Source organism: Aeromonas sp. PS2Canimalfood6 (assembly GCF_048276795.1).
In the GTDB taxonomy this organism is placed as follows: Bacteria; Pseudomonadota; Gammaproteobacteria; order Enterobacterales; family Aeromonadaceae; genus Aeromonas; species Aeromonas caviae.
This window is the reverse complement of the sequence record NZ_JBLUXC010000025.1, coordinates 1-54590: the sequence shown is the minus strand read 5'-3', so window position 1 is coordinate 54590 and position 54590 is coordinate 1. Positions and strand designations below refer to the sequence as shown.

The 54590-nt window shown below is 62.6% G+C and carries 43 protein-coding genes, 2 pseudogenes and 1 other annotated feature; of the genes and pseudogenes, 23 read left to right on the top strand and 22 right to left on the bottom strand.

Annotated features, from left to right (window positions below; genetic code table 11):
• Positions 1-86 precede the first annotated feature (86 nt).
• The 3 genes from ACNPAA_RS12005 to ACNPAA_RS11995 all read left to right on the top strand — a co-directional run bounded on the left by ACNPAA_RS12005 (position 87) and on the right by ACNPAA_RS11995 (position 2460).
• A complete protein-coding gene (locus ACNPAA_RS12005; protein ID WP_257710145.1) occupies positions 87-1184 on the top strand; it encodes an AMP-binding protein in 1098 nt (365 codons plus the stop codon).
• Positions 1185-1374: 190 nt separating this feature from the next.
• The gene (locus ACNPAA_RS12000) at positions 1375-2073 is read left to right on the top strand and encodes a helix-turn-helix transcriptional regulator (protein ID WP_181023102.1); all 699 of its coding nucleotides are present in this window, start codon (positions 1375-1377) and stop codon (positions 2071-2073) included.
• A gap of 66 nt (positions 2074-2139) precedes the next feature.
• The gene (locus ACNPAA_RS11995; protein ID WP_143237504.1) at positions 2140-2460 is read left to right on the top strand and encodes a hypothetical protein; all 321 of its coding nucleotides are present in this window, start codon (positions 2140-2142) and stop codon (positions 2458-2460) included.
• 92 nt (positions 2461-2552) lie between these two features.
• Here the strand turns inward: ACNPAA_RS11995 and hisIE are convergent, their stop codons facing one another.
• The 11 genes from hisIE to hisG all read right to left on the bottom strand — a co-directional run bounded on the left by hisIE (position 2553) and on the right by hisG (position 17331).
• The gene (gene hisIE / locus ACNPAA_RS11990) at positions 2553-3188 is read right to left on the bottom strand and encodes a bifunctional phosphoribosyl-AMP cyclohydrolase/phosphoribosyl-ATP diphosphatase HisIE (RefSeq protein WP_029314506.1); all 636 of its coding nucleotides are present in this window, start codon (positions 3186-3188) and stop codon (positions 2553-2555) included.
• Positions 3181-3954 (bottom strand): imidazole glycerol phosphate synthase subunit HisF, encoded by a 774-nt coding sequence (gene hisF, locus ACNPAA_RS11985; protein WP_042881382.1) that lies wholly within the window; start codon positions 3952-3954, stop codon positions 3181-3183. The genes hisIE and hisF overlap by 8 nt, the downstream gene beginning before the upstream one ends.
• Positions 3955-4132: 178 nt before the next feature.
• Positions 4133-8098: a PAS domain S-box protein gene (locus tag ACNPAA_RS11980; RefSeq protein WP_319855266.1), complete on the bottom strand. Its 3966-nt coding sequence runs from the start codon at positions 8096-8098 to the stop codon at positions 4133-4135.
• Entirely contained in the window at positions 8095-10248 is a 2154-nt protein-coding gene (locus tag ACNPAA_RS11975) for a PAS domain S-box protein (RefSeq protein ID WP_201871482.1), read from the bottom strand. Before ACNPAA_RS11975 ends, ACNPAA_RS11980 begins: the two co-directional genes overlap by 4 nt.
• A complete protein-coding gene (locus tag ACNPAA_RS11970) occupies positions 10241-11350 on the bottom strand; it encodes a response regulator (RefSeq protein WP_010674688.1) in 1110 nt (369 codons plus the stop codon). Before ACNPAA_RS11970 ends, ACNPAA_RS11975 begins: the two co-directional genes overlap by 8 nt.
• Before the next feature lie 132 nt (positions 11351-11482).
• Positions 11483-12229, bottom strand: coding sequence for a 1-(5-phosphoribosyl)-5-[(5-phosphoribosylamino)methylideneamino]imidazole-4-carboxamide isomerase (gene hisA / locus ACNPAA_RS11965; RefSeq protein ID WP_052815013.1), 747 nt, complete (start codon positions 12227-12229; stop codon positions 11483-11485).
• 5 nt (positions 12230-12234) lie between these two features.
• The gene (gene hisH / locus ACNPAA_RS11960; protein WP_039039129.1) at positions 12235-12858 is read right to left on the bottom strand and encodes an imidazole glycerol phosphate synthase subunit HisH; all 624 of its coding nucleotides are present in this window, start codon (positions 12856-12858) and stop codon (positions 12235-12237) included.
• The gene (gene hisB, locus ACNPAA_RS11955) at positions 12858-13991 is read right to left on the bottom strand and encodes a bifunctional histidinol-phosphatase/imidazoleglycerol-phosphate dehydratase HisB (RefSeq protein ID WP_042881391.1); all 1134 of its coding nucleotides are present in this window, start codon (positions 13989-13991) and stop codon (positions 12858-12860) included. Before hisB ends, hisH begins: the two co-directional genes overlap by 1 nt.
• 19 nt (positions 13992-14010) lie before the next feature.
• Complete coding sequence (gene hisC / locus ACNPAA_RS11950) at positions 14011-15081, bottom strand: histidinol-phosphate transaminase (RefSeq protein ID WP_417891787.1); 1071 nt, start codon at positions 15079-15081, stop codon at positions 14011-14013.
• Positions 15078-16403: a histidinol dehydrogenase gene (gene hisD, locus ACNPAA_RS11945; protein WP_200164850.1), complete on the bottom strand. Its 1326-nt coding sequence runs from the start codon at positions 16401-16403 to the stop codon at positions 15078-15080. Before hisD ends, hisC begins: the two co-directional genes overlap by 4 nt.
• Positions 16404-16434: 31 nt before the next feature.
• On the bottom strand, positions 16435-17331 hold the full coding sequence (gene hisG, locus ACNPAA_RS11940) for an ATP phosphoribosyltransferase (RefSeq protein WP_200164851.1): 897 nt from the start codon (positions 17329-17331) through the stop codon (positions 16435-16437).
• Positions 17332-17359: 28 nt separating this feature from the next.
• Positions 17360-17484 (bottom strand) — a sequence feature (His leader region).
• A 190-nt stretch (positions 17485-17674) separates the two neighbouring features.
• Here hisG and ACNPAA_RS11935 point away from each other — a divergent pair.
• From ACNPAA_RS11935 to rnd, 7 genes are all read left to right on the top strand, one after another.
• Positions 17675-17920: a hypothetical protein gene (locus tag ACNPAA_RS11935; RefSeq protein WP_010674695.1), complete on the top strand. Its 246-nt coding sequence runs from the start codon at positions 17675-17677 to the stop codon at positions 17918-17920.
• Positions 17921-17981: 61 nt separating this feature from the next.
• Entirely contained in the window at positions 17982-19901 is a 1920-nt protein-coding gene (locus tag ACNPAA_RS11930; protein WP_201871480.1) for an ATP-dependent DNA helicase, read from the top strand.
• Positions 19902-19998: 97 nt separating this feature from the next.
• Positions 19999-20700: a tRNA (adenosine(37)-N6)-threonylcarbamoyltransferase complex dimerization subunit type 1 TsaB gene (gene tsaB, locus ACNPAA_RS11925; RefSeq protein WP_201871478.1), complete on the top strand. Its 702-nt coding sequence runs from the start codon at positions 19999-20001 to the stop codon at positions 20698-20700.
• A gap of 50 nt (positions 20701-20750) precedes the next feature.
• Entirely contained in the window at positions 20751-21266 is a 516-nt protein-coding gene (locus tag ACNPAA_RS11920; protein ID WP_113978450.1) for a Slp family lipoprotein, read from the top strand.
• Between the two features lie 9 nt (positions 21267-21275).
• Positions 21276-22127 (top strand): alpha/beta fold hydrolase, encoded by an 852-nt coding sequence (locus ACNPAA_RS11915; protein WP_042863844.1) that lies wholly within the window; start codon positions 21276-21278, stop codon positions 22125-22127.
• A gap of 196 nt (positions 22128-22323) precedes the next feature.
• Complete coding sequence (fadD, locus tag ACNPAA_RS11910) at positions 22324-24000, top strand: long-chain-fatty-acid--CoA ligase FadD (RefSeq protein WP_010674700.1); 1677 nt, start codon at positions 22324-22326, stop codon at positions 23998-24000.
• A gap of 98 nt (positions 24001-24098) precedes the next feature.
• Positions 24099-25211 (top strand): ribonuclease D, encoded by a 1113-nt coding sequence (gene rnd, locus ACNPAA_RS11905; RefSeq protein ID WP_039039174.1) that lies wholly within the window; start codon positions 24099-24101, stop codon positions 25209-25211.
• 157 nt (positions 25212-25368) lie between these two features.
• Here rnd and ACNPAA_RS11900 read toward each other — a convergent pair whose 3' ends face one another.
• The 4 genes from ACNPAA_RS11900 to dusC all read right to left on the bottom strand — a co-directional run bounded on the left by ACNPAA_RS11900 (position 25369) and on the right by dusC (position 28687).
• Entirely contained in the window at positions 25369-25737 is a 369-nt protein-coding gene (locus ACNPAA_RS11900) for a TraR/DksA family transcriptional regulator (RefSeq protein ID WP_113978448.1), read from the bottom strand.
• Positions 25738-25818: 81 nt separating this feature from the next.
• A complete protein-coding gene (locus ACNPAA_RS11895; RefSeq protein ID WP_010674703.1) occupies positions 25819-26784 on the bottom strand; it encodes a DMT family transporter in 966 nt (321 codons plus the stop codon).
• 74 nt (positions 26785-26858) lie between these two features.
• The gene (locus ACNPAA_RS11890; RefSeq protein ID WP_010674704.1) at positions 26859-27686 is read right to left on the bottom strand and encodes an AraC family transcriptional regulator; all 828 of its coding nucleotides are present in this window, start codon (positions 27684-27686) and stop codon (positions 26859-26861) included.
• Positions 27687-27742: 56 nt separating this feature from the next.
• Positions 27743-28687 carry a tRNA dihydrouridine(16) synthase DusC gene (gene dusC / locus ACNPAA_RS11885; protein WP_417891786.1) on the bottom strand — a complete coding sequence of 315 codons (945 nt, stop codon included), beginning with the start codon at positions 28685-28687 and terminating at the stop codon, positions 27743-27745.
• A 177-nt stretch (positions 28688-28864) separates the two neighbouring features.
• Here dusC and ACNPAA_RS11880 point away from each other — a divergent pair, with 177 nt between their 5' ends.
• The 4 genes from ACNPAA_RS11880 to ACNPAA_RS11865 all read left to right on the top strand — a co-directional run bounded on the left by ACNPAA_RS11880 (position 28865) and on the right by ACNPAA_RS11865 (position 33029).
• The gene (locus tag ACNPAA_RS11880) at positions 28865-29242 is read left to right on the top strand and encodes a YbaN family protein (protein ID WP_039039141.1); all 378 of its coding nucleotides are present in this window, start codon (positions 28865-28867) and stop codon (positions 29240-29242) included.
• A gap of 132 nt (positions 29243-29374) precedes the next feature.
• Positions 29375-29920, top strand: a complete 546-nt coding sequence (gene apt / locus ACNPAA_RS11875) for an adenine phosphoribosyltransferase (protein WP_010674707.1) — start codon at positions 29375-29377, stop codon at positions 29918-29920.
• Between the two features lie 177 nt (positions 29921-30097).
• The gene (gene dnaX / locus ACNPAA_RS11870) at positions 30098-32575 is read left to right on the top strand and encodes a DNA polymerase III subunit gamma/tau (protein ID WP_417891785.1); all 2478 of its coding nucleotides are present in this window, start codon (positions 30098-30100) and stop codon (positions 32573-32575) included.
• Positions 32576-32699: 124 nt separating this feature from the next.
• The gene (locus ACNPAA_RS11865; protein ID WP_005301028.1) at positions 32700-33029 is read left to right on the top strand and encodes a YbaB/EbfC family nucleoid-associated protein; all 330 of its coding nucleotides are present in this window, start codon (positions 32700-32702) and stop codon (positions 33027-33029) included.
• Positions 33030-33140: 111 nt separating this feature from the next.
• On the opposite strand, the gene ACNPAA_RS11860 is transcribed toward ACNPAA_RS11865, so the two are convergent.
• The gene (locus ACNPAA_RS11860; RefSeq protein WP_010674710.1) at positions 33141-34067 is read right to left on the bottom strand and encodes a LysR family transcriptional regulator; all 927 of its coding nucleotides are present in this window, start codon (positions 34065-34067) and stop codon (positions 33141-33143) included.
• A gap of 118 nt (positions 34068-34185) precedes the next feature.
• On the opposite strand from ACNPAA_RS11860, the gene ACNPAA_RS11855 reads away from it, so the two are divergent.
• Positions 34186-35067, top strand: coding sequence for a pirin family protein (locus ACNPAA_RS11855; protein ID WP_113978438.1), 882 nt, complete (start codon positions 34186-34188; stop codon positions 35065-35067).
• A gap of 57 nt (positions 35068-35124) precedes the next feature.
• Here the strand turns inward: ACNPAA_RS11855 and ACNPAA_RS11850 are convergent, their stop codons facing one another.
• On the bottom strand, positions 35125-36447 hold the full coding sequence (locus ACNPAA_RS11850; protein WP_043152684.1) for a YjiH family protein: 1323 nt from the start codon (positions 36445-36447) through the stop codon (positions 35125-35127).
• 406 nt (positions 36448-36853) lie between these two features.
• Between ACNPAA_RS11850 and ACNPAA_RS11845 the strand changes: the two genes are divergently transcribed.
• The 7 genes and pseudogenes from ACNPAA_RS11845 to ACNPAA_RS11815 all read left to right on the top strand — a co-directional run bounded on the left by ACNPAA_RS11845 (position 36854) and on the right by ACNPAA_RS11815 (position 48250).
• Positions 36854-37924, top strand: coding sequence for a helix-turn-helix transcriptional regulator (locus ACNPAA_RS11845; RefSeq protein WP_113978437.1), 1071 nt, complete (start codon positions 36854-36856; stop codon positions 37922-37924).
• Between the two features lie 83 nt (positions 37925-38007).
• A complete protein-coding gene (locus tag ACNPAA_RS11840) occupies positions 38008-38430 on the top strand; it encodes a CBS domain-containing protein (protein WP_010674714.1) in 423 nt (140 codons plus the stop codon).
• Positions 38431-38619: 189 nt separating this feature from the next.
• The gene (gene hrpA, locus ACNPAA_RS11835) at positions 38620-42519 is read left to right on the top strand and encodes an ATP-dependent RNA helicase HrpA (RefSeq protein WP_113978435.1); all 3900 of its coding nucleotides are present in this window, start codon (positions 38620-38622) and stop codon (positions 42517-42519) included.
• A gap of 71 nt (positions 42520-42590) precedes the next feature.
• The gene (locus tag ACNPAA_RS11830; RefSeq protein ID WP_113978433.1) at positions 42591-43424 is read left to right on the top strand and encodes a hypothetical protein; all 834 of its coding nucleotides are present in this window, start codon (positions 42591-42593) and stop codon (positions 43422-43424) included.
• Positions 43425-43587: 163 nt separating this feature from the next.
• Positions 43588-43875: a 50S ribosomal protein L25 gene (gene rplY, locus ACNPAA_RS11825; protein WP_010674717.1), complete on the top strand. Its 288-nt coding sequence runs from the start codon at positions 43588-43590 to the stop codon at positions 43873-43875.
• A 204-nt stretch (positions 43876-44079) separates the two neighbouring features.
• Positions 44080-47237: pseudogene (locus ACNPAA_RS11820) on the top strand (response regulator).
• The gene (locus ACNPAA_RS11815) at positions 47234-48250 is read left to right on the top strand and encodes an HD domain-containing phosphohydrolase (RefSeq protein ID WP_113978922.1); all 1017 of its coding nucleotides are present in this window, start codon (positions 47234-47236) and stop codon (positions 48248-48250) included. Before ACNPAA_RS11820 ends, ACNPAA_RS11815 begins: the two are co-directional and overlap by 4 nt.
• Here the strand turns inward: ACNPAA_RS11815 and ACNPAA_RS11810 are convergent.
• The 4 genes from ACNPAA_RS11810 to ACNPAA_RS11795 form a co-directional block, all read right to left on the bottom strand.
• The gene (locus tag ACNPAA_RS11810) at positions 48226-48870 is read right to left on the bottom strand and encodes an MBL fold metallo-hydrolase (protein WP_113978923.1); all 645 of its coding nucleotides are present in this window, start codon (positions 48868-48870) and stop codon (positions 48226-48228) included. The genes ACNPAA_RS11815 and ACNPAA_RS11810 overlap by 25 nt on opposite strands.
• Positions 48864-49994 (bottom strand): tRNA 2-selenouridine(34) synthase MnmH, encoded by a 1131-nt coding sequence (mnmH, locus tag ACNPAA_RS11805; protein WP_113978925.1) that lies wholly within the window; start codon positions 49992-49994, stop codon positions 48864-48866. Before mnmH ends, ACNPAA_RS11810 begins: the two co-directional genes overlap by 7 nt.
• Positions 49991-51028 carry a selenide, water dikinase SelD gene (selD, locus tag ACNPAA_RS11800; RefSeq protein WP_113978927.1) on the bottom strand — a complete coding sequence of 346 codons (1038 nt, stop codon included), beginning with the start codon at positions 51026-51028 and terminating at the stop codon, positions 49991-49993. Before selD ends, mnmH begins: the two co-directional genes overlap by 4 nt.
• 348 nt (positions 51029-51376) lie before the next feature.
• The gene (locus tag ACNPAA_RS11795) at positions 51377-52561 is read right to left on the bottom strand and encodes an acyltransferase family protein (protein ID WP_128312996.1); all 1185 of its coding nucleotides are present in this window, start codon (positions 52559-52561) and stop codon (positions 51377-51379) included.
• A gap of 258 nt (positions 52562-52819) precedes the next feature.
• On the opposite strand from ACNPAA_RS11795, the gene ACNPAA_RS11790 reads away from it, so the two are divergent.
• Entirely contained in the window at positions 52820-53455 is a 636-nt protein-coding gene (locus tag ACNPAA_RS11790; protein ID WP_171865370.1) for a glutathione S-transferase family protein, read from the top strand.
• Positions 53456-53853: 398 nt separating this feature from the next.
• Here the strand turns inward: ACNPAA_RS11790 and ACNPAA_RS11785 are convergent.
• A pseudogene (locus tag ACNPAA_RS11785) lies at positions 53854-54590 on the bottom strand (IS4-like element ISAeme15 family transposase); the annotation flags it as partial.

Genomic DNA, 54590 nt, shown 5'->3' with positions numbered 1-54590 from the left:
AGGCGTGGTGCAATCAGGCCGCCCGATGAAGCAGGAACCCGGTACTGCGCGAGCAGCTATCACCCAGTAATGGGAATCCCCCTCCTGTGACGCGAAGCGCTAAGGTGGGGGAGGATGTCAATTCCCTCAACTACACCTCCGGCACCACGGGGAACCCCAAGGGGGTGGTCTATCACCATCGCGGCGCCCACCTCAATGCGGTCAACAATGCCCTCTCCTGGGAGCTGCCCAAGCACCCGGTCTACCTCTGGACCCTGCCGATGTTCCACTGCAACGGCTGGTGCTTCCCCTGGACCCTGGCGGCCACCGCCGGGGTGAGCGTCTGTCTGCGCCACGTGCAGGCGGCGGCCATCTACGGGGCGCTGCGCGAACACAAGGTGAGCCATTTCTGCGCCGCCCCCATCGTGCTCAATATGCTCAACAATGCCGATCCGGCCCTCAAGCAGGGACTCGACCACCCCGTCAAGGCGATGACGGCGGGGGCTGCGCCGCCCGCCACCGTGATCGCCGGCATGGAGGCCATGGGGATCGCCGTGACCCATGTCTATGGCCTCACCAAAACCTATGGCCCCTGCGTGGTGTGCGAGCCGCAAAGACGCTGGCAGGGGCAGGATGCCACCACCCTCTCCCGTCTCAAGGCGCGCCAGGGGGTGGCCTCCCCCCTGCAAGGGGAGATGCGGGTCATCAACCCCGTCAGCGGCGAGCCGGTCCCCATGGATGGCAAAACCCTGGGAGAGATAGTGCTGCGGGGCAACATCGTCATGAAGGGCTACCTCAAGAACCCGTCGGCGAGCGAGGAGGCGATGGCACAGGGATGGTTTCGAAGCGGGGATCTCGCGGTCTGGCACCCGGACGGCTATGTGGAGATCAAGGACAGATCCAAGGACATCATCATCTCCGGCGGGGAGAACATTTCCAGCCTGGAGGTGGAGGACGTGCTCTATCGCCACCCCGATGTGGAAGAAGCCGCGGTGATCGCCATGCCGGACGAGACCTGGGGGGAGGTGCCCTGCGCCTTCGTCAAGCTCAAGGAGGGGCGCGAGCTCACCCAGGCCGAGCTCATTGCGTTCTGCCGCGAGCAGATGGCCCACTTCAAGGCCCCCAAGCACATCATCTTCACCCCGCTGCCCAAGACCTCCACCGGCAAGGTGCAAAAATTCATGCTGCGCAAGCAGTTGGCGTGACGACAAAGGCGCCGCGCCATCAACGGGCCTGCGGGCCCGTTTTGTGTTGCGCGATGCAAAGAAGCAGGGCCTCGCCGGTAGCGGTCGCCAGCCAACAAGACGTGCCTTTCGAGCCCGTCCCGGCTTACCATGGCCGCCATGTCCCGCCAGCCTGAGGATGCCTGTGAGAAAATCGGACCGTCTGTTTCAACTGACCAACCTGCTGCGGGCGCATCAACCCCTGACCGCCCGGGAGCTGGCGACGCGCCTGTGCGTGTCGGAGCGCACCATCTACCGCTATATCGACGATCTCTCTTTGGCGGGCATTCCGGTTTACGGGGAAGCCGGGCTGGGCTATCGGCTGAGCGAGGGGTTCGAAATGGCACCGTTGCAACTGAGTGCGACCGAGCTGGAGGCCCTCATCACCGGGGTGAACCTGGTGGCGGTGCTGACGGGCAAGGGGATGGCCGATCCGGCCCGCGCCCTGCTCGCCAAGATTGAGGCGGCCCTGCCCGCCAAGGAGGCTCGGGCACCTCGCGTCCCCGTGGTGCGGGTGCCTGACTATTCCACGGCGCAGCCTGCATACGCTCGCTGGGACAGGTTGCACGACGCCATCACGGCCGGTCACTGGCTGCACATTGGCTACCGGGATGCCAGCGCCAGCAGGACGGAACGCCAGCTCTTTCCCCTCGGGCTCTTCTACTGGGGCGGATGCTGGACGCTCGGCGCCTGGTGTGCGCTGCGCCGGGCCTACCGGGATTTCAGGGTGGATCGCATCGACACCCTGGCGCCGTGCCGTCAGGGGGAAGGGGCGCCCCCTGGCGCGACCCTGGCCGATTACCTTGCCCTGCGCCAGTCGGATGCGTTTCCCCCTGGGCGCAGTGGCGCCGAAAAAGTCATTCAGGACTGACACAAGGCTGTCAGTAGCCCTTCGTTATGCTGGGTTCTCCAGACCATCCACAACGGAGAAAACGAGATGATCATCAAGGGTGACATGCAACAGGCAGGGGGCGTCGAATTTGCCACCTTCAGGCTCAGGGAAGGGGTGACGGAGGCGGATTTGCTCGCCCTGTCACGGCGGGTCGAGTCCGAGTTTCTTCTTCAGCAATCCGAGCTCATCATGCACTGCCTGCTGCGCGGCGCCGACGGCCTCTATGCCGATGTGGTGATGGCCCCCAGCCAGTCGCTGGTGGAAGCCTATTGCCAGCAGTGGCTGCACAACGACGTGGCAGGGGAGTACCTGACCCTGCTTGACCATCACTCGGTCAACATGAGCTTCTGGACCCGTATCGGCTGAGGGCGGCGCGGGGCCTGCCATCCCCCGGCGAGGGGGCAATCATGAAATGAAACGGGCCCACAGGGCCCGTTTTGTTGAACAGAATTCAATAATTACTTGGTGTGGCGCTCATGCAGGCGCTGCACCACATCCTTCAAACCCAAGCCTTCGTTTTGCAGCAAGACTGTCAGGTGGTAGAGCAGGTCAGCGGATTCGTTGATGAGCTCTTCCCTGTCTTTCGCCATGGCGGCCAGGGCCACTTCCACCCCCTCTTCACCCACCTTCTGGGCGATGCGCTTGGTGCCTTTGCCATAGAGGCTGGCGGTGTAGCTGGTGGCGGGATCTGCCCCTTTGCGTGATGCCAGGATCTGTTCGAGCTCGGCCAGGAAGCCGAGCGGCGGCACGGGGTGGCCGTCGAAGCAGGAGGGGTTGCCCAGATGGCAGGTGGGGCCGACCGGGTCGGCGGCAATGAGCAGGGAGTCCTGATCGCAGTCGGTGGTGATGGCGACGAGCTTGAGCACATGACCCGAGCTCTCGCCCTTGGTCCACAGGCGCTGCTTGCTGCGGCTGAAGAAGGTGACCTGGCCGGTGGTCTGGGTCTTTTCCAGCGCCTCGCGGGTCATGAAGCCCTGCATCAGCACTTCGCCGCTGAGGGAATGCTGGACGATGGCGGGGATCATGCCCTCACACTTGGCCCAGTCCAGGCGCTCGGCCAGCGGCAATGCATTGTCTACTGCTTGATTATTCACGGATGGCGACTCCTTCGTTTTTCAGCCAGCGTTTTAATTCGGGAATGGGAATGAGGCCCTTGTGGAACACGGAGGCGGCCAGCGCCCCGTCCACGTCGGCCAGGGTAAAGGCATCGCGAAAGTGCTCCATGGCCCCGGCGCCGCCGGAGGCGATGAGGGGCACCTTGCACACGGCGCGCACCAGCTTGAGCTGCTCAAGGTCGTACCCCTGACGCATGCCGTCCTGGTTCATCACGTTGAGCACTATCTCTCCCGCGCCCCGGCGCTGCACTTCCTGTACCCACTCCAGGGTGGTCCAGGTGGTGGTGCGGGTGCGGCTCTCGTCGCCGGTAAACTGTTTGACCTGATATTGACCGAGGGCGGCATCGAAGTAGGAGTCGATACCCACCACCACGCACTGCACGCCGAAGCGCTCGGCGAGCCGGGTGATCAGGGTGGGATCGGCCAGGGCGGGGGAGTTGATGGAGACCTTGTCGGCACCGAATTCCAGGATCTGGCGGGCATCCTCCACGCTTTTGATGCCGCCGGCGACGCAGAAGGGGATGTCGATGACTTCCGCCACCCGGCTTACCCAGCTCTTGTCCACTACCCGTTCGTCGCTCGAGGCGGTGATGTCATAGAAGACCAGCTCATCGGCGCCCTCGGCGGCGTAGCGGCGGGCGAGGTCGACAATGCCGCCCATCACCTCGTGGTTGCGAAACTGCACGCCCTTGACCACCACGCCATCTTTGACGTCGAGACAGGGGATAATACGCTTTGACAACATGCTCATTGCTCCATGTAAAGCACGGTTAAAGAAACGTCGTTCTGCCGCCGGCGTTGGCCCGGGCGGCGGACGGGAACACGGTTGGCATGCCTTGAACGGGGGCCCATGAAGGGAGAAACGACAGGCCCGGCAGGCCGTCTCGTCGCCTCTGGGCACCCCACTATATGCATGACTTCATTCAGTGATTCAACCCTTTGTCGCCCTTGACCTGCCCCGGATGGCAGGCTGGCGCCTCGGGGAGGGGAGCCCGATCGTCCGGGTGGGTCTCGTCCGTTGCCATATGCTGGCGCAGGGTGAGCAGGGCGGCATCAAAATCAAACGCCTTCAGTTGCCTGGTCAGGGTGTCGCTGCGAGACCCCAGCATGAGGCGAAGGGGACCGGAATACTGCTCGTAGAGGGGGATCACGGCGGTGTCGCTTTGCACCAGCAGGGCTTCCATCTGGCCCAGCAGTTGCTGGCGCCACTGATCCCCCAGAGGCACCAGATCGGTGGTCGGGGCGGCGAGATCGTCCCCGAGCAGAGCGCAAAGGGCGGCGATCTCTTCATCGATGGATGACATGAGTCCGGTGGGCTCAGTGTTGCCGTCCGCGATGGCCTGCTCCAGGGCCAGGCAGTGGCGCGACAGCTCATGTGCCCCCAGGGTGCTCGCCACGCCGCGCAGGCTATGGACCATGCGGGTTGCATCGCTGTGCTCCCCGGCCTGCAAGTGGCGGTGCAGCCGGGTCATGTCCTGGCCATGCTCATGGATGAAGTCGCGAAGCAGGGCCAGGTATTTCTCCTGATTGCCGTTGAGGGCCGCCAGCCCCTGGTCGAGATCCAGACCCGGGTGTGCCTGCAGGCGGGCAAGGGGGCCTGTCACGGGATGGCGAGTGCTGTCGTCCGGGGCAAGCTCGGGGACCTTGCCTTGGGGCAGCCAGCGCTGCAGGGCTTCAAACAGCTTGGCGGGGGTGACGGGCTTGGCAATGAAATCGTTCATGCCGGCCGATGCGCTCGCCTTTCTGTCCTCCTCGAAGGCGCTGGCGGTGAGCGCCAGGATGGGCAGCCTGTCCATGCCGGGCAGGGCCCGGATGGCGCGGGTGGCGCTGTAGCCATCCATCACTGGCATCTGTATGTCCATCAGGATGAGGTCGAAGGGGTGCTGGCTGACGAGGGCCAGGGCCTCCTGGCCGTTGACGGCCGTCTCGATGACGAGGCCGCTGTGGCACAGGAGCTCGAGCACCACTTCCCGGTTGATGGCGTTGTCTTCCACCAGCAGGATCCGGGCGTGGCGAGGGAAGCTGAAGGCCTGTTGGTTCCCCTGCTCGGACGGGGTCCGGGAAGGAGCGTCCTCTTTTGCCTTGAACAGCCTGGCGGTAAACCAGAAGCAGCTTCCCTGGCCTGGCTCGCTGGTGACTCCGACCTCACCCCCCATCAGGGCGGCGATCCGGCTGGTGATTGCAAGGCCAGTGCCGCCATATCTGCGAGTGGTGGAGACATCCGCCTGTTCGAACGCCTGGAACAGCTTCTCGCGCTGCGCAGGGGTGATGCCGATGCCGGTATCTTCCACCTCGAAGCGCAGCAGGTAGCCGGTGGTGAGGGGGCGGGCCAGCCTGACGCGCAGGGTGACGGTTCCCTGCTCGGTGAACTTGATGGCGTTGGTCGCATAGTTGAGCAGGGCCTGGCGCAGGCGGGTGATGTCGCCGTGCACCCAGGCGGGGGTATCGCCGATGTCCGTCACTATGGTGAGCCCCTTGGCCCTGGCCTGGTCGTTCATCAGGGCGCGGACGTTGTCCAGCATGGCGGTGAGGGTGAAATCGGTCAGCTCCAGCGTCATCTTGCCCGCATCGATCTTGGAGAGATCCAGGATGTCGTTGAGGATGCTGAGCAGGTGCTGGGCGGCAGTGTCTATCTTGGTCAGCCGTTCGAGGTCGGTGGGATCCCGGGTGTCGCGCTTGAGCAGATAGGTGAGCCCCAGGATGGCATTCATGGGGGTGCGGATCTCGTGGCTCATGTTGGCAAGGAAGGCGCTCTTGGCGTGGTTGGCACTTTCGGCCCGCTGGTGGGCCTGGGCCAGCTGCCGGGTGCGCTCGTTGACCATCTCCTCCAGGTGGTAGCGATACTGGTCCAGCTCCTCGCCGAGCTGTTTCTTCTCGGTGATGTCGGCCTGGACCGTGACGTAGTGGGTGATTTCACCGCTCTCCTGGCGGATCGGCGACACCGTGGCCAGCACCTGGTAGTGGGAGCCATCCTTGCGCTGGTTGATGAATTCGCCATGCCAGCGCTGGCCGTGGTTGATGGCATCCCACAGGGCGACATAGCTGGCATCCGGGGTGAGGCCAGAGCGCAGCAGGGACGGGGTCCGGCCTATCACCTCGTGCTGCTGGTAACCGCTGGCGGCGAGGAAGGCGGGGTTGACGTACTCGATGCGCGCCCGGGTGTCGGTGATGAAGACGCCGTCAGGGCTCTGTTCGAGGGCCAGGGACAACTGGCGCAACTGCTGCTCGGCCAGCTTGCTCTGGGTGATGTCCAGATGGATGCCAAGGAGGCGCACGGGTCGCTGCTGGGCGTCCCGATAGACGCTCCCTTTGCTCACCAGCCAGCGGATGCCGCCATCTGGCAGCAGGATCCTGAACTCCAGCTCGACGGGGGCGCCGCTGACCGCCCGCTCCGCCAGCAACTGCTCGATGTGCGGCCTGTCATCCGGATGCAGGCAGGCTTGCCAGGCGGCCAGCTCGCCGAGCGCCTCGGCACTGCGGCCATAGAGGCGGGCGCATTCCGGCGAGAAGAAGAGACGGTTGCTGACCATGTCCCATTCCCAGATGCCGACATGGGCCCCTTCCTGGGCCATCAGCAGGCGCTGTTCGCTCTCGCGCAGGGCGCTGCTGACGGTTTCGGCGCGCACCCGTGCACTGATGGCGTCGTCCATCAGGTTCAGGGCTGCGAGGCGAGCACGACGCTGGGTATCGAGCGCCATCTGCTGATTGTGTTGCAGGCACTGCTCCGCGAGCTTGCGCTCCGTGATGTCCTGCACGGTGCCGTAGAGCTCGAGTATGGTGCCATCCCTGTCCCTGAGCGCCGCCCCACGGGCAATGACCCAGGCGGTCTCCCCCTGCTCCGTGATCACTTCGGCATCGCACTCGTAGGGCTGCCCGTCCAGCCTGCAGCGCTCGACGGCCTGGGCCACCGTGTGCCACCCCTCCTGGGTGAAGTATTTTCTGACCTCGGGATAGACGGCGGGGGGGAGTGCCGGATCCCGGCCATAGATGCGATAGATCTCCGGTGACCAGAAGTGGCTGTCATCGGCCACGCGCCAGCGCCAGTTCCCTATCTTGGCGAGACGCTGGGACTCGCGCAGTATGGCTTCATTGCGGCGCAGCGCCTCCTCGGTCTCCTTGTTCTGCCGGTTGTCCTCGATGATGGAGATGAAGTAGTCGGGATTGCCTTCGGCGTCGCGCACCAGGGCCACCGTCAGAGTGGTCCAGATGATCTCGCCCCCCTTGTGCAGGTAGCGCTTCTCCAGGGTGTAGTGGGGGATAGTTCCCGCCAGCATCCGGGCCACATGGGCCTCATCGAGGTAGAGATCGTCCGGGTGGGTCAACTGCTGGAATGTCATCCCGGTGAGCTCGTCGGCCCGGTAGCCCAGGATGTGGCACAGTCGCTGATTGACACGCAGCCAGTGTCCATCGGGGGAGACCAGGGCGATGCCGACCGCCGCCTGTTCGAAGGTGACCTGGAAGCGGTTCTCGCTCTGCTGCAACTGGTTCTGGGTGTTCATCAGCTCCTGCCAGCGCAGGACCTCTCTGGCCCGGGCGCGATGAAAGGCGGCACTGAGCACGCTGATGAGCAGACCGTTGGCGATGAGCAGGCACCATTGCACCAGATCCTGGCCAGCCTCGACACTCAGTGAATAAATGGGGGGGAGCATGAAATAGCTGGTGACCAGGGCGGTGATCAGGGTGCAGAGCAGACCTGGCAACAAGCCCCCCAACAGGGCGCAAACGATGATGGGCAGCATGAAGAGAACCAGCTGCGGTCGCTCGCCAAATGCGATGGGCAGCTGGACCCGGATTTGCAACATCAGAACGGGCAGCAGCACGGCCAGCAGGGAGATCCCCCAGCGCTGGGTGGAGGGGCGCACATGCCACAGGGGTGACCAGCTCATCATGGGAGATCCTCCGGTGGCATGGGGGCCTGGGGATAGGGGGGCGGCACTCCGAGCTGACGGGAGAGCCCGTTGATCTGGTGCTTGAGGGCCAGCATGGCGAGTTCCCTGTCCACCATCACCTTGTTGAACCGCTCCAGCTCATGGTTCTGCTGGCGCAGCTCGCTGGCCTGGCGGGTCAGGGCCTGTTCAACCTGCTCCCGTTCGGTGACATCGAGCAGAATGCCGATGATGGCGGGCTGGCCGAGGTAGTCGACGCGCCGCCCGTACAGCTCGACCTCCAGGGATTCCCCGTGCTGATGCAGGGCACTGAAGCGGGTGTGGATATCGCGCGCGTCCTGCTCGCACGCGTGCACCAGCTCGGCGACCCGGGTGCTGTCCTTGGGAGCAGCAAGGGCGTGTAACTGGCCAACGGCGATCAGCGCCCCCGGGGTGTCATAGCCAAACAGTCGGGCAAAACAGGGGTTGATGTAGCAGAGCCGACCCTGCTGGATGATGTAGATCCCGGCAAGGGATTGCTCCACCAGGGCACGGAACAGCCCCTCCCGCTCTCGCAAGTCGGCCTCGGCCCGTTTGAAGTTCGTGATGTCCCGAGAGATGCCGAAGATCCCGATCACCTGCCCCTCGCTGTCTTGCAAGGGACCCTTGGTTGCGAGAAACACATGCTCGCCATCGGGCAGGGTCAGGTACTCCTCCTCGGTCTGCACCCGGTTGCGCTCTATGACCTGGCGCCCGGATGCCATCAGCATCTGCGCCTGCTGCGGCGGGAAGAGCGTCAGATCATCCTGGCCCAGCACCTCGTCAACCGGCTTGCCGACAAACTGGCTGGCGGCCCGGTTGAAGAGGATGTATCTGCCCTCCTTGTTCTTGGCGAAGATGGCGTCTTCCGAGCTGTCGGCGATGGCGGAGAGCAGTTGCAACGCCTCCAGCCGCTGGGACTGGGAGTACTGGAGCTGTTCGGCCATCTGCAGCCGGGTGTGCTGGCGCAGCAGGATGATGCCGGCGTTGGTGACAAAGAGCACCAGCAGGCCGATGAGACCGATCCAGACGCTCTCCTTGAAAGTGGCCTGGTAGAGTTCCGCCTTGTCGATCTTGGCCAGCAGATACCAGTCCGTGTTCATGACCGGATAGACAACCCCGAAGACCTCGCTACCCCGGTAATCCTGGCCATAGAGTACCTGGGGCGTGCCGCGTTCGGCGAGCCGCAAATACTGGGCTGCCAGCAGGGTGGGGTGGGTGACGGGATAGTGCAGGGTGAGAGCCGGTTCCGGGCGATGGCGCAGGCTACTCAGATAGTGGACCTGATCCCCCTGCTGGCGAAAGAGTATGGCTTCTCCGCTGCTGTCTGGGACGGGCCAGGCCCCCAGGATCTGATCGAGCCAGCGATTTGCGCTTATCTGCATCACCAGCACGGGGGCAGGTCCTGCAGCGACCTCCAGATTGACCAGAAAGTCCAGCCTGGCGTGGCCGCGATCATCGAGATAGGGACCAAGACGCATGACGTTGCCCTGCTCGAGCCGTGTCAGGGCGTCACGCAACGTGGCATTCATGGTGTCGCCACCCGGGGTATGCCACAGGGGCTGTCCGGCAGGATTGAACACGGCCGCACCGTGAAATCCGCGTACCGAGATGAATTCGAGCAGCCTTGCCAGTGGTGGCGTGATCGCTTCGGGTGAGGATGGTGCTTGTCCGGGACGATAGAAATCAGTACTGCCCAGACCCTTTATGAGCTGGTGAATATCCTGCTCGTGGGTTCCGAGCCACTCGGTGACGCGCTGGCTCTTGAGATCCGCGATGGCTTCGAGACGAGCCACCTCCTTGTTGCGTGCCAGTTCGATGTTGCGGGCGATGGCCATGGCGGTCAGGGCCAAAATGAGCCCGTTGAGCAACAGGAAGGGGATCCATTGACGCCGCGTAAAGACAGGTGTGCTGCCGGTGGTGTCAATGCGACGACGCAGCATGGCATAAAGCATGAGGGCCGTGATGAGGATAAAGAGCCAGCCCTTGATGGTGCTTGCCATGGCGAACTGGGCAGGGGTGCTGAACAGCCACTCCACCGCCTTGTCGGAGAGCAGGATCCACAGGCTTGCCACGGCGGCATAGGTGAGCACGACGTTGAGCACATGTGCCCGGGTCAGAGGAGCCTCAGCCATCCACGGCCTCGCTGCCATCCTGGTAGCGTTCGGCAATGGTGACGAATGCGTCGAAATGGCGATCGAAGGCGGTCACGACATCGGGATCGAAATGGTGGCCGCTGCCGGAGAGGATGAGGGCGCGAGCCTCGTCGTAGCTCATGGCCGGCTTGTAGACCCTGGCGCAGATGAGGGCGTCAAACACGTCTGCCAGCGCCATCAGGCGAGCCGAGAGGGGGATGGCGTCCCCTTGCAAGCCGTCCGGGTAGCCGCTGCCATCCCACTTCTCGTGGTGCCAGTGGGCGATCTCCTTGGCCAGGGTGAGGAAGGCCAGGGGCTGCTCCATGTCCTGTTCGGCCTCCTCAATGGCATCGCTGCCGAGCTTGGCGTGGGTGCGCATGATCTGCCACTCCTCCGGAGTCAGCTTGCCCGGCTTGAGCAGGATGTGGTCGGGAATGCCCACCTTGCCGATATCATGAAGCGGTGCGGAGCGGCTCAGCAGGTCGATGTAACCCGGGGTCAGGGTATCGGCGAAACGGGGGTGATCAGCCAGGGCGCTGGCCAGCAGACGTACGTAGCCCTGGGTGCGCAGGATATGGTTGCCGGTTTCGGGGTCGCGGATCTCCGCCAGATGGGCGAGTGCGCGGATGGAGACCTGCTGGATCAGGTCGTTTTCCGCCATTCGCCGCGCGACCTCGGCTTCCAGCGCCGCATTCTGGTTTTGCAGGCCGTCACGGGCCTGCTTTGCCTCCAGCTGGGTACGCACCCGGGCCTGAACGACCACCGGCTTGATGGGCTTGGTGATGTAGTCGGCGGCGCCGAGGGAGAGGCCGAACTCCTCGCTTTGGGGGTCGGCGAGGGCGGTGAGCAGAACGACGGGAATACGGCTGCTGATCGGGGACTGACGCAATTGCCTGAGCACTTCATAACCATCCATGCCGGGCATCATCACATCCAGCAGGATGAGGTCAGGCTTTGGATCCGCGCTGACGATGCGCAGGCATTTTTCCCCGCTCTGTGCAGCCAGCACGCGGTAATGAGGCGAAAGCAATTCGGTCAGTACCATCAGATTTTCGGGTGAGTCGTCGACGATCAGGATGGTGGCGTTGTGAGGTGTCAACATATGTCTTCCATGACGCTATCCCTGTGAGGTCGAGTATAGAGCCAATTGCTGCCAAATCATAAGGTTCGCCCCCATCGGGGAGAAAGAGGCCTGCCCGGATGGGCAGGCTGTCTGATGCCGGAAAGGGGCGCGTCACGCAGCGCGGCCGTCACCCCAGCAGTGAATGGCTTCTGCCACGTCAAACTTGCCCTCCAGCAGGGCACGGCCGAGGATGATCCCCTTGACGCCGGTTCCCTTGAGCGCCTCGATATCCGCCAGACCGCCGATACCGCCGGACGCCTGGAAGCCGACGCTCGGGTAGCGGGCGCAGAGATCCCGGTAGAGTTCGACGTTGGTGCCCGCCAGGGTACCGTCCCGGCTGATGTCGGTGCAGAGCACATGCCTGAGTCCGGCGGGGAGGAAGCGCTCGATCAGCGCCTCGATGGAGATGCCGCTGTTCTCCTGCCAGCCAGCCACTGCGATGTGGCGGTTGCCCTGTTCATCGATGTTGACATCCAGGGCCAGCACGATGCGCTCGGGACCATATTTCTCCATCCAGCTGGCCACCAGATCCGGGGATTTGACGGCGGTGGAACCGATCACCACCCGGCTGGCGCCGGCCGCCAGCAAGTCGGCCACATCCTGTTCGCTGCGCACGCCGCCGCCGACCTGCACCGGTGCCTCGGTGGCGGACAGCAGCTGGGCGATGAGGGCCAACTGGCGGGCCTTGGCATCCTTGGCGCCGTCCAGATCCACCAGGTGCAGCTGCGCCGCCCCCTGGCTGACATAGCCATCGAAGCGGGCCTGCGGGTTGTCGCTGTAGGCGGTTTTCTGGCCGTAGTCGCCCTGGTAGAGGCGCACGACCTGACCGTTGATAAGGTCGATTGCGGGAATAATCATGCCTGTCATAGCTCCAGAAAGTTTTGCAGTAGGCGGGCACCGGCCGGGCCGGATCGCTCCGGGTGGAATTGGGCGCCAAAGAAGTTGTCCCGCCCGACGATGGCGGTAAAGGGCAGGCCGTAGTCGCAGGTCGCCAGGGTCGCGTCGGTCACCTCCAGCGCATAGGAGTGGACAAAGTAGAAGTAGCTGCCGCTGGGGATGCCTTTGAGTAGCGGGTGGGTCTCGTCGTGTTCAATCTGGTTCCAGCCCATGTGGGGCAGGCGCAGGTTGCCCACCTCCATCAGGCGGATCCTGCCAGGCACGATGCCGAGGCAGTCGATGAGCGCTCCTTCGCTGCCATCGGCGCTCATGTTCTCTTCCGAGGCCTGTGCCAGCATCTGCATGCCGAGGCAAAAACCGAGCAGCGGCTGCTTGGCGGCGCGAATGAGGGGCACCAGTTCCCGCTCATTGAGGTTCTTCATGGCGGCGATGGCAGTGCCGACGCCGGGCAGGATCAGCTTGTCGGCCTGCTCGATGTCGGCGGCCTTGCAGCTCACCCTGGGCTGCACGCCGAGGCGCTCGAACGCCATGCGCACCGAGGCGAGATTGGCGCAGCCGGTGTCGATGATGACCAGGTTCTGTTTCCCCATCACAGCACCCCCTTGCTGGAGGGAAGCTCGCTCCCTTCCACGCGAATGGCCTGGCGCAGGGCGCGGCCAAAGCCTTTGAACAGCGCTTCCACCTGGTGGTGGGTGTTGCCGCTGCCCACCTTCATCTGCAAGGTGATGGCCATGGCGTCAGAGAGGGAGCGGAAGAAGTGGGGCACCATCTCGGTGGCCATCTCTCCCACGCTGTCGCGACCAAAGCCGCTCGGGCAGTCGAACACGAAGTAGGGACGGCCGCTCAGATCCAGCGCCGTGGCCACGTCCAGCTCGGTCAGCGAGGTGTTGTCAGCCTCCTGGCGGGGACGCCCGTCGATCACCGCCTGCACCTCGTCCATCGCCAGCACGAAGCCGAAGCGGCCGATGCCGCGCTTGTTGCCAAGGGCCTGGCGCAGGGCTTGACCCAGCGCCAATCCCACATCTTCCACCGTGTGGTGATCGTCGATGTGCAGATCGCCGCTCACTTTGAGCTTGAGGCGAAAGCCCGCGTGGGTCGCTATCTGATCCAGCATGTGATCGAAGAAGCCGATGCCGGTGGCGATCTGGTTGCCACCGCTCTTGTCGAGATCCACCGCCACCTGGATGCGGGTCTCCTTGGTGTAGCGCTCCACCTCGGCCACGCGCCCCTTGGAGAGCAACTGATCACGAATGGCATTCCAGCCGTGATCTTGCGGGTGGTAGCGTATGCCGCGGATGCCCATGTTCTCGGCAAGCTGGATGTCGGTCTGTCTGTCGCCAATCACGAAGGAGTTGGCAAAGTCGATGCGGCCCGAGGCGAGATACTCCTTCACCAGCCCAAGGTGAGGCTTGCGGCAGCTGCAACCGTCGGTGGGGAAGTGGGGACAGATCAGCACTTGCTCCCAGGTGACGCCCTGGGATTCGAAGAGGTGCATCATCAGGTCGTGAGGCGGCTGGAAGTGTTCAAGGGGCAGGCTGGCGGTGCCGAGCCCATCCTGGTTGGTCACCATCACCAGCACGTAGCCGGCGGCCTGGAGCTCACGCAGCACAGGTATCACCATGGGCTCGAAGCGCAGCTTCGCAAGGCTGTCCACCTGCTTGTCGGTGACCGGCTCCTCGATCAGGGTGCCGTCACGGTCGATAAACAAAAACGGGGTTTTCATCGCTACATCCTTGCTTGTCTTACAGAGAGGGTGGGGGCAGGTCACGCAGCACGGCCAGCACGGCGTCCATTTCGCCCTGATAGCCGATGGTGATGCGGATACTGTTGTCAAGGCCTGGCTTGCTGGAGAAATCACGCAAGATGATGCCGGCGGCCTTCATGGCGGCGAACACGGCGACGCCATCTTTGAAGCGCACCAGCACGAAGTTGCCCTTGTCCTCGAACACTTCCTTGACGCAGGACAGACGAAGCAGCTCCGCTTTGATGAGCGCCTTTTGCTTGTTGAGTTCCAGCACCCGCTCCTGCATTAGCTCCAGCCCCATGGGAGAGAGCGCTTGGGCGGCAATCTGGGCGATGGGGTCGGGAATGGGGTAGGGCGCGATCACCTTGGCCAGCATGGCAATCACCTCGGGATCCCCTAAGGTAAAGCCGCAGCGGATCCCCGCCAGGGCGAAGGCCTTGGAGAGGGTGCGGGTCACCACCAGGTTCGGGTATTGGGCGAGCAGGTCCACCACGGAGGCCTCCGGGCAGAACTCGATGTAGGCCTCGTCCACGACGATGATGGCGCGGTCCCGGGCCTTCTCCAGCAGGGCGACGAGTCCCTTGCGGCCCACCAGATCCCCGGTGGGATTGTTGGGGGAGCAGAGGAACACCAGCTTCACGTCAGAGAGGCGATCGGCGATGGCGGGCCAGTCCGGCTGACGGCTGGCGGTCAATGGCTGCTCGACAATCCCCACGCCACAGGTCTCGGCGCTGATGGCGTACATGCCGTAGGTGGGTGGGCAGATGAGGATCTGATCTTCCCCTGCCTCGCAGAAGGTGCGGATCAGCAGCTCGATGGCCTCGTCGGCACCGCGGCTTACCAGCACCTGATCCGGATTGACCCCGGCGTAGGCGGCATAGCCATTCACCACCTCGGCCGGCTGGCACTCGGGATAGCGGTTGAGGCGGCTCCCCTCGACGGTGAAGGGGTAGGCCAGGGGGGCCTCGTTGGCATTGAGCCAGACGTGGCCCTGGCCGCCGATGCGGCGCGCGGACTGGTAGGGAGTGAGAGCCCGCACAACGCGACGGGCCAGATTGACGATGCTCATGACAAATCCTTCTGCTGTGCTGTTTGTTGGGGCTCGGCGGCCAGGGCGTTCAACCTGAGGGTGACGGCATGCTTGTGGGCATCGAGCCCCTCGGCCTGGGCGATGCGCTGGACGATGGGGCCAAGGCCGCGAATGCCGTCTGCAGTGAGCTCTTGAACCGTGTAGCGGCGCTGATAGTCGGCAAGCCCCAAGCTCGAGCAGGTGCGGGCATAGCCGTAGGTGGGCAGGGTGTGGTTGGTGCCGCTGGCGTAATCACCGACCGACTCCGGTGTCCATGCCCCGAGGAAGATGGAGCCCGCGTTCTCGAGCTTGTCCAGCAGATCCCGGGGGGCCCGGGTCTGCACGATGAGGTGTTCCGGGGCATAGGCGTTGGAGATGGTGCAGGCCTCCTCCAGGTTGTCGCAGAGGATCACCAGGCTTGCCTTCAGGGCTTGCTCGGCGATGTCGCGGCGGCTGAGGTCGGCGAGCTGCGCCTGGAGCTCGCTGCCGATGGCATCGGCCAGGGAAGCGGAGGTGGTGACCAGCACCACCTGGCTGTCGGGGCCGTGCTCGGCCTGGGAGAGCAGATCCGATGCCACGAAGGCCGGGCTCGCGCTCTCGTCTGCGATCACCAGCACCTCGGAGGGGCCGGCGGGCATGTCGATGGCGGCGCCCCGCCAGTCACGGGAAACCTGCCCCTTGGCTTCGGTCACATAGGCGTTGCCCGGGCCGAAGATCTTGTCCACCTTGGGGATGGTCTGCGTGCCATAGGCCATGGCCGCGATGGCTTGGGCGCCGCCGATGGCGAACACCTGGCGAACGCCACAGGCGCGGGCGGCAAACAGGATCTCGTCGCTCGCCGGAGACGGGGTGCAGAGCACCACCTCACGGCAACCGGCCAGGCTTGCCGGAATGGCCAGCATCATCACGGTGGAGGGGAGCGGCGCGCTGCCTCCCGGGACATAGAGGCCGACCCGGCTGATGGGTTGGGTGCGCAGCTCGCACAGTACCCCGGGTTGGGTTTCGACTCGGACGACGGGCTGTACCTGGGCGGCGTGGAAGGTACGGATATTGGCGATGGCGGCCTCGATGGCACCCTTGATGTCATCACCGAGTCGAGCGCAGGCGGCATCCACTTCCGCGTCGCTCACCCGAAGCTGTTCGCGAGGCGCGCGTTCGAAACGCTGGCTCAGCTCGCGCAGGGCCTCATCGCCCCGGCTGCGTACCGCAGTAATGATGTCTCGCACCACGGTACCGATGTCGGCTTCGTCGCCAAGGGCGGGCCGGGTCAGGACCTCGGCTTGCCGGGCGGGGGAGAGGGTCTTCCAGATCAGGGTCTGCATGATGTGTCTTCCTTATTCCATCTCTCTCGGCTTATTCCATCATCTTTTCAATGGGCAGCACCAGGATGGAGCTGGCACCCAGGGCCTTGAGCTGTTCCATGGTCTCCCAGAACAGGGTTTCGCTGGAGACGACGTGCAGGGCCACCTGGTTGGTGTCACCGGCGAGCTGCATGATGGTGGGACGCTCCGCCCCCGGCAGCAGATCGGTGATGGCATCGAGCTTGTCTTTGGGGGCGTGCAGCATGATGTATTTGCTTTCGCGCGCCTGCTGCATCCCCTGGATGCGGGGCAGCAGGGTGTCGATGAGTTTCTGCTTGGCATCGTTCAGGGGGTTGGGAGCCTGCACCAGGACGGCCTTGGAGCGGTAGATCACCTCGACCTCTTTCAGGCCGTTGGCTTCCAGGGTTGCGCCGGTGGAGACCAGATCGCAGATGGCATCGGCCAGACCCGCGCGGGGGGCTACTTCCACCGAGCCGCCCAGCATCACGCTCTTGAAGCCCAGGCCCTTCTCGTCGAAGAAGCGCTTGAGCAGACCGGGGTAGGAGGTGGCGATGCGCTTGCCGGCCAGGCTCTGTGGCCCTGTGTAGTTGACATCGTCCGGCACCGCCAGAGAGAGGCGGCAGCCGCCGAAGTCGAGCTGCTTGAGGGTCTTCACCGCAAAGGGCTGCCCCTGGGCTGCGCGGATGAGCTGCACCTCTTCGAGAACGTTCTCGCCGATGATGCCAAGATCGACCACCCCTTCCATCACCAGACCCGGGATGTCGTCATCACGCACTCGCAGAATGTCGATGGGCATGTTCTCGACATGGGCGATGAGGCGCTGTTCCCGCAGGTTGATCTTGAGGCCGCAGCTCTTGAAGAGGGCCTGGGAATCCTGGCTCAGACGACCGGACTTTTGCATGGCGATGCGCAGACGTTGTGTTTCCATTGCTCGATTTCCTTCTAGTCAAAAACGAAAAAACCCTCGGAAGTATGTGCTTCCGAGGGTTTATGAATCTTGCGGTCCTTTTGGAAGTCACCAGTTAAGTGTCTTCCAGCAGTCAACCTCCTGAAAGACTATTCGGGATGATGATGGTGATGATGAGTCTTCAGGGTGGTGAACTTCATGATGTAATCAATCCTTTACAAATCAGATGCCGTTGTTGACGCCCGGTTTAAACTACCTGCCTTGACAGAAAAAGCAACCGAAAAATGTGATCCGGACGATTAAAGTTGAGAAAACGGTTTTCTGGTCGATAACTAGACAATGAGATGCCAAAGGAGGCGACATCATGCCCAGCCAGGACCTGCTATTTCCCATCCTGCCCCGCGCACCCTCGACACCGAGCCCGGATGACATCAAGCGGGAGGTGACCCAGATCAGCCAGAAACATCAGCTGCGCAAGATAGGCACCGACAATGGCGGAGGTGGCCAGCATCACCAGCAGAGAGAGCAGCCGCCAAAGCCTGATCAACCAGCGGTGCAGGATGATGATCACAAACCGGATCCGGACCACCGGATTGATCTCTTCGTCTGAACGCATTATCAGTCCCGCTTTTTCCGCGCTTTTGGCATAATGCCCGCTTTTGCAGCGGGACATGCCTTTGACCATCATCCAGACCCTGTTCAAGCCAGACGGCCCCCTGGCCCGCCATATTGACGGCTTCAAGGCCCGTGCCCCGCAACTGGAGATGGCCGAGGCGGTGTCGCGCGCCATCAAGCAAGGTGGCCGCTTGCTGGTGGAGGCTGGAACGGGCACTGGCAAAACCTATGCCTATCTGGTGCCTGCGCTGGAATCCGGCAAGCGGGTGGTGATCAGTACCGGGTCCAAGAATCTGCAGGAGCAGCTCTTCTATCGGGATCTGCCCACCATCACGGGGGCGCTTCACTACACCCCGCCGGTGGCACTGCTCAAGGGGCGCAGCAATTACCTCTGCATCGAGCGGATGAACCGCCTGCTCGCCGAATCCCACCTGCAAAAGCCCGACGTGCTCAATGATCTGGTCAAGGTGAAGTCCTGGTCCACCACCACGGACAATGGCGATGTGGGGGACATTCCGGGGCTGCAGGAGAATGCCGAGATCCTCCCCCATGTCACCAGCACCAACGAGAACTGCCTGGGCCGCGACTGTCCCTACTATGACGACTGCCACCTGGTGGTGGCCCGCCGCCGCGCCATGGAGGCCCAGGTGGTGGTGATCAACCATCACCTCTTTTTCGCCGACATGGCGGTGAAAGACACCGGCTTTGGCGAGCTGGTGCCCGAGGCGCAGGTCTATGTGTTCGACGAGGCGCACCAACTGCCCGAGATCGCCAGCCACTACTTCGGCAAGTCGGTGGGCAGCCGCACCATCCAGGATCTGGCCCAGGACATCCAGTTGGCTTATCGGGCCGAGGCTCACGACATGGCCCAGCTCGGCAAGGCGGCGGACAGGCTCGCCATTGCCAGTCAGGATCTGCGCCTTGCCTTCGGCGTGGAGGGGGGGCGCGGCAACACCCGGGATCTGCTGAGACAATCCCTCTGGGCCCAGGCGCTGGCCCGCCTCAACGATGCCATCGGGCTCTGTTATGAAGTGCTGAAACTGGCGCTCGGGCGAGGGGAGCAGCTGGATCACTGCTTCGAGCGCATCAGTGAGCTGCGCACTCGCCTTGGGGAGGTGCTGGCGGTCAACCAGACCGGTTTCTCCTACTGGTATGACTGTTCGCGTCTGCACTTTACCCTCAATCTGACGCCGCTGTCGGTCGCCGAGCGCTTCGGTGCCGAGGTGCAGCGCCCCGAGGTGGCCTGGGTCTTCACCTCGGCCACCTTGACGGTGGACAATCGCTTCGCCCACTTCGTCGCCGAGATGGGGCTGGCCGGCAGCGCCGAACTCATTCTCGACAGTCCGTTCGATTACGCCGAGCAGGCGCGCCTGTGCGTACCCCGTTTCCTGCCAGAGCCCAATGCCTTCGGGCGCGGGGAGCAGCTAGCGACCCTGATGATCCCCCTCATCAACAAGACGCCGGGGGGGTGCTTCTTCCTCTGCACCAGCCATCAGGTGATGCGCCAGGTGGCCGAGGTGCTGCGCCGGGAAATCGGCCGCACCGTCCTGCTGCAAGGGGAAGACAACAAGCAGCGGCTGCTCAAGAGCTTCGTGGAGAACGGTCGGGCCGTGCTGGTGGCCACCAGCAGTTTCTGGGAAGGGATAGACGTGCGGGGGGCGGCATTGTCCTGTGTTATCATCGACAAGCTGCCCTTTGCGAGCCCGGACGATCCCCAGCTCAAGGCTCGGGTGGAGGATTGCAAGCTCAAGGGGGGAGATCCCTTTGCCGAGCTGCAGTTGCCCAAGGCGGTGATTGCCCTCAAGCAGGGGGTGGGGCGGCTCATCCGTGATCGCAGTGATCACGGCGTACTGGTTATTTGTGATCCCCGGGTGGTCAACAAGCCCTATGGCGCCACCTTCATCAAGAGTCTGCCTGCCATCCCACGGACCCGGGAGCTGGCGACCCTGGGAGAATTTTTCGGACCACGGGAGTGAGTCCGCCGCGCCGGGGCTGATTGCACCCGGCCATGCATGACGGCAGGCCTTGGCCATGCTGACGATTTAACTGACTGATGTGAAGAGAATAAAAAGAATGGATGAGTTGAAGATCCTGGCCGTGGATACCGCCACCGAAGCCTGCTCCGCAGCCCTCATGGTGGGCGATACCCTCTTTTCCCGCTGGGAAGAGGCGCCCCGTGACCATACCCGCAAGATCCTGCCCATGGTTCAGGCTCTGTTGGATGAAGCCGGTCTATCGTTGGATGAGCTCGACGCCATCGCCTTCGGTCGTGGGCCTGGCTCCTTCACCGGGGTACGGATCGGGATCAGCGTGGCCCAGGGGCTCGCCTTTGGTGCCGGCGTGCCGATGATCGGTGTCTCCACCCTGGCGGCCATGGCCCAGGGGGCCCATAAGCTGGAAGGGGCCGAGCAGGTGCTTGCCGCCATCGATGCGCGCATGGACGAGGTCTATTTCGGCCACTACGCCTTGGTGGACGGGGTGATGACGCTGGTGGGCGAGGAGGTGGTGAGCGAGCCAGCCGCACTGGTGCAGGCCCGTGACAAGCTGACTGGCGCGGTGAGCTGCGTTGGCACCGGTTTTGAAACCTATGGCGAGACTCTGGACGGCCTGGCAGATGTGCTGACCCCAAGCCAGGTGCGTTTCCCGGCGGCCGCCGACATGCTGCCTCTGGCACGCCAGGCCTGGCTTGCGGGTGAGGCGGTGCCGGTAGAGCAGGCCACCCCTGTCTATCTGCGTGACAAGGTGACCTGGAAGAAACTGCCGGGTCGCGAATAGGCGGCAACAGCTGCCCCGGGCTGCTTTATCGGACGATGAAGGAGAGACGAATGAGAAAATCCGTGATCATGCTGGGATTGGTGGGGCTGCTGCTGGGCGGTTGCAGCACGGTGCCCAAAGAGCTTGCCTATGAGCCTGCGGATCAGCTAGTGGCCTATCAACCCGCCCTGCAGGGGATGGAAAGCAAGCCGGCCCGCTGGAGCGGTGTCATCTCGGCGGTCCACAACAAGGCGGATCAGAGTGTCATCGAGGTGGTCTATCTGCCCCTCAAGTCCAACGGGGTGCCGGAGCAGACCGAGCAGAGCCCAGGTCGTTTTCTCGCCATCATGCAGGGGTTTGTCGACCCGACCCTCTATGCCAAGGGTCGCAGCCTGACGGTGCTCGGCACCCTCGACAAGCCGGTGGACAGCCAGATTGGCGAGCACAAGTATCGCTTCTCGGTACTCAAGGTGACGGGGAGCAAGCTGTGGCCACCGGTGAAGGAGGTGGAGATCCGCTACATGGATCCCTACTTTTACGATCCTTTCTATGATCCCTTCTGGCCCAGACGGCCCCTGCGCCGCTGAGGAGCCCGGATGACGGCGACATTGCAGGAGCGCAGGCTGCGCCTGGCGGACGGGCGGCACATCGCCCTGCTGGACAATGGTCAGGAGGGCAGACCGCTGCTGGTGGCCCTCCATGGCTGGCTCGACAACGGTGCCAGCTTTTTGCCTCTGGCCCCCTGGCTGGGAGCGTTTCATCTGGTCTGCGTCGATCTGCCGGGCCATGGTCACTCCGATCACAAGTCGACTCCCTATGTCTTCGTGGACTGGCTGGATGATCTCTACCAGATCACCCAGGCCGCGGGCTGGCAGCGTTTCATCCTGCTTGGTCACTCCCTAGGGGCGCTGATTGCCTCTGCCTATGCCGGCGTTTTTCCCGAACAAATCGAGCGGCTCATTCTGCTGGAGGGGCTCGGCCCCTTGAGCCAGCCCGACGAGGAGGTACCGGGGCAGCTGCGCCGCGCCATCCTCAACCGCACTCGTACCCGTGAGCGTGCAACCAGTGGATTTGCCACCCTCGAGGAGGCGGTGGCTGCCCGCTGCAAGGTGGCAGACATCCCCCCGAGTGCGGCACGCCTTATCTGCGAGCGACAACTGGAGGCGCGGACAGGGCGCTGGTATTGGCGCAGTGATCCCCGTCTTCGCGATCTCTCGCCCCTGCGCATGAGCGAGGGGCAGGCCCAGGCCCTGATCCGGGCCATCGTCTGTCCGGTGCTCTTTATCCGGGGAGAGCAGGGCTTCCCCGGGCTCCTGGCACAGTGGCAGTTGCGGGAGGCGGCCTTTGGCCACATTGAACGGGTGACAGTGGCAGGAGGCCATCATTTTCATATGGAAAATTCATCAGAAACCGCCGTTTATATCGAAAACTTCGCTCAAATCCGGTAGGATCGGCGGCTTTGAATCATGTCAGGTTTGCTTTCTCCCTCACATTTCCCGTTGTTAATTCACTGTTAATTGATGTTGCCTTATGTAAATATGTGCGGCATTAGAGCATGAACTTAAAACAATTGATTGAAATGGATGTGACAGGGACGGAGGCAACACAGTGAGCGCACAGGTGCGAGTTATGCAGGAGAAGTTCGTGGAAAGAGTCTGGCTGAAGCGTTATCCAGAAGGGGTGCCCGCCGAGATCAATCCAGACCAATACGGCTCTCTGGTCGAGATGTTTGAAGAGTCGGTGAACCAGTTCGCCGATCAGCCCGCCTTCGTCAACATGGGGCAGACCATTACCTACCGCCGGCTGGAGGAGCAGTCCCGAGCCTTCGCCGCCTACCTGCAAAACGAGCTCAAGCTCGGCAAGGGGGACAGGGTGGCCGTGATGATGCCTAACCTGCTGCAATACCCCATCGCGGTATTCGGCATCCTGCGGGCCGGCATGACGGTGGTGAACGTCAACCCCCTCTATACCCCGCGCGAGCTGGAGCATCAGTTGAAAGACTCCGGCGCCAAGGCCATCGTCATCGTCTCCAACTTTGCCCACACCCTGGAAAAAGTGGTGTATGACACCCCGGTCAAGCATGTGATCCTGACCCGGATGGGAGACAACCTGGGGCTGGCCAAGGGGACCCTGGTCAACTTCGTGGTCAAATACGTCAAGAAGCTGGTGCCCAAGTACAACCTGCCCCATGCCAGCACCATGCGCCAGGCCCTCGCCAAGGGGCGCTACCTGCAGTACATCAAACCCGAGATCAGCAACCAGGACATCGCCTTCCTGCAATACACCGGCGGGACCACCGGCCTCTCCAAGGGGGCCATGCTGACTCATCGCAACATGATCGCCAACGTCGAGCAGTGCCTCGGTGTCTATGGCCCCGTGCTGGAGCGCGGCAAGGAGTTTGTGGTCACGGCGCTGCCGCTCTATCACGTCTTCGCCCTGACGGTGAACTGCCTGCTGTTCATGCGTCTGGGGGGCTACAACCTGCTCATCAGCAACCCCCGCGACATCCCGGGTTTTGTCAAAGAGATCAAGAAGTATCCTTTCACCTGCATCACCGGAGTGAACACCCTGTTCAACGCCCTGGTCAACAACGACGAGTTCAAGGGCATGGATTTTGCCAAGCTCAAGCTCACCATCGGTGGCGGCATGGCGGTGCAACGGGCGGTGGCCGAGCAGTGGAAGGGGCTGACCGGCACCCCGCTGCTGGAGGGCTATGGCCTGACCGAGTGCTCGCCGCTGGTGAGCGTCTGCCCCTATGACCTGGTGGATTACAACGGCTCCATCGGCCTGCCGGTCTGCTCCACCGAGATCCGTCTGGTGGATGACGAGGGGAACCAGGTCACCGAACGGGGCGCCCCCGGCGAGATGCAGGTGCGCGGTCCTCAGGTGATGACCGGCTACTGGCAGCGCCCGGAGGCGACCGCAGAGGTGATGCAGGATGGCTGGCTCTGCACCGGCGACATCGCGGTATGCGACGAGCAGGGTTTCTTCAAGATCGTCGATCGCAAGAAGGACATGATCCTGGTCTCCGGCTTCAACGTCTACCCGAACGAGATAGAAGACGTGGTTGCCCTGCATCCCAAGGTGCTGGAGGTGGCCGCCGTCGGCGTACCCAACCCGGTGTCCGGCGAGCAGGTGAAGATCTTCGTGGTCAAGAAAGATGCAAAGCTGGCGGAAGAGGAGATAATTGCCCACTGCCGCAAACATCTGACTGCCTATAAGGTGCCGAAACTGGTAGAATTTCGCGACGAACTTCCCAAGACCAACGTGGGCAAGATCCTGCGCCGCGTGCTGCGCGACGAGGAGATTGCCAAGCAGTAACCGGCATGCACTGCTTTGCAGTCCAGCGCTGTCGTTATGCAAAACCGTGGGACATCCACGGTTTTTTCTTTCTGGATCCGACCAACGTGCAGGCAACGATGCAATATCAACTCATTTCACAGCAAGCCGAACTGGATCAGTATCTCGCTTCTCTGGCCGACGTTCCCCTGGCCATCGATACCGAATTCGTTCGCACCCGTACCTACTATCCCCAGCTCGGTCTGTTCCAGATCTACGATGGCAAGCAGCTTGCCCTGCTCGATCCCCTGACCCTGGATCTCTCCGGTTTGTGGCAGCGTCTCGGTCGGGCCGGACAGATTGCCATCCTGCACGCCTCCGGTGAGGATCTGGAACTCATCCAGCATCAGGCGGGTCACCTGCCCAACCAGATGCACGATACCCAGCTGGCGGCAGCCTTCCTGGGCCATGGCGTGTCGGTGGGGTTTGGCGCCCTGGTCAACGAATTCCTCGGGGTCGAGCTTGAGAAGGATCAGGCCCGTACCGACTGGCTGGCGCGCCCCCTTACCCCTCGTCAGCTGGAATATGCCGCGGCGGATGTCTTCTACCTCATGCCCCTCTACGAGAAGGTGATGGCCAGACTGCGCGAGAGCGGCAAGTTCCCCTGGTTCGAGCAGGAGTGCCAGAACCACTCCGCCCGCAAGACCCAGGGCAGCGATCCCCGTCAGGCCTACCTCGAGATCGTCAACGCCTGGCAACTGGGTCGCCGCGAGCTGGCCATCCTGCGCGAGCTGGCCGCCTGGCGCCAGCAGGAAGCAGTACGCCGGGATCTCGCCCTCAACTTCGTGGTCAAAGAGCTGCACCTGTTCAAGGTGGCGGAGCGTCGTCCCGCTTCGCTTCGGGATCTCAACGAGCTGGGCCTCTCGCCCATCGAGATCAAGATCCACGGCAAGCGTATGCTGGACATCGTCGCCGCCGCCCAGCAGAGCGACCCTGCTAGCTGGCCCGATCCCATCCGCCGTCTGGTGGACTTCCCCCAGTACAAGGCCGAGCTCAAGCGCATCAAGGCCATGGTGGAGGAGAAGGCCAAGGCCAGCAACATTCCGCCGGAGCTGGTGGCGAGCAAGAAGATCATCCACCAGTACTTCACCTGGAGCTGGCGCATGAGTGCCGAGGAGCGGGCCAGGGCGGACAAGCCCATGCTGCTGCAAGGGTGGCGTCATGAGCTGGTAGGCCACCTGCTGGCACAGTGACGAGTACGCAGTACGAGAAGGGGAGTCCATGACTCCCTTTTTTCATGCCTGTGCGGCTGCCCCCGGGGTTGCCGGGATCGTCGCGCCAGGGGGTTGGTCATGTTGGGAAGCGAGAAGGGGTGGAGGAGGGAAATGGCGGGCACAAAGGGTGCCCCCATCAGAGTTCGTGAGCGTGGAATCCCTTGCGGTAGCGGGCTTCGCAGCGCGGGCAGCGTTGCAGAGTCGGATCCTGTTCCAGCTGTTCAGGGAGCAGCGGCTCCTCACAATCGGAGCAGAAGCCATAGAGCCCCAGATCCATCTGGCAGAGCGCGGCGTCGAGCCGCTTGAGGCGCGCCACACTCTGCGCCACCTTGGGCAGATCGAGACGACTGGTCAGATCCACCAGTTGATCCCGCTCGCAATTCTCCACCTTCTGTGCCCAGTCGTCTTGTCGACAGGCCTTGAGCTGACCCATCAGCTCTTCTCTTGTTTGCGCCCAGTCGGTCAGAAGGCGCTCATGCCATTCGGCCAACCGGGCTTGCGTCACTTCACACACAGCAGCCCCCAAAAACGAGTGATAAAACTCGGCCAGTATAGGGAAACCCGCGGTTTATCAAGATGACATGAATCAAGTTAACCGTGCTTTGACGGGTTTTTCCGGCAGGTGCTGCGGCTTGCCGGTGATGACGTAGAGCACTCCCGCCACCAGACAGACGACACCCACCAGGGTACTCATGGGGGGCATGATCCCGCGCAGCATAAAGGCGTAAAAGAGCCCCGCCAGAGTCTCGAACACGATGAGCGGCCCGACCAGCACGGTCGGCAGGCGCTGGCTCGCTTCGTTCCAGCACAGGGTGCCGAGCCAGGAGCAGAGGAGCCCCACTGCCCCCATCAGCAGCACGAAGCGCAGGGGCGTCGGCCCGAAGGGCAGGGGAAAGTCCGGTGCGCTAAGGGCAAGATGGCCGAGGCTGCCGAGATAGGCAATGAGCGCCACCGGCAGGGTCACCAGCCCCTGGGCGGTGGCCCAGACGGCCGGACTGCGGCCCGGGTGCTCGCGCAGCCAACGGGCGTTGCGCAGGGGATACCAGGTCCAGCACAGCACGGCGCCCACCGCCAGGGCGAGCCCAAGCAGTTGTTCGGTGCGCGCCTCGGTGTGCCAGGTGAGCTCGGCGCTGTTGACCAGACAGAGGCCGGCCCCCATCAGCACCAGGGACGGGTAGAGCCGGGTGCGGGAGAGGCGACCGTCCCGTGCGCCATAGAGGCGGTTGGCGGCCAGGGCCGTCACCACCGGCAGGGTGCCGATAAACATGGCCGCCAGGGGCGAGCCGATGCGCAAGATGGCCCCCGACAGGCAGAAGTAGTAGAGGAGGTTCCCCACCAGAGTGAGGGCGAGGGCCTCTCGCCAGTCGCTGGCCGAGAGGGCCGCCAAGTGTTTGCGGGCCTGCCAGGCGAGCGGCAGTACGATGAGGCCGAAGGCGAGGTAGCGGCCGCTCGCGAGCAGGGCGGGGGGATAGCCGTCCACCAAGAGGGGGGCGACGAAGATGAGCCCCCACATCAGGCCGGCCAGCAGGGCAAACAGGACTCCGATCAACATGTTTCATATCCGGTAAAGAAGAAGGAGGCCAGCCTAGCAGGGGGGAAGGGGGGCGTATTGAACCAGATTGCGCTTTAGCGGCCAGCCTGCACCTGTTTCTGGTAGCGGACCGGGGTGGTGCCATAGCGGCGCAGGAAGGCACGGTTGAGGTGGGACTGATCGGCCAGACCACAGGCGGCGGCCACCTCGGCCGCGGGCAGGCCGGCAGCCAGCCACCCCTTGGCGCGCTGCAGGCGGATGGCCATCAACATCTGCTGGGGGGTGACGTGAAAGCGGGCCTTGAAGCTGCGCTGGAAGTGGTAGGGGCTGAGGTTCACCGAACCGGCCAGCTCGGCCAGGGTAATGGGGCGGGCGAAACAGGCCTGCATATAGTCGATGGCGCGGCCCAGAGGGTGGGCCGCTTCGCGCGGGGCCGCCAGGGCCCGGGCATGGGGGCGCAGGGTCTCGCACACCCTCAGCAGCAGGCCGTCGGCGGCGAGCTCGCTGTCACAGTGCCAGAGGGCATCCAGGGCCGCCTGCAGGACGGGGGCAGTGCGCGGATCGCTTCGCACGGCATCGGTGAAATACCAGTCGCGCTCGCCGCTGATGGCCTCGAGCCGATCGGCGGGCAGGTAGAGCATGCGATAGCGCCACCCTTGCTCGCAGGCTGACTCGCCCGTGTGCAGCTCATCGGGGTTCATCAGCACCAGGCTGCCGGGACCGGCCAGGAGCTGGCTGCCGCGATAGCGAAAGCGCTCGGCACCACACTCGATGACACCGAGGCCAAACCCCTCGTGACTATGGGGATCGAAGATGTGGTGCTGGATGTGGGCGCGATAGAGCTCGGTCGCAGGCTGCCCCGGCAGGGCGCGAAAATCGGCCCTGTCGTGCTGATGGGTAAAGTTGACCGGCACTCCTTGCATCCTGACCTCCTGTCACCGTGTCGATATCATAAGCCGCCGCGTGGCGGCGGCCAAGACTAGGCCCGGGCGGCGCACTCGCGCTCGAGGGCGGCGCGGATCTCCTCTGCGGTCTTGATGGTGCGGATGCGGCGAAACAGCTCGTCGGCCTGGGGGTATTCCCGCACTATGTAGGAGAACCACTGCTTGATGCGACTCGGGTAGTAGTCGGCCTTGTCGCTCGCCAGATCCTGCTCGGTGTAGGTCACTATCAATTGCAGTACCTCGGCCCAGCTCATGTGGGCACACCCCGTCTTCATCACGTTGGCCAGGTTGGGCAGGGAGATGGCGCCCCGGCCCACCATGAGGGCATCGCAACCGGACACCCGGGCACAGGTCAGGGCATCGGCATGGTTCCAGATCTCGCCGTTGGCGGTGACGGGGATGGGCAGGGCGCGGCGAATTGCGTCCACGTACTCCCAGTGGGCCGGCGCCTTGTAGCCTTCGCGCTTGGTGCGGGCATGCACCGCCAGCTCGTTGGCGCCCCCCTGATAGACGGCCTGGGCGTTGTCCAGATAGAGATCCTTGTCATCGTATCCCAGGCGGATCTTGGCGCTCACCGGCAGGTGGGCAGGCACGGCCTCCCGCACCGCCTTGACGATGCGATAGACGGTCTCGGGTTCTTTGAGCAGCACGGCGCCCCCCTTGCTCTTGTTGACCGTGGGGGCAGGGCAGCCGAAGTTGAGATCGACCCCGGGAGAGCCGAGCTCGATGGCCCGGATGGCATTTTCTGCCAGCCACTCCGGATGTTGTCCCAGCAGTTGCACCCGTACCGGGGTCCCTGCACGGGTCTTGCCATCCTGTTTCAGCTCGGGGCAGAGGCGATGGAAGACCTTGGCGGGCAGCAGTTGATCGACCACCCGGATGAATTCACTGACGCAGAGGTCGTAATCATTGACGGAGGTGAGGACCTCCCTCATCAGGTGATCCAGCACCCCCTGCATGGGGGCCAAAATAACGCGCATAGCTGCTTCCGAAGACAAGGGGAGAAAAAAGAGCGCAGATTGTAGTGGCAATGGCCGGGATTGTCAGCCGTCTGCCCACTCGATGGCCCCCATCGACGGCCGCAGACTGGGCCAGGCTGTCAGCTTCCGGGCCAACTCTGTTAGGCTAAAGGCAGAGATACATGCAGAGGAGTACCCATGAAACGCTGGTGTCTGATGGCCCTGGGCTGGCTTGCCTTCGCCACCGGGATAGTCGGGATAGTCCTGCCCCTGTTGCCGACCACCCCCTTCATGTTGCTGGCGGCGGCGCTGTTTGCGCGCTCCTCCCCCCGCTTTCATGGCTGGTTGCTGGCGCATCCCTGGTTTGGCCCCCCCATCCTCGATTGGCAGCAGTATCGCGGCATTCGCCGTCACGCCAGACGCCGCGCCATCATCTTCATCCTGATCTCGTTTTCGGTATCGCTGCTGGTGGTGCCATTGCCCTGGGTGAGATGGCTGCTGGTTGTCATAATGGTGATCCTGCTCACCTGGTTGATGCGTCTGCCGGTGCTGGAGCCGGTTGCAATGAAGAAGTGAAATCCCTAAGCTATCGCGGCAATAATGCTATGGAGTCGGCTCGTCATTTTTGCGTGACGGGCCTTTTTATTGCCCCCAGGCGGAGACCCCGTGCGCCGCCATGGCAGGGCTCAAAAAATAAGCGGTCAAATAATGAATCCGGAAACCCTGAAGTTTATCGAAGCGAGCATCAAGACCATTCCCGACTATCCGAAGCCGGGCATTCTGTTTCGCGACATCACCAGCCTGATCGAGAATGCCGAGGCCTTCAAGGCCACCATCGATCTGCTGGCCGATCATTACCGTGATCAAGGCATCACCAAGATTGTCGGCACCGAGGCCCGTGGCTTCATCTTCGGCGCCCCGGTTGCCTACGCCATGGGGCTGGGGTTCGTGCCGGTGCGCAAGCCGGGCAAGCTGCCCCGCGCCGTCATCGAGGAGTCCTACGCCCTGGAGTACGGCACCGACACCCTGCAACTGCACACCGATGCCATCGTGCCCGGTGACAAGGTGCTGGTGGTGGACGATCTGCTGGCCACCGGCGGCACCGTCGATGCCACCGTCAAGCTCATCCGCCGCGCCGGCGGTGAGGTAGCGGATGCCGCCTTCATCATCTCCCTGCCGTCCCTGGGCGGTGATGCCCGCCTGACCGCCGCCGGCGTCAAGGTGGTCTCTCTGGTGGAACTCGCGGGGGCGTAAATCGCCCCTTCGCGCGGCAGGCCTCGTCACCCTGCTTTCTGCCGCAAACCGGTGCCTGAACGGGCACCGGTTTGAAATTCAAGCGATCCCTCCCAAGGCGGCGCATCCCCCATACAGCCAGCCCTCCATTTGTGTTAGCATCCAGCCTCAATGCCTCGTTTCCCAGCATCGAGATCTATGAGCTATCAGGTTTTGGCGCGCAAATGGCGCCCCCATACGTTTGAACAAGTGGTCGGCCAGCAACATGTGCTGACGGCCCTGACCAATGCCCTGGATCAGGGACGGCTTCACCATGCCTACCTGCTGAGCGGGACCCGCGGGGTGGGCAAGACCACCATCGCCCGCATTCTGGCCAAGAGTCTCAACTGCGAGCAGGGGATCAGCAGCCATCCGTGCGGTGTGTGCGATACCTGCCGCGAGATCGATCAGGGCAATTTCGTCGATCTGCTGGAAATCGATGCGGCGTCCCGCACCAAGGTGGAAGACACCCGCGAACTGCTCGACAACGTGCAGTACCGTCCGGCCCGTGGTCGTTTCAAGGTGTACCTCATCGATGAAGTGCACATGCTGTCGCGCCACAGCTTCAATGCGCTGCTCAAAACCCTGGAAGAGCCGCCCCCCTATGTGAAATTCCTGCTGGCCACCACGGATCCGCAGAAGCTCCCCATCACCATCCTCTCGCGCTGCCTGCAGTTTCATCTGAAGAGTCTGGATCAGACCCAGATTGCCAGGCAGCTCGAATGGGTGCTGGATCAGGAGGGACAACCCTTCGAGCCTCGCGCCCTGCTGGCCCTGGCCAAGGCGGCCGACGGCAGCATGCGCGATGCCCTGAGCCTCACCGATCAGGCGCTGGCCCACGGCAACGGCAGCGTGCGCCTGGAGAGCGTGCTCACCATGCTGGGGACCCTCGATCATCACCACCTGCACCAGTTGCTGGAGGCAGTGCTGCGCCAGGATGCACCCGCCACCATGGCCAAGATCACCGAGATAGCGACCCTGGGCCCCGACTTTGATCAGCTCCATGCCGAGCTGGAAGCCTTGCTCCACCGGGTGGCCATGGCGCAACTGCTCCCTGCGAGCGTGCAGGAGCAGGGGGCGGATGCCGATGCCTTGCTGCAGCTCGCCGGAGCCATGAGCCCGGAAGAGGTGCAGCTCTGCTATCAAATCGTGCTGGGGGGGCGCAAGGATCTGCCCTGGGCCCCTGACGGGCGCACCGCACTGGAGATGACCTGTCTGCGGATGCTGGCCTTCTCTCCCCGGCGCGAGGTGGTCCATCCCGCCAACCTGGCGGCCCAACCTCTCATGACAGGGCACTCCGGCGTGATGGCGGCAGCGAGGGAAAGCGCGCCGCTCCTGCCGGGAAAGCCCCAGGGGGCTGAGCCGGCCCCGGCTGCCAGCGCAGCACCACAGGCTCCCGCCGCGCCAGCATCGGTCCTTGCGGCCGAGCACGTCGCCCCCGCACCCAAGGCGGAGGAGGGCGCAGTGCTGGATCCGCTCTTTGCCGAGCAGGATGAGCTGCTGCGCGAGGCCGAACGGATGGGCTATGAGGCCGCGGTGCCCGCCAGTCCGCCTGCAGAGCCAGCCTCTGCGCCGTTGGCGGCGGATGACGCCGGGCAGATGCAGCAGGTTGAGGTCCAAGGGGAAGACGTCACTATCTCTTCGACCTCCAGCATGCAGAGCCTGCTTGGCAAGCGCAATTTGCTGCGAAGCCGCCTGCGTGGCGAGCAGAGTGCAAACGCCGCGCCTGCCCGGGTCACTCCCGTCAAACCGGTGGCCGCGACCAAACCGGCCCCGATGCCTGCCGTCGCGACTTCGCCCCAGGCCGAGGTGCAACCAGCGGCGCGGCCCGAGATGCCGGGGCAGGGATCTGCCATGCAAACGGGGTATGACGACCTGCCCCCTCTGGATGCCTATGAAGAGGGGGCCAGTGACTACGAAGAGTATCTGAGTCAGGGGTTTGACGAGGGGTTTGCCAGTGCCCCGTTGCCCACGCGGGCAGTGACTTCCGCCCAGCCAGCTCCCGCCACCATGGATCCTCCTTCGCAGGAGGATCTGCCGCCCTGGGATCTGGGCGCTGACGTCGGCAGCGCGGATGCGGCGGCACCTGCTGTTGCCGCTATGGTGCCTGCCGCGCCTCCAGTGGCCGCGAGCGAGCCTCAGCCCGCCATTGCATTGATGGAGACCATCGACTGGGATGCCCTGGAGAGCGACGCCCAGCCCGAGGAGGAGGGAGAGGTCGCCCGTCTGATCCCCTCGTCCTTGCTGGTCAATTGCGGGGACGCCTGGGCCGAGCTCATCGCCCGCACCGGGGTGGGGGGTCGGCTGCGTCAACTGGCCATCAACGCGGTGATGACCCGGGAAGGCAATCGGGTCTCCCTGCTGCTCAAACCCGAGCAGCGCCATCTGGTGAGCGACAAGGCCCGCGCCGATCTGGCCGAGATCATCAGTCCCGAGCTGGGCGGCCCGGTTCACATCGATGTGACCCTGGGCTCGGATCCCGCGCGGGAGACGCCGCTCGAGATAGAGCACCGTCTCTATCTCGGGGTGCGTGAACAGGTGAGCCGGGATCTGGCGGCGGATCCCAACGTACAATTCTTGCTGCAGCGTTTCGGCGCCGTGCTCCATCCCGAGAGCATCGAACCCCTGAGTCGCTGAATTGCGGTGAAAAAACCGTGCCGGGGTTTGTCCCCGGTTGAAAAGACCTTTGGCTGCCCCCATTTAGGGCAGATGAACCCACAGCCCGGCGCTGGATGCCGGATTTCAAGACGAGAGACGATCTATGTTTGGTAAAGGTGGAATGGGTAACCTGATGAAACAGGCCCAACAGATGCAAGAGCGCATGCAGAAGATGCAAGAGCAGCTGGCCCAGATGGAAGTGGTCGGCGAGGCGGGCGCAGGCATGGTCAAGGTGACCATGGCCGGCAGCCACAGCGTGCGTCGTATCGAGATCGATCCCAGCCTGATGGAAGATGACAAGGAGATGCTGGAAGATCTGGTCGCCGCCGCCGTCAATGACGCCGTGCGCCGCGTGGAAGAGCAGAACAAGGCCAAGATGGGCGAGCTGACCGGCGGCATGCAACTGCCCCCGGGCTTCAAGATGCCCTTCTGAGGATACTGCCCGTATCCGTTTCCCCTCCTCTGGGAAGGGGAAAAATGAAAAGGCCAGAGCCAAGCTCTGGCCTTTTGCATGTCAGCACACCCGGGAACGGCCATGCACAGATCATGGCGGGGGCGGCGTACTTGCCTGCCCCAGGGGGGAGAAGCCCTCGACCAGATGATCGATGAGGGCGCGGATGGCAGGCAGCAGACCGCGGCGTGAGGGGAAGACCGCGTGGATCACCTCCTGGCGCGGTGCCCAATCGGGGAGCAGACGCACCAGCCGGCCATCGGCCAGGGGCTCATTCATCATCATGGTGGGCAGTTGCACGACCCCGAGCCCGTCGATCGCCCCCTGACGCAATGTCTGCATGTCGGTGGTGGCAAAGCGGGGGCTGTGGTGCTGTTTGACTCGGGCCCCATCGGGGCCCAGCAGGGTCCAGTGATGGCCTTCCAGGCTGGCGCCATGACCGAGGCTCGGCCATGACAGCAGATCTGCGGGGGCCCGGGGCATGCCGAGTGACGCGACAAGGGCCGGGCTTGCCACCAGACACTGGGTTGCATAACCCAGCACCCGCATGGCGAGATCGCTGTCCTCCAGGGGCAGTGGCCGCACCCTGAGCGCCATGTCCAACCCCTCCGCGACCAGATCCACCGCCCGGTTGACCCCGACGAGCTGCACCTTGACGCTGGGATGGGCCAGGGCGAAAGAGACCAGCATCCTCCCGACGTGGGCGTGGAGCAGATCGATGGGGCAGGCGATGCGCACCAGACCGCAAGGCTCGCTCTGGGTCGCGGCGATGAGATCCTGCGCCGCATCGGCTTCCACCAGCATGGCCCGGCAACGGGTGTAATAAGCCTGCCCGAGTTCGGTGACGGTGAAGCTGCGGGTGGAACGCTGGATAAGACGCACCCCGAGTCGTTCCTCCAGCATGGCGATGCGGCGGCTGAGCCTGGATTTGGGCATGCCGAGGGCCCTGCCGGCCTGGGCAAAGCCCCCGTGATCCACCACCTGGACATAGAAATAGAGGTCGTTGAGATCCTGTTGCATGGGGTTATCGTTCACAAAATAGGACGCTGATGGCCAATTTTACGTCTACCGGACGCAGCGTTCCAGACTCACAATGCGAGCAACGACACATCCCGTGACGATCACCCAGGAGAGCATCATGAAAAGAGTCATCGGTATTTACAGCGCCCCTCGACAACACTGGGTCGGCGACGGATTCCCGGTTCGCTCGCTGTTCTCGTATCAGACCCATGGCCGCGCCTTGAGCCCTTTCCTGATGCTGGACAGGGCTGGCCCGGCACATTTCGAGCCCGCCGATCATGCCAGGGGCGTGGGGGAACACCCGCACCGTGGTTTTGAGACGGTCACCATCGTCTATGAAGGGGAGGTCGCCCATCGCGACTCGACCGGCCAGGGGGGGATCATCGGTCCGGGAGACGTGCAGTGGATGACGGCCGCCGCCGGCATCATGCACGACGAGTTCCACTCCCAGGGGTTCACCCGTCGTGGTGGCACCCTCGACATGGTGCAGCTGTGGGTCAACCTGCCCGCCAAACACAAGATGTCGACGCCCGGTTATCAGGGCATCACCAGCGACAGCATCCCGCAACTGAGCCTCAAGGAGGGCGATGTGCGGGTGCGCATCATCGCCGGGAACGATGCCGGGTTGCAACAAGGCGAGGTAGAGGGGCCAGCCCGAACCTTCTCGCCCATGAACATCTGGGATCTGCGGCTCAAGGGCGGGGCCAGCGTGGTGCTGCCGGCGGTAGCGGGATGGAACAGCGCCTTGGTGGTGCTCAAGGGCTCTCTCATTATCAACGGTCAGGAGCGCGCGGGCGAAGCACAACTGGTGCTGCTCGATCCCAACGGGGAGGAGTTCATGCTGGAGGCGGAGGGCGAGGCCAGCTTGTTGCTGCTGAGTGGCGAGCCCATCGATGAACCCATCGTGGGTTATGGCCCCTTTGTCATGAACAGCGAGGCAGAGATCCATCAGGCGATAGATGATTTCAACAGCGGCCGGTTCGCCGTCATCGCCCCCTGAGACAATCCCGATAAAAACAAAGCGCCTGATGGCGCTTTGTTTTTTTATGGGCCCTGGTCAACCGAGCCAGCCGAGGGCCAGCGCCAGCCTGCCGCACAAGGCGGCCAGCAGGATGCCAAGCAGGGTGCGCAGCAGCCAGATCACCACCAGCTGTCCCACGCTCACCGGGATCCGGGTGGCCAGGATGCAGGGGATGGAGGCAGAGAAGAAGAGCACCGAGCTGACCGAAACCACGGCCGCGACATAGCGCACCAGCAGGTCGGCATCCTTGAGCAGGATGGCGGGCAGGAACATCTCGGCCAGACCGGCCGAGAGGGCCTTGGCGGTGGCGAGCGGCTCGCCGAGATCCAGCAGCCAGGTCAGTGGCCAGAGCAGCCAGCCCAGCAGATCGAACAGGGGGGTGTGCTTTGCCAGCAGCAGGCCCAGCAGACCGACGGACAGTATGGTGGGCACCACGGCAGCGGCCATGTGAAGACCGTCCCTGAGGTTGTCCTTCAATTGCCGCAGCAGGGGATCGGCCTGGTGGGACTGGGTCAGGCCGCAGGTGAGGGCCGCCTGCCAGCGGCTCATGCCATCCGGTAGCGGCTCGTCGGTCTCCCCATGGTGAGCCAGACGGCTGATGGGAGGAACGCGCGCCAGGATGGCGGTGATGACGAAAGTGATCACCAGGGTGGACCAGAAGTAGAAGTTCCAGTGTCCCATCAGGTTGAGGGTCTTGGCCACGATGATCATGAAGGCGGCCGAGACGGTGGAGAAGCCGGTGGCGATGATGACGGCTTCTCGCACCGTGTACTTGCCCGCGAGGAAGACTCGGTTGGTGATGAGCAGGCCCACCGAGTAGCTGCCGACGAAAGAGGCGACGGCATCGATGGCGGAGTGACCCGGCGTGCGCCACAGGGGGCGCATCACGGGTTGCATCAGCACCCCGATGAATTCCAGCAGGCCGAAACCGAGCAGGAAGGTCAGGGCCATGGCGCCGATAGGCACGATGAGACCCACAGACATGGCCAGTTTATCGAACAGGAAGGGGAGGCGATCCGGGGTCATCAACCAGGCAGGGCCCCAGTCTGTGACATACAAAATGGCCAGGGCCAGCCCGAGCAGCTTGAACAGGCTCAATACCCTGTCGATGGGACGGGCGCGCCAGCGGCCATCCAGCAAGGGGGTGATGGCGCCATAGGCGATGAGCAAGAGAATGAGGGTCAGGGCAAGGGGGCGCTGGGCAATCAGAAAGCCGGCCAGGTGATCCACCACTATGGTGCTGCGCCCGCCAAGCTCGAAGGGCACGAAAAAGATGGCGATGCCAAGCAGGCTGGCCAGCAGCAGCTTGATGCCGGCCCCTGATCCTGCCGGTGCAGTGAGCGTGTGTTCAGGTTCCATTTTCTCTCCTTGTGGTCCGCATGGTTCAATTCCGTTGAGGGGATGATTTGTATATACAATATCGTCCGGCGCTCAAAATGGAAACACCAAAGTCACCAAAATGCAACATGTGAATCGGTGTGGATGCAGATGACCCCAATGTTGAAAAGCGTGATCTTGGGGGGAAGAGGGGCCGGGATGGCGAGTGGGTGGTGAGACATCAAGAGGTAAAACAGGGAGGTAAGCGACCAGCGCCAGGAAAAACATGAGCGGCTATTTACCCTTTTTGGCCATATTCATTCATGAGCCTATATTCATGACTATTTATGAATAAATCATAAACCCTTTGTTCATTTGACTACTTTTCGACTATCCCATTGCAGAGTAAGATGCCTCTTCAATAAAAATAAGAATTAGGAGTTCGGGTGTGAAGGCATTAGAGAAAGAAAGGATATCGCCCTATATCAGCCAGTTATACGAGTGCGGTATTAATGATTCTGACATTAAGCTCGTCGTGGACCAATTTCGCGCCGACGTTTCCTGTAGTTCATCCCTGTTTTTATTGCGGGATGATGACAAGAGCGACGGAATAAAGCTTTTTTCCAGCGGTCTGACCGAGGCCCAGCAGCAGTTTTACCTGCAACATCATCGCCAGGATGTGTGGTTCAACCATTACTTGGATAAAGGGTGCAAGGGGATTGTCAGCGCCAACAGCATTTCAAGCTCGGTGGGCCTGCTGGCAAGTTTCGGCGCCCAATTCGCCGCCGGCGGCGTCTGCCAGGTGAAAGGGCGTGGGCTGAGCAGCCTGTGCAGTTACCGTGGTGCAGCGCAAGATGATTTCAGTAGTCGCGACCTCACCTCGCTCTCTGAAATCTATTCCGGACTGGCGGCCTGGAGCCACCATTATTGGAACTTGCTGGCCCTGGAAACCCAGAACTATCAGTTGCAACAGCTGGTGAAAAACCATAATAAGCCCAGCGCCATCATAGACGACAAGGGGCATATTCATTATTCCAATGTGGCCTTCAACCGTATCGCCGATGAAAATGTGGAATTGCGGGCCATCAATGGCATTTTATCTTTGCAGAATAAGGAGCAGCAACGCCAGCTCAAGGAGATCCTCAATGGCTTTGCCTATTTGCTGCCCGGCGCCAGCGCCTATATGTCCATTCCCCGTCAGCCTAACCTGCGCCCGCTGCTGGTCCAATGCACCCTGATGAGCGGACTCAGCCGCTTTGAACGCTATGTGGAAGTGGTGCTGCGTGACCCCGAGCACGCCTTCAACCCCGACATCGAAGCGCTGGCCAGCCTCTATCCCCTCACCATCGGCGAGAAGGAGCTGCTGGTACTGATGAGCAAGGGTTACAGCAGCAACGACATCGCGGAGCTGCGCGGTGTCAAGGTGGAAACCGTGCGCTCCACCCTGAAAGGGGTGTTCAAGAAGACCGACTGCCACAGCCAGAACGAGCTCTTGCTCTTGCTGCAATCCATCTCCTGATCCATGCGGACTATGCTTGGAGTGAGCCGGACATAGTGCCCGGCTCTTGCCTCCCCTCGGGAGGCTCGTTGGGGGAAAGCGTCATGGAATCACTCAAGGCAAAGGACTACATGCAGACCAAGCCCATCACCTTCAGCGCAGAGATGATGGTACAGGCGGCGGTGGAAAAATTTCTCAACAGTCATCAGTTGGGCGGCCCCGTAGTGGACAGCCAGGGACATCTGATTGGCTGGGTCTCCGAGCAGGATTGCATCGCCGTCATGTTGAAAGAGGCTTACCACTGTGAACAGGTGGCCCAGGTCAGGGATGTGATGCGCAAGGAGGTGCTGGCAGTCGGCCCCGACACCAGCATCCTGGATCTGGCGGAGATGATGATGGGTCAAAAGCCCAAGATCTATCCTGTGGTGGAGGAGGGGCGCCTGCTCGGGGTCATCAACCGCCACAATGTGATGCAGGCCATCCACGCCCAGCTTGGCACCTGTTTCGTGCATCAGGCCAGAGTCTGAACGGTGTTGTCTGGTTGTTTTCAAAGAGCAGGCTCCGGCCTGCTCTTTTCATCCGTGACGGTCATGACGCCTCCGGCTTGATGTGCTGGCGCGGCGCTTTAAGGCTTGCACCGCCCAGCCTCGCTCTTTAGGATCTCCTCCAGCTATCGATATGGCCCTTGATGGGCACTCTTTTAAGGAATTCGTACCTTGTCTCTCTCTATCGAGGCGCTGCGCCGCCGTCTTACCGCCTGCATGAATCTCGACGCCCGCCGTCTCTCCAGTCGACTGCACGGGGTCAAGAAGCTGCCGGAAGCCAAGCAGGCTGCCGTGCTCGAGACCATCGCCGCTGACCTGGATGTGGCACAGGCGCGCTACCAGTCCCGTCTGGCGGGCGTGCCCAAGGTCACCTATCCGGACAATCTGCCAGTCAGCCAGAAGCAGGGGGAGATCGCCAAAGCCATTGAAGAGCATCAAGTGGTGATCATCGCCGGCGAAACCGGTTCGGGCAAAACCACCCAGATCCCCAAGATCTGTCTGGCGCTCGGGCGTGGGGTCAAGGGCTTCATCGGCCACACCCAGCCGCGCCGTCTGGCGGCCCGTACCGTCGCAGCCCGCATCGCCGAGGAGATGGAGTCCGAGCTTGGCCACTACGTGGGTTACAAGGTGCGCTTTACCGATCAGGTGAGCGAGCATACCCACATCAAGCTGATGACCGACGGTATCCTGCTGGCGGAGATCCAGAACGACCGGATGCTCACCCAGTACGACACCATCATCATCGATGAGGCCCACGAGCGCAGCCTCAACATCGACTTCATTCTGGGCTATCTCAAACAGCTGCTGCCCAAGCGCCCCGATCTCAAGGTGATCATCACCTCGGCCACTATCGACCCGCAGCGCTTCTCCCGTCATTTCAACAAGGCGCCGGTGATCGAGGTCTCTGGCCGCACTTATCCGGTGGAGGTGCGCTACCGCCCGCTCGTCAGTGATAAAAGCGAAGGGCTGGAGGAGCGCGACGAACTGCAGGGGATCTTCGATGCGGTGGAAGAGCTGGCCCGCGAAGGGCTGGGGGACATCCTCATCTTCATGAACGGCGAGCGGGAGATCCGCGATACCGCCGATGCCCTGCGCAAGCTCAATCTGCGCGACACCGAGGTGCTGCCGCTCTACGCCCGCCTCTCCAACGCCGAGCAGAACAAGGTATTCCAGCAACATGCCGGACGGCGTATCGTGCTTGCTACCAACGTGGCGGAGACCTCGCTGACGGTGCCGGGCATTCGCTACGTCATCGATCCGGGCACCGCCCGCATCAGCCGCTATTCCTGGCGCACCAAGGTGCAGCGCCTGCCCATCGAGCCGGTCTCCCAGGCCAGCGCCAACCAGCGTAAAGGGCGTTGCGGTCGGGTGGCGGACGGTATCTGTATCCGTCTCTACTCGGAGGAGGATTTCAATAGCCGCCCCGCCTTTACCGACCCCGAGATCCTGCGCACCAACCTGGCATCGGTCATCCTGCAGATGCTGGCGCTCGGCCTTGGCAATATGGAGGCGTTCCCCTTCGTCGAGCCACCCGAGTCGCGCCATATCAAGGACGGTCTGACCCTCTTGAAAGAGCTGGAGGCGGTGCGCGAGCTGCCCGCCACCGGCGATCGCGAAGCCAAACTGCAGCTGACCGAGATCGGTCGCCAGCTCTCGCGCATTCCCCTTGATCCGCGTCTGGCGAAGATGGTGATCAGTGCGGCGCAGACCGGCTGCCTGAGTGAGGTGATGGTGATCACCGCCGCCCTCAGCATTCAGGATCCCCGCGAGCGGCCCATGGAGAAAAAGCAGGCCGCCGACGAGCAGCACAGACGCTTTGAAGACAAGGATTCCGACTTCCTCGCTTTTGTTAACCTCTGGAACTATCTGAAAGAGCAGCAGGATGCCCTTGGCAGCAACCCGTTTCGCCGCATGTGCCAGAAGGAGTTTCTCTCCTACCTGCGGGTGCGCGAGTGGCAGGACATTCACTTCCAGCTGCGTCAGACGGTCAAGGAGCTGGGTTTTAAAGCCAATCAGGAACCGGCAGATTTCAAGACGGTGCACTGCGCCCTGCTGACCGGCCTCTTGAGCCATATCGGCAACAAGGATCTGGAGAAGCCCGAGTTCCTCGGCGCCCGCAATGGCCGTTTCCACCTCTTCCCGGCCTCGGGTCTGTTCAAGAAACCGCCCAAGTGGGTGATGGCCGCAGAATTGGTGGAGACCTCGCGCCTCTACGCCCGCATCAACGCCAAGATTGAACCGGAGTGGGTGGAGCCGCTGGCAGGTCACCTCATCAAGCTGCACCACAGCGACCCTCACTGGTCGAAGAAAAACGGCGCCGTGATGGCCAAGGAGAAGGTGACCCTCTATGGTCTGACTTTGGTCAACGAGCGCACCATCAACTTCAGCCGCATCGATCCGGCCCTGTGCCGCGAGCTCTTCATCCGCCGCGCGCTGGTGGAGGGGGATTTCGAGACCCGTCACCGTTTCTTCAGCGATAACCGCAAGCTCCTGGCCGAGGTAGAGGCGCTGGAGCACAAGTCGCGGCGTCGCGACATCCTGGTGGATGACGAGGACTTGTTCCGCTTCTACGATGCCCGTTTGCCGGAGGAGGTGATATCAAGCCGTCACTTCGACAAGTGGTGGAAGGAGGCGCAAAAGCAGGACGCCGAGCTGCTCAACTTCGAAAAAGAGATGTTGATGAAGGGGGACGCGGCCCACATCAGCGATCTCGACTACCCCAACTTCTGGCAGCAGGGGCGTCTCAAGCTCAAGCTAACCTATCAGTTCGAGCCGGGGGAGGCCGCCGATGGCGTGACCCTGCATATCCCGCTGCCGCTCCTGAATCAGGTGGAGGTGAAGGGGTTCGAGTGGTTGATCCCGGGGCTTCGTCACGAGCTGTTGGTCGCCCTCATCAAGTCGATGCCAAAACCGATGCGCAAGAACTTCGTGCCGGCCCCCAATTATGCCGATGCGCTGCTCGCCAGCATCAACCCTGAACAGGGGCCGCTCTTGGACGAGATGGAGCGCCAGCTGCGCCGCATGACCGGTGTGACCGTGCCCCGTGAATCCTGGGACTGGGCTGCGGTGCCCGATCACCTGAAACTCACCTTCCGGGTGGTGGACGACAAACACAAGAAGGTGGCGGAAGGCAAGGATCTGGAGGCCTTGAAAGAGTCCCTGCGTGGCAAGGTGCAGGAGACCCTGTCACAAGTGGCGGACGATGACATCGAGCAGTCTGGCCTCACCCTGTGGAGCTTTGGCGAGTTGCCCCAGGAGTACAGTCAGAAGCGGGGCGGTTTCGAGGTGAAAGCCTATCCGGCCCTGGTGGATCAGAAGGATTCGGTCGCCATCCAGCTGGTGGAAAGTCCTGTGGTGCAGCAGCAGCTGATGTGGGCTGGCCAGCGTCGGCTGGTGCTGCTCAACGTGCCATCTCCCATCAAGTACCTGCAGGAAAAGCTGCCCAACAAGGCCAAGCTCGGGCTCTATTTCAACCCGTTTGGCAAGGTGGCCGAGCTTATCGATGACTGCATCGCCTGCGGCTGTGACAAGCTGATTGAGCAGCACGGCGGCATGGCCTGGGACGAGGCCGGTTTCGAGGCGCTCAAGGAGTTTGTCCGCGCCGAGCTCAACGATGCGGTGGTGGAGGTGGCCAAGCAGGTGGAAGGCGTGCTGACGCTATCCCACGAGATCAAGAAGCGGCTCAAGGGCAAGATGCAGCTCGACACCGCCTTTGCCATGTCCGACATCCAGCAGCAGCTCGGCAACCTAATCCACAAGGGCTTTGTCACCGAGACCGGCTGGCAGCGGCTGCCTGACTTGCTGCGCTACCTGCGGGCCATCGAGCGTCGTCTCGAGAAGCTCGCCATCGATCCCAACCGGGATCGGGTCTACATGCTCAAGGTGCACAGCGTGGAGTCGGAGTACAAGGCGCTGCTGGCCAAGATCCCCAAATCCCAGCTTATTCCCACCGAGGTGGCCAATATTCGCTGGATGATCGAGGAGCTGCGAGTCTCCTTCTTCGCCCAGCAACTGGGGACGCCATACCCCATCTCGGATAAACGGGTGCAGAGCGCCATTGCCCAGTGCTAAGCTGCTATCTATCTGTTTTCTGAGCCATAGTGTGAAAGCAACGGGACGCCAAAGGGAAGGGAGGCCGTCATATGCTGGGGATCTGGTTGGGGGTGGCACTGGTCAACATCAGCGGGTATCAACCCATTGCGGAACAAACCTGGGTGCAGCTCAACCCGGAGTACTATCCGGTGCAGCGCCCCGTGCCGCCCATTTTTGCGGCCTGGCGGGGCAATCAGTTTCCCCCTCTTGAACAGAGAAAGAAGAACGGCCGCTGGCAGATCCTCTTTCCTGCCCGGCTGGTGCCCCCCTTCGATCTGTTCGAAGGGGAGGCCCAGCTCTCCAAGGCTTACCTGGCCAGGCTAAAGCGCATCGATGAGATGGCCTATGGCATGGCGCCCCACCAATCAGTACTGCAAGCCGCCTCCTCGACCCCCTCGTTCGAAGTCCCGGGCGCTGTCGCCTTTGTCGCCGAGTTCTCCCTGCCTCGGGAGAGGAAGGCACGGATGCCCCTGGGGGAGCCCTTGCTCGCACGGCTGGGGGGGCAGGGAGTCGCCATCCAGGCCTTGGCAAGACAGGGAGATGCACAGCCCATGGCCACCGCAGATTCTGCCCCTGAGCAGGCGACCCTGACTCTTTCCGCCACGGCGGCAGGGGAGGCATCGCGGGTTTGTCATCAGGTGGCGGCGGGAGAGACCCTGTGGCGTATCGCAAGCCAGCTTCAGTCAAAAGAGGCCGGCGGTTCGGATACTTACAGCTATCTGCTGGCGCTGGTGCAGGAAAATCGTGACAGGATGGCCAAAGGGATCCAGGTGCAGGCCGGGCTGCGCCTCTATTGCCCCACAGCGCAGACCCTGGCGCAATTCGATGCCCTGAGCCCGGCCCAGCGACAGCAGCAGTTTGCCCGTCTGGAGCAGGGGCGTTAGGGGATGGCGAGAGGCGTGGTGGAGTGCCTTTTGCCTAGAGAAGAGTGCCGCGGGTTCTTTCCTTGTATCCCCTCCGGGCCCGTGCTAGTATTCGCGCTCGTTTTGCGAGGTGCTGACCGGTCGCAGTCAACACCATACATTCATCTTAAAAGAGATAATCACTATGTCTTTCGTATTCCAAGCTGAAGTCCGTTCTGACCTGGGGAAAGGTGCGAGCCGCCGCCTGCGTCATGCTGACCTGGTTCCTGCCATCGTTTACGGTGCAGGCAAAGAAGCCGTGTCCGTTACCCTGGACCACAAAAAGCTGATCCTGGCCCAAGAGAAGCCGGAGTTCTACTCCTCCGAGCTGACCCTGGTCATCAACGGTGAAGAAGTCAAAGTGAACGTGAAGGCTATCCAGCGTCACCCGGTTCGCTACAAGCTGGTTCACCTGGATTTCGTTCGCGTCTAATCGACAACGAACTTTCCTGTGAAGAGGCCACCCAATCGGGTGGCCTCTTTGTTTTTACAGCATTTTTTCCGGGAAAATAAAATACTCAAACAGCACTATTGGTCTTTACTTGTAGGCATGATTGACAGCAGGACACGTGTTGTGGTGCTCTGATGTTCAAGAGGTACTCGGACAAGTCCATTTTTCGGGGCGATGTTGACCGTTATGAAGGGAATCGTACGGACATATATCCTGCTGTTTTCACCTATTCTGCGCTGGTCCTGGCGGGTGGCTATTTGCTGGGCAATGCACTGATCGAACGCGAGCTCTATCGCGTTCGCAGTGATGAGAGCACCTTCCTGGCGCTTGCCAGCGGCCGCCTTGACGGCGAGCTGGCGGTGCCACTGCGCCATGTGCGCAGCATGTCGGAAGAACCCATCCTGCTCGAAGCGGCGGCTCGCAATGACCGTGAGACCCTGGCCGTCCAGTTCACCATCCTGATGAACCGCAATCCCGACTATGCCCAGGTGCGTTGGCTTGCCCCGGATGGCATGGAGCTAGTGCGCATCGATCGTCAGGGTCCGCGTCTGTGGCGGGTAGCGGACGACCAGTTGCAGAACAAGGGGGAGCGTTACTACTTTCGTGATGCCATGGCGCTGCCCTGGGAGCGGGTCTACGTCTCGCCGCTCGATCTCAACGTTGAACACGGGGTGATCGATCGCCCCTTCAACCCCATGATCCGCATTGCCAAGCGTCTGCGCCTTGGGGGGCGTGATCTTGGTTTGCTGCTTATCAACGTCCAGGCCGCCCGTATGCTCAAGGAGTTTGCCGACAGCAGCGGCAAGGCAGCCAATCACACCATGCTGTTCAACCAGGACGGATACTGGCTGCGCAGCCCGGACCCATCCCGGGAGTGGGGCTTCATGCTCGAGCGCCCGGATCTGACTCTGAAGCAGACTTCACCCCAGGCTTGGCAGGCGTTCTGGGACGCATCAAACGGCCAGATGGAGTCTGCCGACGGACTCTGGAGCTGGACCACCCTGTACCCGGCACAGAATCATGATCAGCTGATCTGGAAAGCCGCGTCCCTGGTGCCGCACAGCGAGCTGCAGGCCATTCGCACTCATATCTGGGGGATCATCTTGGCCGCCAGCGCCGTGCTGCTGCTGTTGTTTGGTGCCGGTGTGGCTGCACTGGTGCGCAGCAGGCACAAGGAGCAACTGGCCCAGCAGGAAGCGGCCAGGTTGGCACAGGTCAAAGGTGATTTCATCGCCAACATGAGCCACGAGATCCGCACCCCCATGAACGCCATCATGGGGCTGACCTACCTGCTCGAACAGGGAGGGCTCGAGGATGGTCAGCATGCCCTGGTGCGCAAAATCCACCAGGCCGGGCAGGCGCTGCTCGGGATCATCAACGACATCCTCGATTTCTCCAAGATTGAGTCGGGTCGGCTCAAGCTTGAGCGGGTGCCATTCAGTCTCGAAGAGGTGCTCGATCACGTGGCGGCCATCATGTCCACCTGCGTTGGCCAGAAGCACCTCAAACTGGTGGTGAGCAGTGCCCCCGAGCCGGTTTCCCATCTGATTGGGGACGCCCTGCGCCTCGAGCAGGTGCTGCTCAACCTGACCGGCAATGCCATCAAGTTTACCGAACGCGGCGAGGTGGAGGTCAAGGTTGTGCTGGAATCAGAGCAAGACGGCATGGCCACCTTGCTGTTTCGGGTGCGCGACACCGGGATCGGCATTCCCCCCGAGCAGCAGGCCAACATTTTCAATGCATTCTCCCAGGCAGACTCCTCCACCAGTCGCCGCTTCGGGGGCACCGGGCTTGGTCTGACCATCAGTCGCCGCCTGGTGAATCTGATGGGGGGGACATCGGCGTCACCAGCGAGCTTGGCAAGGGGAGCGAATTCTGGTTCCGCGTCCGGCTGGAGCAGGGGGAGCGGCCCGAGGCCTTGAACGAGCGCCTGCAGCACATCTCGCTGCTCATCGCCGACGACAATCAGGTGACCCGCGACGCCCTGTCGATGACGGTGGGTTCCCTCGGATGGCAGTCGCGGGTGGTGGAGTCCGGTGAGCAGGCGCTGCACCATCTGCTGCGCCAGGGGGAGCGTTTTGACGTGATCCTGCTCGACTGGATCATGCCGGGCATGGACGGGCTCGAGACCTGCCTGGCCATTCGCCGCGCCTTCGAGCAGCAGGAGCGTTCACCCATCATCATCATGGCGACCGCCTATTCCCAGGATGAACTGATGCACCGCCCCGGCTCGGATCAGGTGGATCTGGTGCTGCACAAACCGGTCACCGGCTCCAGTCTCTACAACGCGGTGGCACGTCTCATCCACGAGAAGCGCGAGCATGTGGAGCCCCTTGAGAGTGGCCAGCGCCGTCTGCGCCTGCCGGGCGTGCACATACTGCTGGTGGATGACAGCGACATCAACCTGGAGGTGGCGACCCGCTTGTTGCAACGGGAGGGGGCCGAGGTGATCACCGCCATCGATGGGGAGCGAGCCCTGGCCTGCCTGGCAGATCCGGCACGGCGCATCGATCTGGTACTCATGGATGTGCAGATGCCAGTGATGGATGGCTACGAGGCGACCCGTCGCCTGCGTCTGCTGCCGGGGCGGGAGGAGACTCCCGTGCTGGCACTCACCGCAGGGGTATTCAAGGATCAGCGGGAGGCGGCGCTGGCCTCTGGCATGAACGACTTCATCGCCAAGCCGCTCGATGTGGAGCAGCTTATCGCGACCTTGCTGCGTTATCTGCCGGACTGTGTCCTGCCGCTCACAGTGAGCGACGAGCCACTCCCCCATGAGCCGGTGGCCGGCATCGATATCGATACCGGACTGCGCAACTGGGGTGAAGCCTCGGTCTATCTTAAATACCTGCGGCGTTTTCGCGATGACTACATGACGGTTGGTACCGTGTTGCCGGACTATATCGCCCAGCACGAGACCGATGCGGCCGCGAGCCTGACCCACAAGCTCAAGGGGGGGGCGGGGAGCCTGTCACTCACCGATGTGGCGCGTATCAGTGCCGAGTTGAACGAGGCCATCGAGCAGGGTGGCGACACCAGCCAGCTTATCGCACCCTTCCTCGAGGCCCTGGAGCGTGCACAACACTCCATCGATACCTATGCCGGGCGCGGTCAGTTCCCCGCTGGCCCAGGGGGAAGCGCGGGAGGTCTGCCTGCACGCCCTGCATCAGGCCCTGGTGAGCGAGGATCTGGATCTGATTGAGCCGGCGCTGAGCCAGGCAAGGAGTCACTTGCCTTGCGAGCTGGTGAGCGAAATAAGTGCAGCCCTGGAGCTGTTCGATATCCCGTTCGCCACCCGCAAGCTGGAGGATTATCTGGAGGATCGGGAGGAACCTGCGCCATGAGTCGACCGCGCGTGTTGATCATCGACGACGAGCCGAGCAACCTCGGGTTGCTGCGGCAAATCCTCAAGGAGGAGTACAACCTCTTCTTTGCCAAAGGGGGAGAGGAGGGATTGGCCGCCGTGGGGCGTCACGAGCCGGCACTTATCCTGCTGGACGTGCGCATGCCCGATATGGATGGTTACGAAGTGTGCCGTCGGCTCAAGGCCGATCCGGCTCATGCCGGGATCCCGGTGCTCTTTATCACCGCGAGCGACAACGCAGACAGCGAGAGCCAGGGGTTCGAGGCGGGCGGAGTGGATTATATCTACAAGCCGGTCTGTCCGAGCACGGTGCGTGCCCGGGTGCGCAATCATCTCTCCCTGGTGCGCCTCGATCAGCTCGAGTGCAGCTATCGCACTGCCATCGTCATGCTGAGCGAGGCGGGCCACTACAACGACACCGACACCGGGGTGCATATCTGGCGCATGGCCGCATACGCCCGGGCCCTGGCTGATGCGGCTGGCTGGAGCCCGGAGCAGTCGGATCTGCTGGAGCTGGCGGCCCCCATGCACGACATGGGCAAGATTGGTATCCCCGATCACATCCTCAAGAAGCCTGGCCCCCTCACCGAGGAGGAGTGGGTCATCATGCGAAGTCACCCGCGCATCGGTTACGAGATTTTGAGGCGATCCGATGCCCCCATTTTTCGCATGGCGGCGGAGATTGCCCTGCACCACCACGAGAAATGGGACGGCTCCGGCTACCCCGCCGGCGAGACCGGCGAGGGGATCCCCGAGGCGTCGCGGATCGTGGCCATCGCCGACGTCTTTGACGCCCTGAGCGTGCGTCGTCCCTACAAGGAGCCCTGGCCCCTGGACCGGGTGCTGGCCACCATGCGCGATGGCTCCGGCCAGCACTTCGATCCCCGGCTGCTCTCCCGTTTTCTCGAGATCATGCCGGAGATCTTGCGCCTCAAGGCTCAATGGGATTCCCGCGAGGAGCGGGGGGATTACCAGATGGGCTGTGTCAGATAGGGATTGCTGGCCCGTTCGTGACCAAAGGTGGAGCTCGGGCCATGGCCCGGAATAAAGACGATCTCATCGCCAAGGGGCAGCAGGGTCTCGGTGATCGACTTGATCAGCGTCCCGTGATCCCCGCGCGGGAAATCGGTGCGGCCTATGCTGCCGGCAAAGAGCACATCCCCCACCCATGCGAGGTATTCTGCCTGGCAGAGCAGCACGATGTGGCCCGGAGTGTGGCCCGGGCAGAAATAGACATCCAGCTTGCACCGGCCCAGCTGCACCTTGTCACCCTGTGCAAGCCAGTGATCGGGGGTGAAGGCCGGTGTGTGGGAGAAGCCGAACATCTGACTCTGCTGGGGCAGGATATCGAGCCAGAAGGCATCCTCCTTGTGGGGGCCGGTAATGGCGACACCGGTTCTCTCGCGCAGCTCGGCGGCGGCGCCCACATGATCCAGATGGCCGTGGGTCAGCAGGATATGGGTGAGGGTCAGCCCCCGTTTGGCTATGGCTGCCAGCAGCTTGTCCGCCTCGCCGCCGGGATCGACGAGGGCAGCCTGGCGGGTCTCGTCACACCAGATAAGGGAACAATTCTGGGCGAACTGGGTGACCGGGATCACCTCGAACTTCAACATGTGGGACTCTCCTGAGGGGTCTGAAGGGGGGAGCGTTTGGCGAAGAAGGCGAGGCAGGCCTCCTTGTCACCACGAAACAGGATCCGCTCGCGCTTGTTGTCCAGCTGATAGCGGTACATGGGGTCATAGTAGCGAGTCAGCAGCAGCCTGATCCAGACCAGATGGGCGCGGGTGTCCCCGCTCTGGGCCTGTTCCCTGAGGGCGGCCTGCAACAGCCCATCGAGTTCGCGATAATCCTTGTCCCCGAGTCGGCGCTTGAGCCTGGCCATGGCGTCGGTGAGGTAGCCGGCAAACAGCGGCCAGCCTGCATCTGGCCCATGGAACTCCAGATAGCGCAGCCAGAGATCCTGCACGTAATCGGTGCGGATCTGCTCGGCCCGTGCCTCCTGCGGCACCTCCACCACCACCAGAGGAGCCCGGCACATGGCCTCATAAAGGTTGAGTGGCAGGGCGCAGCGACCGATGAGACGGCTCTCGTCTTCCAGCACAAACTGTGATTCCCCCCGGTTGCGACGCTGAAGCAGCTCGATGGCAAGCCGGTTTTCGAAGTCGATGTTGCCGGGTTGCCCACCCGGCAGCTGGCCAAACGACGACCCCCTGTGACGGGCGTGCCCTTCCAGATCCACCGCCTGGGTGATGTGCGCCAGCATGTGGGTCTTGCCGGAGCCGGTCATGCCGGTCAGCACGGTCCAGTCGCACTCTGCACTGGCCTTCTCCTGGGTCTCGATGAGAAAGTGGCGCAGCGCCTTGTAGCCGCCCGCGACCCGGGGGCGGGTGATGCCGGCCTCGGCCAGCCACTGCTGCACTGTCTGGGAGCGCAGGCCGCCGCGAAAACAGTAGAGCAGGGCGTCGGGTTGCTGGCGCAACCTTGCCAGCCAGCCTTCCATGCGCGCGGCGCGCACCGCGCCACCCACCAGTTGATGGCCCAGGGTGATGGCTGCGGCCTGTCCCTCCTGCTTGTAACAGGTACCGACCCGGGCACGCTCCTCGTCCGTCATCAGCGGCAGGCTGACGGCGGTGGGAAAGGCCCCTTCCTTGAACTCGACGGGGGCACGCAGATCGATGAGTGGAACCTCATCCAAAAAGATCTGGGCGTAATCCGTGGCCAGTGGCAGGGCACTCATTGGACAACCTCGATGAACTGGTTGCCGGTGCTGGCCTGCAACTGGCCGATGGGAGAGAGGGTCAGCCCTGCCTGTGCGGCAATGGCAAGGAGCTCGGCTTCACTTTCTTTACCGACGGCCACCAGCAGGCCGCCGCTGGTCTGCGGGTCACACAGGATGTTGCGGGTGCGATCATCCATGGCACCCAGCTTGTCACCATAGGAGTCGAAGTTGCGCAGGGTACCGCCCGGTACGCAGCCCTCACTCAGGTAGTAATCCACCTCGTCAAGCAGCGGCAGCGCCTTGAAGTCCAGGCGGGCACTGACGCTGGAACCTTCGCACATCTCCAACAGGTGGCCTGCCAGTCCAAAACCGGTCACGTCGGTCATGGCGTGTACGCCGGGTAAGGCGGCGAAGCGCTGGCCAATCTTGTTGAGGGTGCACATGGCATCCGGGGCCAGTTGCTCATGCTCGGGCTTGAGCTTGCCCTTCTTCTGGGCTGTGGTGAGGATGCCGATGCCAAGCGGCTTGGTCAGATAGAGGGTGTCGCCCACCTGGGCGGTGTTATTCTGCTTGATGGCGTTGAGTGGCACGATACCGGTCACCGCAAGACCGAAGATGGGCTCGGGGGCGTCGATGCTGTGACCGCCTGCCAGAGAAATGCCCGCCTCGTGACACACCTGGCGACCCCCGTCGATCACCTTCTGGGCCACTTCAGGTGCGAGTATGTTGACGGGCCAGCCGAGGATGGCGATGGCGACGATGGGCTTGCCGCCCATGGCGTAGATATCGCTGATGGCGTTGGTGGCGGCGATGCGACCGAAGGTGAAGGGATCGTCGACGATGGGCATGAAGAAGTCGGTGGTGGAGACGATGCCCTGACCGTTACCGATGTCCACCACGGCGGCGTCATCTTTGCTGCTGTTGCCGACCACCAGGGTGGGGTCGTCAAAGCCCGGGATCTGGCTCTTCAAGATGGTGTCGAGCACCTTGGGGGAGATTTTGCAACCGCAGCCAGCGCCGTGGCTGTATTGGGTCAGACGAATGGAAGACATGCTTTCCCCTTGTGTGGGCAGACTTGCGTGTGCCAATAACTGCTGTGGCACCGTCAAATGTGCGCGCAAAAATAGGGTGGCCCTGGCGGCCTGTGAACACAGTGATGTCAGGCTGCCTGGCAGGACGGGAGGAGGGCAAGGATGCGCCGGCGAAGCCCCGCCGAGGACCACAGGACGGGCCATTATGCCACAGACGGCCCTCTTGATTCGAACTGGAATTCACACAAAGCGCAGGGGATTGTCGGGTTCAAAAAGAGCCGTACTCTTCGCCTTGCTCAGGCTAGTCCCACTTTGAGCCGCCCCGACGGCGTGCCGGTCTTGCATCGGGGCAGCATGTGGCGACGGAAACTAGCCAGCTTGCTCCATCACTGGTTGGGGCGCCTTGCCTAGCCGGCGCAGTCGCCGTTGCAGCGGCCGCTCCAGCAGGGTGTAGCTCAGCGCCGAGAGCCCGATCAGCACGGCGAGCATCAACAGGGTGGCCAGCACCCCCAGCAAGGGGTTGGTCTGGGCGTACCACCACGCGGTGAGCCCCGGCGCCAGAGAGTGGACAAGCTCGCAGCCGGTGAGCAACACCAGGGCGTGGAGCAGGTAGATGGAGTAGGAGAGATCCCCCAGCCAGTTGGTGAAGCGGTTGTCCAGGAGGCGCAGCAGCGGGCTCTGGCGATCGCCCTGGCAGGCGGCAATCCAGATCAGCAACACGTAGGCGCTGATCAGCAGCAGGGTCAGCTGCGGCGTCATGGTGAACTGCATCAGCGCGAAGGGGATCAAAAAGGCGAGCAGCAGCGGCAGATCCCGCTGCATCATGGGCCACTGGCGGGCAGCCTTCACCTTCGGCAGCAGCCAGAGGCCGAGCACGAATTCACTCACCCCGCGCCCGATGGCCAGCGCCCCGCTGGTGACATCCAGGGTACCGCGACTGTGCACGATAAAGGCCAGCACCGTCAGGGCCATCAAGGGGGCGAGGTTGCTCCAGCGGCTGCGGGTGACGGCGAGGGGAATGAGCAGCGGAAACAGCAGATAGCTAATCCACTCCACGCTGAGCGACCAGGCGGCGAAGTTCCAGGTCAATCCGTGATCGGTCACCACCTGCAGCAGCAACAGGCTGCTTGGCAGCGCCTCGGCGGGGGTAAAGGGTGAGCCGAACGGAGGCATTCCTTCCCACTCCCACATCTTGAACAGGGGGCCGGCGTAGAAGCCAATCCCGTGGTGGGCCTTGTAGAGCTCCCAGCCTACCAGCAGCAGCAGGGTCACCAGGTAGAGGGGATACACCCGGGTCAGCCGCAGCCAGAGGAAGCGGCCATAACCGATGGTGCGGGGCGTGCGGGCGAAGGCCTCCCCGTAGACGTGGGCCAGCACCAGCCCGCTCAAAATAAAGAAGAGATCGACCCAGAGGTAGCCGTTCTCGATGAGTTGGGTGTGGCCTGCGATCGACTCCATCCACTGGGGAAAGAGCAGCAAGCGGGCATGGAACAGCACCACCATCAGGGCAGCGATGCCCCGCAGCGGCGTCAACAGCGGCAATGATTGATTCATGACGGGATCCTTGATGATGTTCAGCTTGGCCTGACATCAATTTTTGTTGTGGTGCCGCTCATCAACCCTGATGAGTCGGTTGCCCCGGCTTGGCGGCCGCAGGCGGGATCACCCTACCTAAAAGAGAGTCATACGAGTGTGATTGCCGTCATGAATGGGCGTTTATCATCCCAAAACCAGCATGGGATAGGGACGCATCGAAAATAGAGAGGGGATCTAGACTAGGGAAGTCATCCCTCTGAGCATCAGGACATCCCCATGAAACTCTATGCCCATCCGTTCTCATCCTACAGCCAGAAAGTGCTGATCGCTCTCTACGAGAATGCCACCCTGTTCGAATACCGGAACCTCGAAGAGCCGGCGGCCAGCGCCGAACTTGCCGCCCTTTGGCCACTCAAGCGCTTCCCGGTGTTGCTGGATGATGGTCGCTGCATCCTCGAGAGCAGCACCATCGTCGCCCATCTGCAGGCGCACCATCCGGGCCCCGTCAGCCTGATCCCGCCCGGCGATGCGGGTCTGGAGGTGCATATGCTGGATCGCGTCTTCGACAACTATGTGATGACGCCGATGCAAAAAGTGGTGCTGGATGCGCTGCGCCCGGCCGCTGATCGCGACCACTATGGCGTAGCGGAGGCCCGCGAGATGCTCAATCAGATCTACCCCTGGCTTGATCAGCGACTGGAAGGACGCCACTGGATTGCCGGCGCAGACTTCACGCTGGCCGATTGCGCCGCCGCCCCCTCGCTCTTCTACGCCGACGAGATCCCGGCTGGCTATGGCCGTCTGCGTGCCTATCGCGCCCGTCTGCTCAATCATCCCTCCATCGTGCGGGTGGTGGAGGAGGCGAGGCCATTTCGACACTACTTCCCGCTGGGCGCGCCAGCGCGTGATTGAGCGGGATGACTTGTGGTGGGCGAGTATTGTCGCCCCAGGCAATGTGCGAGGCGGACAAGGGGCATGGCGTGATCCATTGCAGGGGAAAACAGCAATATTCATTCAAATGAGTGGGTATGCGTTTATGGCTGATATTTCCCCGAGGATTTTTTAATATTGATGCGTAATATTTCATGCTTTTGCATATAGCAAATGCCGGGCATGTCTCTGCTGGTGGGTTGTGTAGTGAAAGAGAGATGAGAATCGGGTTAACGATGCGGCAACCTTTGATTGAAGATGGCAGTCGTCAGTCGAAGAGGAGGGATGGGGGCAGCAATCGCTGTTGGTGGCAAAGTCGGGGGGAGGTTGTCTCTTTGGCGGCCGCATAAAAAAAGCCCGCTTTGATCGCGCAATGCTGTTCACTTAAGCGGAGCCGCATTGCGATTTACCGGAAAACGGGTCTTTGATATCTTCACCGCCCTGGGTCTCGATGGCCTGGGGCGTTTTTCTATGAACATGACGCCTATGCAGCCCCGCAACTCCGCCAACCTCCGTGGCGTATGGGCTGGCGATAACGCGCCCGCCATCACTGCCATCTGGTTCGCGATGAAATGACAGGCAAACTTAAAGCTCACCTCATTGGGCGCTCGCTGATGGGCTACGGCGGCCTGGCTGGCCTCCCGCCTGACCAGATTGTATCCAAGCAGCAATCCCCACAGCTCCTGATAGACCAAGTCCACTTTCTTGCTTCTCAGCGTGATGGCGTTGTGCTGCATCGCGCTTTTGATATCCCGGTATCCCAGCTCGATTTCCCAGCGCTCGTGGTACAGGGTCGCCACCTGAGCTGCGCTGAATCGCGCCACGGGCAGGGAGGTAAAGACCGTTTTCTCCTTGCCTGCCACCTCATAGGTCACTGCGCGAACTTGCCAGTGTGTCGGCAACGCCGGGTTTTTCTTGCTAGCCTGAGGCGAGACCGTCATTTGCAACAGACGGTCACCGTCGCCATAGCGCTCAAGTTCCGTGTATACCAGCCCCTTGCGTTCCGGGATGAGCCAGTGACGGTCGGTGTCTTCGGCCTGAATACGCAGCAACAGGTCGGCACCGAAGAAGCCTTTATCCAGCAGGGTCACTGACTTGTCCGGCAATGAGTGAATGA

What these genes read in the sequence shown, in the direction of transcription:
- mnmH (WP_113978925.1), bottom strand. Translation starts at nt 49,994, where the DNA reads ATGAGTGCCCTGCCACTGGCCACGGATTACGCCCAGATCTTTTTGGAT.
- ACNPAA_RS11830 (WP_113978433.1), top strand. Translation starts at nt 42,591, where the DNA reads ATGCTGGGGATCTGGTTGGGGGTGGCACTGGTCAACATCAGCGGGTAT.
- dusC (WP_417891786.1), bottom strand. Translation starts at nt 28,687, where the DNA reads ATGCGCGTTATTTTGGCCCCCATGCAGGGGGTGCTGGATCACCTGATG.
- hisH (WP_039039129.1), bottom strand. Translation starts at nt 12,858, where the DNA reads ATGGGGAAACAGAACCTGGTCATCATCGACACCGGCTGCGCCAATCTC.
- ACNPAA_RS11890 (WP_010674704.1), bottom strand. Translation starts at nt 27,686, where the DNA reads ATGCAAGGAGTGCCGGTCAACTTTACCCATCAGCACGACAGGGCCGAT.
- ACNPAA_RS11795 (WP_128312996.1), bottom strand. Translation starts at nt 52,561, where the DNA reads ATGAATCAATCATTGCCGCTGTTGACGCCGCTGCGGGGCATCGCTGCC.
- ACNPAA_RS11935 (WP_010674695.1), top strand. Translation starts at nt 17,675, where the DNA reads ATGCCCAGCCAGGACCTGCTATTTCCCATCCTGCCCCGCGCACCCTCG.
- ACNPAA_RS11995 (WP_143237504.1), top strand. Translation starts at nt 2,140, where the DNA reads ATGATCATCAAGGGTGACATGCAACAGGCAGGGGGCGTCGAATTTGCC.
- rnd (WP_039039174.1), top strand. Translation starts at nt 24,099, where the DNA reads ATGCAATATCAACTCATTTCACAGCAAGCCGAACTGGATCAGTATCTC.
- ACNPAA_RS11865 (WP_005301028.1), top strand. Translation starts at nt 32,700, where the DNA reads ATGTTTGGTAAAGGTGGAATGGGTAACCTGATGAAACAGGCCCAACAG.
- ACNPAA_RS11970 (WP_010674688.1), bottom strand. Translation starts at nt 11,350, where the DNA reads ATGTTGACACCTCACAACGCCACCATCCTGATCGTCGACGACTCACCC.
- ACNPAA_RS11810 (WP_113978923.1), bottom strand. Translation starts at nt 48,870, where the DNA reads ATGTTGAAGTTCGAGGTGATCCCGGTCACCCAGTTCGCCCAGAATTGT.
- ACNPAA_RS11975 (WP_201871482.1), bottom strand. Translation starts at nt 10,248, where the DNA reads ATGGCTGAGGCTCCTCTGACCCGGGCACATGTGCTCAACGTCGTGCTC.
- hisF (WP_042881382.1), bottom strand. Translation starts at nt 3,954, where the DNA reads ATGTTGTCAAAGCGTATTATCCCCTGTCTCGACGTCAAAGATGGCGTG.
- ACNPAA_RS11855 (WP_113978438.1), top strand. Translation starts at nt 34,186, where the DNA reads ATGAAAAGAGTCATCGGTATTTACAGCGCCCCTCGACAACACTGGGTC.
- rplY (WP_010674717.1), top strand. Translation starts at nt 43,588, where the DNA reads ATGTCTTTCGTATTCCAAGCTGAAGTCCGTTCTGACCTGGGGAAAGGT.
- ACNPAA_RS11850 (WP_043152684.1), bottom strand. Translation starts at nt 36,447, where the DNA reads ATGGAACCTGAACACACGCTCACTGCACCGGCAGGATCAGGGGCCGGC.
- hisB (WP_042881391.1), bottom strand. Translation starts at nt 13,991, where the DNA reads ATGAAAACCCCGTTTTTGTTTATCGACCGTGACGGCACCCTGATCGAG.
- ACNPAA_RS11860 (WP_010674710.1), bottom strand. Translation starts at nt 34,067, where the DNA reads ATGCAACAGGATCTCAACGACCTCTATTTCTATGTCCAGGTGGTGGAT.
- apt (WP_010674707.1), top strand. Translation starts at nt 29,375, where the DNA reads ATGAATCCGGAAACCCTGAAGTTTATCGAAGCGAGCATCAAGACCATT.
- ACNPAA_RS11980 (WP_319855266.1), bottom strand. Translation starts at nt 8,098, where the DNA reads ATGATGAGCTGGTCACCCCTGTGGCATGTGCGCCCCTCCACCCAGCGC.
- ACNPAA_RS11915 (WP_042863844.1), top strand. Translation starts at nt 21,276, where the DNA reads ATGACGGCGACATTGCAGGAGCGCAGGCTGCGCCTGGCGGACGGGCGG.
- ACNPAA_RS11880 (WP_039039141.1), top strand. Translation starts at nt 28,865, where the DNA reads ATGAAACGCTGGTGTCTGATGGCCCTGGGCTGGCTTGCCTTCGCCACC.
- hisC (WP_417891787.1), bottom strand. Translation starts at nt 15,081, where the DNA reads ATGAGCATCGTCAATCTGGCCCGTCGCGTTGTGCGGGCTCTCACTCCC.
- hisD (WP_200164850.1), bottom strand. Translation starts at nt 16,403, where the DNA reads ATGCAGACCCTGATCTGGAAGACCCTCTCCCCCGCCCGGCAAGCCGAG.
- ACNPAA_RS11895 (WP_010674703.1), bottom strand. Translation starts at nt 26,784, where the DNA reads ATGTTGATCGGAGTCCTGTTTGCCCTGCTGGCCGGCCTGATGTGGGGG.
- tsaB (WP_201871478.1), top strand. Translation starts at nt 19,999, where the DNA reads ATGGATGAGTTGAAGATCCTGGCCGTGGATACCGCCACCGAAGCCTGC.
- ACNPAA_RS11815 (WP_113978922.1), top strand. Translation starts at nt 47,234, where the DNA reads ATGAGTCGACCGCGCGTGTTGATCATCGACGACGAGCCGAGCAACCTC.
- dnaX (WP_417891785.1), top strand. Translation starts at nt 30,098, where the DNA reads ATGAGCTATCAGGTTTTGGCGCGCAAATGGCGCCCCCATACGTTTGAA.
- selD (WP_113978927.1), bottom strand. Translation starts at nt 51,028, where the DNA reads ATGTCTTCCATTCGTCTGACCCAATACAGCCACGGCGCTGGCTGCGGT.
- hisG (WP_200164851.1), bottom strand. Translation starts at nt 17,331, where the DNA reads ATGGAAACACAACGTCTGCGCATCGCCATGCAAAAGTCCGGTCGTCTG.
- hisA (WP_052815013.1), bottom strand. Translation starts at nt 12,229, where the DNA reads ATGATTATTCCCGCAATCGACCTTATCAACGGTCAGGTCGTGCGCCTC.
- ACNPAA_RS11930 (WP_201871480.1), top strand. Translation starts at nt 17,982, where the DNA reads ATGCCTTTGACCATCATCCAGACCCTGTTCAAGCCAGACGGCCCCCTG.
- ACNPAA_RS11790 (WP_171865370.1), top strand. Translation starts at nt 52,820, where the DNA reads ATGAAACTCTATGCCCATCCGTTCTCATCCTACAGCCAGAAAGTGCTG.
- ACNPAA_RS11920 (WP_113978450.1), top strand. Translation starts at nt 20,751, where the DNA reads ATGAGAAAATCCGTGATCATGCTGGGATTGGTGGGGCTGCTGCTGGGC.
- ACNPAA_RS11840 (WP_010674714.1), top strand. Translation starts at nt 38,008, where the DNA reads ATGGAATCACTCAAGGCAAAGGACTACATGCAGACCAAGCCCATCACC.